52 protein-coding genes (1 of these 52 cut by a window edge) are annotated in these 57,252 nt (G+C 64.4%); 32 read left to right on the top strand and 20 right to left on the bottom strand.

Annotated features, from left to right (window positions below):
- The 5 genes from GD628_RS09835 to pdxS all read left to right on the top strand — a co-directional run.
- On the top strand, positions 1–779 hold the final stretch of the coding sequence (locus tag GD628_RS09835) for a DNA polymerase III subunit alpha (protein ID WP_152274572.1). It extends 2,704 nt beyond the left edge of the window; 779 of the gene's 3,483 nt are visible here — the last part of the coding sequence; its start codon lies off the left edge, out of view; it ends in the stop codon at positions 777–779.
- Positions 780–856: 77 nt separating this feature from the next.
- The gene (thrS, locus tag GD628_RS09830) at positions 857–2,869 is read left to right on the top strand and encodes a threonine--tRNA ligase (RefSeq protein ID WP_152274571.1); all 2,013 of its coding nucleotides are present in this window, start codon (positions 857–859) and stop codon (positions 2,867–2,869) included.
- 18 nt (positions 2,870–2,887) lie between these two features.
- The gene (locus tag GD628_RS09825; protein ID WP_152274570.1) at positions 2,888–3,511 is read left to right on the top strand and encodes an HIT family protein; all 624 of its coding nucleotides are present in this window, start codon (positions 2,888–2,890) and stop codon (positions 3,509–3,511) included.
- Between the two features lie 3 nt (positions 3,512–3,514).
- Positions 3,515–4,177, top strand: a complete 663-nt coding sequence (pgsA, locus tag GD628_RS09820; protein WP_152274569.1) for a phosphatidylinositol phosphate synthase — start codon at positions 3,515–3,517, stop codon at positions 4,175–4,177.
- A gap of 68 nt (positions 4,178–4,245) precedes the next feature.
- Positions 4,246–5,157 (top strand): pyridoxal 5'-phosphate synthase lyase subunit PdxS, encoded by a 912-nt coding sequence (pdxS, locus tag GD628_RS09815; protein WP_091604401.1) that lies wholly within the window; start codon positions 4,246–4,248, stop codon positions 5,155–5,157.
- A 64-nt stretch (positions 5,158–5,221) separates the two neighbouring features.
- On the opposite strand, the gene GD628_RS09810 is transcribed toward pdxS, so the two are convergent.
- Both GD628_RS09810 and GD628_RS09805 read right to left on the bottom strand, forming a co-directional pair.
- Complete coding sequence (locus GD628_RS09810) at positions 5,222–5,935, bottom strand: GNAT family N-acetyltransferase (protein ID WP_091604404.1); 714 nt, start codon at positions 5,933–5,935, stop codon at positions 5,222–5,224.
- A 5-nt stretch (positions 5,936–5,940) separates the two neighbouring features.
- Positions 5,941–7,965: a M3 family metallopeptidase gene (locus GD628_RS09805; protein WP_152274568.1), complete on the bottom strand. Its 2,025-nt coding sequence runs from the start codon at positions 7,963–7,965 to the stop codon at positions 5,941–5,943.
- A 113-nt stretch (positions 7,966–8,078) separates the two neighbouring features.
- Here GD628_RS09805 and GD628_RS09800 point away from each other — a divergent pair, with 113 nt between their 5' ends.
- The 3 genes from GD628_RS09800 (at position 8,079) to GD628_RS09790 (ending at position 10,699) form a co-directional block, all read left to right on the top strand.
- Positions 8,079–9,326 carry a CapA family protein gene (locus GD628_RS09800; RefSeq protein WP_152274567.1) on the top strand — a complete coding sequence of 416 codons (1,248 nt, stop codon included), beginning with the start codon at positions 8,079–8,081 and terminating at the stop codon, positions 9,324–9,326.
- A 236-nt stretch (positions 9,327–9,562) separates the two neighbouring features.
- Positions 9,563–10,099 carry a GNAT family N-acetyltransferase gene (locus GD628_RS09795; RefSeq protein ID WP_226802475.1) on the top strand — a complete coding sequence of 179 codons (537 nt, stop codon included), beginning with the start codon at positions 9,563–9,565 and terminating at the stop codon, positions 10,097–10,099.
- A gap of 57 nt (positions 10,100–10,156) precedes the next feature.
- Entirely contained in the window at positions 10,157–10,699 is a 543-nt protein-coding gene (locus GD628_RS09790; protein WP_152274565.1) for a dihydrofolate reductase family protein, read from the top strand.
- A 1,082-nt stretch (positions 10,700–11,781) separates the two neighbouring features.
- Here the strand turns inward: GD628_RS09790 and GD628_RS09785 are convergent.
- Positions 11,782–12,522, bottom strand: a complete 741-nt coding sequence (locus tag GD628_RS09785) for a type 1 glutamine amidotransferase (protein ID WP_091604416.1) — start codon at positions 12,520–12,522, stop codon at positions 11,782–11,784.
- Positions 12,519–13,787, bottom strand: coding sequence for a Mur ligase family protein (locus GD628_RS09780; RefSeq protein WP_152274564.1), 1,269 nt, complete (start codon positions 13,785–13,787; stop codon positions 12,519–12,521). The genes GD628_RS09785 and GD628_RS09780 overlap by 4 nt, the downstream gene beginning before the upstream one ends.
- Positions 13,788–13,853: 66 nt before the next feature.
- Here GD628_RS09780 and pdxT point away from each other — a divergent pair, with 66 nt between their 5' ends.
- The 9 genes from pdxT (at position 13,854) to GD628_RS09735 (ending at position 23,879) form a co-directional block, all read left to right on the top strand.
- Positions 13,854–14,561 carry a pyridoxal 5'-phosphate synthase glutaminase subunit PdxT gene (gene pdxT, locus GD628_RS09775; protein ID WP_152274563.1) on the top strand — a complete coding sequence of 236 codons (708 nt, stop codon included), beginning with the start codon at positions 13,854–13,856 and terminating at the stop codon, positions 14,559–14,561.
- 3 nt (positions 14,562–14,564) lie between these two features.
- Positions 14,565–15,320, top strand: a complete 756-nt coding sequence (locus GD628_RS09770) for a YebC/PmpR family DNA-binding transcriptional regulator (RefSeq protein ID WP_152274562.1) — start codon at positions 14,565–14,567, stop codon at positions 15,318–15,320.
- 7 nt (positions 15,321–15,327) lie between these two features.
- Positions 15,328–15,936 (top strand): crossover junction endodeoxyribonuclease RuvC, encoded by a 609-nt coding sequence (gene ruvC / locus GD628_RS09765; RefSeq protein ID WP_091604428.1) that lies wholly within the window; start codon positions 15,328–15,330, stop codon positions 15,934–15,936.
- 84 nt (positions 15,937–16,020) lie between these two features.
- Positions 16,021–16,650, top strand: coding sequence for a Holliday junction branch migration protein RuvA (gene ruvA, locus GD628_RS09760; RefSeq protein ID WP_152274561.1), 630 nt, complete (start codon positions 16,021–16,023; stop codon positions 16,648–16,650).
- A 19-nt stretch (positions 16,651–16,669) separates the two neighbouring features.
- Positions 16,670–17,731: a Holliday junction branch migration DNA helicase RuvB gene (gene ruvB, locus GD628_RS09755; RefSeq protein ID WP_226802474.1), complete on the top strand. Its 1,062-nt coding sequence runs from the start codon at positions 16,670–16,672 to the stop codon at positions 17,729–17,731.
- Positions 17,732–17,908: 177 nt separating this feature from the next.
- Positions 17,909–18,388 (top strand): preprotein translocase subunit YajC, encoded by a 480-nt coding sequence (gene yajC, locus GD628_RS09750; RefSeq protein ID WP_263129009.1) that lies wholly within the window; start codon positions 17,909–17,911, stop codon positions 18,386–18,388.
- 88 nt (positions 18,389–18,476) lie between these two features.
- Positions 18,477–20,306: a protein translocase subunit SecD gene (gene secD, locus GD628_RS09745; protein ID WP_152274560.1), complete on the top strand. Its 1,830-nt coding sequence runs from the start codon at positions 18,477–18,479 to the stop codon at positions 20,304–20,306.
- Positions 20,306–21,328, top strand: a complete 1,023-nt coding sequence (secF, locus tag GD628_RS09740; RefSeq protein WP_091604437.1) for a protein translocase subunit SecF — start codon at positions 20,306–20,308, stop codon at positions 21,326–21,328. The genes secD and secF overlap by 1 nt, the downstream gene beginning before the upstream one ends.
- Before the next feature lie 124 nt (positions 21,329–21,452).
- Complete coding sequence (locus tag GD628_RS09735; protein WP_091604441.1) at positions 21,453–23,879, top strand: RelA/SpoT family protein; 2,427 nt, start codon at positions 21,453–21,455, stop codon at positions 23,877–23,879.
- On the opposite strand, the gene GD628_RS09730 is transcribed toward GD628_RS09735, so the two are convergent.
- The 3 genes from GD628_RS09730 to GD628_RS09720 all read right to left on the bottom strand — a co-directional run bounded on the left by GD628_RS09730 (position 23,876) and on the right by GD628_RS09720 (position 26,862).
- A complete protein-coding gene (locus GD628_RS09730) occupies positions 23,876–24,517 on the bottom strand; it encodes a hypothetical protein (RefSeq protein WP_152274559.1) in 642 nt (213 codons plus the stop codon). The genes GD628_RS09735 and GD628_RS09730 overlap by 4 nt on opposite strands.
- A gap of 96 nt (positions 24,518–24,613) precedes the next feature.
- On the bottom strand, positions 24,614–26,044 hold the full coding sequence (locus tag GD628_RS09725; protein WP_226802463.1) for a DUF349 domain-containing protein: 1,431 nt from the start codon (positions 26,042–26,044) through the stop codon (positions 24,614–24,616).
- Positions 26,045–26,097: 53 nt separating this feature from the next.
- The gene (locus tag GD628_RS09720; RefSeq protein ID WP_152274557.1) at positions 26,098–26,862 is read right to left on the bottom strand and encodes a peptidylprolyl isomerase; all 765 of its coding nucleotides are present in this window, start codon (positions 26,860–26,862) and stop codon (positions 26,098–26,100) included.
- A 196-nt stretch (positions 26,863–27,058) separates the two neighbouring features.
- Here GD628_RS09720 and hisS point away from each other — a divergent pair, with 196 nt between their 5' ends.
- From hisS to GD628_RS09705, 3 genes are all read left to right on the top strand, one after another.
- A complete protein-coding gene (gene hisS, locus GD628_RS09715) occupies positions 27,059–28,402 on the top strand; it encodes a histidine--tRNA ligase (protein WP_152274556.1) in 1,344 nt (447 codons plus the stop codon).
- 63 nt (positions 28,403–28,465) lie between these two features.
- The gene (locus GD628_RS09710) at positions 28,466–29,470 is read left to right on the top strand and encodes a TIGR03557 family F420-dependent LLM class oxidoreductase (protein WP_152274555.1); all 1,005 of its coding nucleotides are present in this window, start codon (positions 28,466–28,468) and stop codon (positions 29,468–29,470) included.
- On the top strand, positions 29,467–30,399 hold the full coding sequence (locus GD628_RS09705) for a coenzyme F420-0:L-glutamate ligase (RefSeq protein WP_152274618.1): 933 nt from the start codon (positions 29,467–29,469) through the stop codon (positions 30,397–30,399). The genes GD628_RS09710 and GD628_RS09705 overlap by 4 nt, the downstream gene beginning before the upstream one ends.
- 60 nt (positions 30,400–30,459) lie before the next feature.
- On the opposite strand, the gene GD628_RS09700 is transcribed toward GD628_RS09705, so the two are convergent.
- Genes GD628_RS09700 through GD628_RS09690 form a run of 3 tightly spaced genes read right to left on the bottom strand, consistent with a single transcriptional unit; the run spans position 30,460 to position 33,321 of the window.
- The gene (locus GD628_RS09700) at positions 30,460–31,254 is read right to left on the bottom strand and encodes an ABC transporter ATP-binding protein (protein WP_091604461.1); all 795 of its coding nucleotides are present in this window, start codon (positions 31,252–31,254) and stop codon (positions 30,460–30,462) included.
- Positions 31,251–32,306 (bottom strand): putative F420-0 ABC transporter permease subunit, encoded by a 1,056-nt coding sequence (locus GD628_RS09695; RefSeq protein ID WP_425546169.1) that lies wholly within the window; start codon positions 32,304–32,306, stop codon positions 31,251–31,253. Before GD628_RS09695 ends, GD628_RS09700 begins: the two co-directional genes overlap by 4 nt.
- Positions 32,299–33,321 carry a putative F420-0 ABC transporter substrate-binding protein gene (locus GD628_RS09690; RefSeq protein WP_152274554.1) on the bottom strand — a complete coding sequence of 341 codons (1,023 nt, stop codon included), beginning with the start codon at positions 33,319–33,321 and terminating at the stop codon, positions 32,299–32,301. Before GD628_RS09690 ends, GD628_RS09695 begins: the two co-directional genes overlap by 8 nt.
- Positions 33,322–33,659: 338 nt before the next feature.
- Here GD628_RS09690 and GD628_RS09685 point away from each other — a divergent pair, with 338 nt between their 5' ends.
- The 7 genes from GD628_RS09685 (at position 33,660) to GD628_RS09655 (ending at position 40,793) form a co-directional block, all read left to right on the top strand.
- Complete coding sequence (locus tag GD628_RS09685; protein ID WP_091604470.1) at positions 33,660–34,508, top strand: nitrilase-related carbon-nitrogen hydrolase; 849 nt, start codon at positions 33,660–33,662, stop codon at positions 34,506–34,508.
- A 36-nt stretch (positions 34,509–34,544) separates the two neighbouring features.
- Positions 34,545–35,966, top strand: coding sequence for a dihydropyrimidinase (hydA, locus tag GD628_RS09680; RefSeq protein WP_152274553.1), 1,422 nt, complete (start codon positions 34,545–34,547; stop codon positions 35,964–35,966).
- A gap of 8 nt (positions 35,967–35,974) precedes the next feature.
- Positions 35,975–36,991, top strand: coding sequence for a TIGR03842 family LLM class F420-dependent oxidoreductase (locus GD628_RS09675; RefSeq protein WP_152274552.1), 1,017 nt, complete (start codon positions 35,975–35,977; stop codon positions 36,989–36,991).
- Positions 36,988–37,878, top strand: a complete 891-nt coding sequence (locus GD628_RS09670) for an ABC transporter permease (protein ID WP_152274551.1) — start codon at positions 36,988–36,990, stop codon at positions 37,876–37,878. The genes GD628_RS09675 and GD628_RS09670 overlap by 4 nt, the downstream gene beginning before the upstream one ends.
- Complete coding sequence (locus GD628_RS09665; RefSeq protein WP_152274550.1) at positions 37,875–38,729, top strand: ABC transporter ATP-binding protein; 855 nt, start codon at positions 37,875–37,877, stop codon at positions 38,727–38,729. The genes GD628_RS09670 and GD628_RS09665 overlap by 4 nt, the downstream gene beginning before the upstream one ends.
- Positions 38,726–39,577: an ABC transporter permease gene (locus GD628_RS09660; RefSeq protein WP_152274549.1), complete on the top strand. Its 852-nt coding sequence runs from the start codon at positions 38,726–38,728 to the stop codon at positions 39,575–39,577. The genes GD628_RS09665 and GD628_RS09660 overlap by 4 nt, the downstream gene beginning before the upstream one ends.
- 73 nt (positions 39,578–39,650) lie before the next feature.
- Complete coding sequence (locus GD628_RS09655) at positions 39,651–40,793, top strand: ABC transporter substrate-binding protein (RefSeq protein WP_152274548.1); 1,143 nt, start codon at positions 39,651–39,653, stop codon at positions 40,791–40,793.
- A 719-nt stretch (positions 40,794–41,512) separates the two neighbouring features.
- Here the strand turns inward: GD628_RS09655 and GD628_RS09650 are convergent.
- Complete coding sequence (locus tag GD628_RS09650) at positions 41,513–41,989, bottom strand: hypothetical protein (protein ID WP_141653657.1); 477 nt, start codon at positions 41,987–41,989, stop codon at positions 41,513–41,515.
- 904 nt (positions 41,990–42,893) lie between these two features.
- On the opposite strand from GD628_RS09650, the gene GD628_RS09645 reads away from it, so the two are divergent.
- Together GD628_RS09645 and GD628_RS09635 are read left to right on the top strand one after the other, a co-directional pair.
- Entirely contained in the window at positions 42,894–43,238 is a 345-nt protein-coding gene (locus tag GD628_RS09645; protein ID WP_152274547.1) for a hypothetical protein, read from the top strand.
- A gap of 905 nt (positions 43,239–44,143) precedes the next feature.
- The gene (locus GD628_RS09635) at positions 44,144–44,611 is read left to right on the top strand and encodes a hypothetical protein (RefSeq protein ID WP_141653659.1); all 468 of its coding nucleotides are present in this window, start codon (positions 44,144–44,146) and stop codon (positions 44,609–44,611) included.
- A 30-nt stretch (positions 44,612–44,641) separates the two neighbouring features.
- Here the strand turns inward: GD628_RS09635 and GD628_RS09630 are convergent, their stop codons facing one another.
- Both GD628_RS09630 and GD628_RS09625 read right to left on the bottom strand, forming a co-directional pair.
- Positions 44,642–45,217: a hypothetical protein gene (locus GD628_RS09630; protein WP_141653658.1), complete on the bottom strand. Its 576-nt coding sequence runs from the start codon at positions 45,215–45,217 to the stop codon at positions 44,642–44,644.
- A 710-nt stretch (positions 45,218–45,927) separates the two neighbouring features.
- The gene (locus tag GD628_RS09625) at positions 45,928–46,476 is read right to left on the bottom strand and encodes a hypothetical protein (protein ID WP_152274546.1); all 549 of its coding nucleotides are present in this window, start codon (positions 46,474–46,476) and stop codon (positions 45,928–45,930) included.
- A gap of 1,172 nt (positions 46,477–47,648) precedes the next feature.
- On the opposite strand from GD628_RS09625, the gene GD628_RS09620 reads away from it, so the two are divergent.
- Positions 47,649–47,957, top strand: a complete 309-nt coding sequence (locus GD628_RS09620; RefSeq protein WP_091604498.1) for a hypothetical protein — start codon at positions 47,649–47,651, stop codon at positions 47,955–47,957.
- Between the two features lie 48 nt (positions 47,958–48,005).
- On the opposite strand, the gene GD628_RS09615 is transcribed toward GD628_RS09620, so the two are convergent.
- Together GD628_RS09615 and GD628_RS09610 are read right to left on the bottom strand one after the other, a co-directional pair.
- A complete protein-coding gene (locus tag GD628_RS09615) occupies positions 48,006–48,707 on the bottom strand; it encodes a hypothetical protein (RefSeq protein ID WP_091604500.1) in 702 nt (233 codons plus the stop codon).
- A gap of 1,113 nt (positions 48,708–49,820) precedes the next feature.
- Entirely contained in the window at positions 49,821–50,123 is a 303-nt protein-coding gene (locus GD628_RS09610; protein ID WP_152274545.1) for a hypothetical protein, read from the bottom strand.
- 749 nt (positions 50,124–50,872) lie between these two features.
- On the opposite strand from GD628_RS09610, the gene GD628_RS09605 reads away from it, so the two are divergent.
- Positions 50,873–51,511: a Type 1 glutamine amidotransferase-like domain-containing protein gene (locus GD628_RS09605; RefSeq protein WP_152274544.1), complete on the top strand. Its 639-nt coding sequence runs from the start codon at positions 50,873–50,875 to the stop codon at positions 51,509–51,511.
- A gap of 562 nt (positions 51,512–52,073) precedes the next feature.
- Here GD628_RS09605 and GD628_RS09600 read toward each other — a convergent pair.
- The 3 genes from GD628_RS09600 to GD628_RS09590 form a co-directional block, all read right to left on the bottom strand.
- A complete protein-coding gene (locus tag GD628_RS09600) occupies positions 52,074–52,955 on the bottom strand; it encodes an EamA family transporter (RefSeq protein ID WP_226802461.1) in 882 nt (293 codons plus the stop codon).
- 273 nt (positions 52,956–53,228) lie between these two features.
- A complete protein-coding gene (locus GD628_RS09595) occupies positions 53,229–53,459 on the bottom strand; it encodes a hypothetical protein (protein ID WP_141653660.1) in 231 nt (76 codons plus the stop codon).
- Positions 53,460–53,838: 379 nt separating this feature from the next.
- Entirely contained in the window at positions 53,839–54,756 is a 918-nt protein-coding gene (locus GD628_RS09590) for a LysR family transcriptional regulator (RefSeq protein WP_152274543.1), read from the bottom strand.
- Between the two features lie 147 nt (positions 54,757–54,903).
- Between GD628_RS09590 and GD628_RS09585 the strand changes: the two genes are divergently transcribed.
- The gene (locus tag GD628_RS09585; protein WP_226802460.1) at positions 54,904–55,854 is read left to right on the top strand and encodes a DMT family transporter; all 951 of its coding nucleotides are present in this window, start codon (positions 54,904–54,906) and stop codon (positions 55,852–55,854) included.
- Here the strand turns inward: GD628_RS09585 and GD628_RS09580 are convergent.
- The gene (locus tag GD628_RS09580; protein ID WP_091604524.1) at positions 55,851–56,522 is read right to left on the bottom strand and encodes a maleylpyruvate isomerase family mycothiol-dependent enzyme; all 672 of its coding nucleotides are present in this window, start codon (positions 56,520–56,522) and stop codon (positions 55,851–55,853) included. The genes GD628_RS09585 and GD628_RS09580 overlap by 4 nt on opposite strands.
- Positions 56,523–56,557: 35 nt before the next feature.
- The gene (locus GD628_RS09575) at positions 56,558–57,166 is read right to left on the bottom strand and encodes a hypothetical protein (protein WP_226802459.1); all 609 of its coding nucleotides are present in this window, start codon (positions 57,164–57,166) and stop codon (positions 56,558–56,560) included.
- Positions 57,167–57,252 lie beyond the last annotated feature (86 nt).

Here is a 57,252-nt window from a genome sequence, read left to right as displayed (position 1 = left end):
TCCGGCGGATCGCCGCCGGGCAGCCGTTCGATTCCCTGGCGGATCTGCGTGCCCGCGCCAAACTGTCCCGGCCCTCGATGCAGCGGCTGGCGCAGCTGGGTGCCTTCGACTCGCTGTCCCGGGAGAGCGGTTCGCGGGGCACCAGGGCGGACCTGCTGCAGCACCTTGCCGAAACATCCGGTAAACCCGGAACCCGCAAATACGATCCGATACCGGGGCAGCTGGCGCTTCCGCTGGGCGATACCGAACTGGCCAACCTCGTGCCGCAGCTGCCTGAGCCCACACTGCCGGAGCGGGTCCGCACCGAACTGGACCTGCTCGCCGTCGACGTCAGCGCCCACCTGGTGGACAGCTACGAACCGCTGCTGGCGGCTTTGGGTGTAACCAAGGCCGAATCCCTGCTGGGGCTGCGCAACGGATCCGAGGTCCTGGTTGCCGGCATCCGGGTGGCTACCCAGACCCCGCCGATGCGCGGAGGCCGCCGGGTGGTGTTCATCAGCCTGGATGACGGGACCGGCTGCGTGGACTGCACCTTCTTCACCGAGGCGCAGGAGAAAACCGGCCCGCTGCTCTTCGGCACCGAACTGATGCTGATCCGAGGGCTGACCCGGCGCACCGGGCCGCGGGGCATGAGCCTGCAGGCGCTGCAGGCCTGGGACCTGGCGGACACCGCGTCCCTGCCGCTGCCGCGGGCGGCGGCGAAAGCCCCCGGACACGGCTCCGGAAAGAGGGCAGGCCGGCCGCGCGGCCGGTTGGTCGGGCTGAAGAACAGCGGATAACATCGTAAGGGCGCGCACCGTAGCTGCATGGGCAAACCCGTGCTCAAGCGCCAGTACAAACGAATCAAGGAGACAACGTGTCAGTGCCGGAACAGTTCACCCTCATCGTCGACGGCGAAGAGACCACGGTGGATACTGGCACCACCGGTGCTCAGCTCTTTTTTGAGCGCCGCGAAGTCGTGGTCATGCGTGTCGACGGAGTCCTGAGGGACCTCGATACCCCGCTGGCTCCGGGCCAGAGCATCGAAGCCGTAACCATCGATTCGGAAGACGGCCTCAACGTCCTGCGCCACTCCACCGCCCACGTCATGGCCCAGGCCGTGCAGCAGCTGCGCCCCGACGCCAAGCTGGGCATCGGCCCGTACATCAAGGACGGCTTCTACTTCGACTTCGATGTTGCCGAGCCCTTCACGCCGGAAGACCTGAAGACCCTCGAGAAGATGATGCAGAAGATCGTCAACTCGAACCAGAAGTTTGTACGCCGGGTGGTCACCGAGGAAGAAGCCCGCGAAGCGATGGCCAACGAGCCGTACAAGCTCGAACTGCTCGGTAAGAAGGACGGCGCCGAGGAAGCCGGCGAAGGCGCGAACATTGAGGTCGGCGCCGGAGAAATCACCATTTACGACAACGTTGACCGCAAGTCCGGGGACACCGTCTGGTGCGACCTGTGCCGCGGCCCGCACCTGCCCAACACCAAGCTGATCTCCAACGCCTTCGCGCTCACCCGCTCCGCCGCTGCCTACTGGCTGGGCAACCAGGCCAACCAGCAGCTGCAGCGCATCTACGGCACGGCCTGGCCCACCAAGGATGACCTGAAGGCCTACCAGGAACGCCTGGCCGAGGCCGAGCGCCGCGACCACCGCAAGCTCGGCACCGAACTGGACCTGTTCTCCTTCCCGGACGAGCTCGGTTCCGGCCTGCCGGTGTTCCACCCCAAGGGCGGCATCATCCGCAAGGCCATGGAGGACTACTCCCGCCAGCGCCACACCGAGGCAGGCTACGAGTTCGTCTACACCCCGCACATCACCAAGGGACACCTGTACGAGGTTTCCGGCCACCTGGACTGGTACCGCGACGGCATGTTCCCTCCCATGCACGTTGACGAAGTCACCGACCCGGAAACCGGCGAGGTCACCAAGCCCGGCCAGGACTACTACCTCAAGCCGATGAACTGCCCCATGCACAACCTGGTCTTCCGCTCCCGCGGACGCTCCTACCGGGAACTGCCGCTGCGGCTCTTCGAATTCGGTTCGGTGTACCGCTACGAGAAGTCCGGCGTCATCCACGGACTGACGCGCGTGCGCGGCATGACCCAGGACGACGCCCACATCTACTGCACCCGCGAGCAGATGAAGGACGAGCTGACCAAGACCCTGAACTTCGTCCTGGACCTGCTCAAGGACTACGGGCTGGATGACTTCTACCTGGAGCTTTCCACCAAGGACCCGGAAAAGTACGTCGGATCCGACGAGGTCTGGGAAGAAGCCACCCGCACCCTGGCCGAGGTTGCCGAGGCCTCCGGCCTGGACCTGGTGCCGGATCCCGGGGGAGCAGCCTTCTACGGCCCGAAGATCTCGGTCCAGGCCCGCGACGCTATTGGCCGCACCTGGCAGATGTCCACCATCCAGCTGGACTTCAACCTGCCGGAGCGTTTCGAACTTGAGTACCAGGCTGCCGACGGAACCCGCCAGCGCCCGGTCATGATCCACCGTGCGCTGTTCGGTTCGGTGGAACGCTTCATGGCAGTGCTGACCGAGCACTACGCCGGCGCCTTCCCGGCCTGGCTTGCTCCGGTCCAGGTAGTGGGTATTCCCGTCGCCGAGGCATTCAACGACTACATGTACGACGTCGTGGACAAGCTCAAGGCCGCAGGCATCCGCGCCGAAGTCGACGCCGGAACGGACCGCTTCCCGAAGAAGATCCGCACCGCTTCGAAGGAGAAGGTTCCCTACGTCCTGATCGCCGGCGGTGAGGACGCCGAAGCCGGCGCAGTCTCCTTCCGCTTCCGCGACGGCAGCCAGGACAACGGCGTGCCGGTGGAGGAAGCCGTGAAGCGGATCGTCGAAGCGGTAAGGAACCGGGACAAGTAGCGGCACGGGGGAGTCCAGATGGAAAGCCAGGAACAGTATCCGCACGACGGCGATGTGACGGACAACTTCGAACTCGCCGGAGTGCCGGACGCCTTCCAGCGCCTCTGGACTCCCCACCGGCTCGCCTACATCAAGGGCGGGCAGGACCAGGTCTCTTCCGAGGACAACTGCCCGTTCTGCACCGCGCCCTCCCACACGGATGAGGAAGCGCTGATTGTCCACCGCGGGCGGCACGCCTTCGTGATCCTGAACCTGTTCCCGTACAACGCCGGCCACCTGCTGGTGTGCCCTTACCGGCACGTACCGGACTACACCGACGTCGACGCCGAGGAGACGGCGGAAATCGCCGCCCTGACCCAGACAGCCATGCGCGTGCTCCGGAAAGTTTCAGCGCCGGCCGGTTTCAATCTGGGAATGAACCAGGGAGCCGCCGGCGGTGCCGGCATCGCCGCGCACCTGCACCAGCACATTGTTCCGCGCTGGAGCGGCGACGGGAACTTCCTGCCGATCATTGCCCATACCAAGGCCATCACGCAGACCCTGGGCGAAGTTCGGCAGATGGTTGCCGACGCCTGGCCTGCCGCTGCTGGCGAAACTTCTTCCGGCGGCCCGTCCGCTGCCACCGGAAACGACGAGGCCTAGAACGTGCTGAACAAATATGCCCGCGGTTTCTTTACCGCACTGTTTACCCCTCTTGCGTCCTGGCTGATCCGGCACCGGGTCTCACCGGACGCCGTCACCGTTGTGGGAACCCTCGGCGTCATGGTCGGCGGACTCGTGTTCTATCCGCTGGGCCAGCTTTTCTGGGGCACGATGTTCATCGTCCTCTTTGTGTTCTCCGACGTCATTGACGGGATCATGGCCCGCCAGCAGGAGCGCAAAGGCAAGTGGGGTGCCTTCCTGGACTCCACGCTGGACCGGTTTGCCGACGGCGCCCTCTTCGCCGGCGTCAGCATCTGGTTCTTCACCGGGGGAGATAACGACGCGATAGGCGTTGCGGCGGTCATCTGCCTGGTCCTGGGCATGCTGGTCTCCTACATCCGGGCCAAGGCCGAGTCGCTTGGCTTCGACGCCAACGTGGGGCTTGCCGAACGGGCCGAGCGCCTGGTCTTCCTGCTCACTGCCACCGGCCTGGTGGGACTCGGGGTACCGGACGTGGTGCTGCTGGTTGTCCTGGTGGCACTGTCCGTGGCCAGCTGCGTCACCATCGCCCAGCGGATGGGCACGGTGCGGCGCCAGTCCGCCGCCGCCGTCGCGAGCGGAGACCGCGACCGTGACCTGGACCAGGACATGGGTAAAGATACGTAGCGAAGGCCCCTGAAAGCGGTACGCGGGCTTATTATTGGCTTTCCGGCCGTACTACCAGAGAGCTTGTCATGCCTACAGAAACACCGTCCCAGCCATCCGCGTCAACCGGCGGCAGCCGCGTCAAGCGCGGCATGGCTGAGATGCTCAAGGGCGGCGTCATCATGGACGTCGTCACTGCCGAACAGGCCCGGATTGCCGAAGACGCCGGCGCCGTTGCCGTAATGGCCCTGGAACGGGTTCCGGCAGACATCCGCGCGCAGGGCGGTGTCTCCCGGATGAGTGATCCGGACATGATCGACAGCATCATCGACGCCGTCTCCATTCCGGTCATGGCCAAGGCACGCATTGGGCACTTCGTCGAAGCGCAGGTGCTGCAGTCCCTCGGCGTCGACTACATCGACGAGTCCGAGGTACTGACCCCCGCGGACTACGCCAACCACATCGACAAGTGGAAGTTCACCGTTCCCTTCGTCTGCGGTGCCACGAACCTGGGCGAAGCGCTCCGCCGGATCAACGAGGGTGCAGCCATGATCCGCTCCAAGGGCGAGGCCGGAACCGGCGACGTCTCCAACGCCACCATGCACATGCGCCAGATCCGCACCGAGATTGCCCGGCTGTCCTCGCTTCCCGAGGATGAGCTCTACGTCGCCGCAAAGGAACTGCAGGCACCGTACGAACTGGTCAAGGAAGTCGCCTCCGCAGGCAAGCTCCCGGTGGTCCTGTTCACCGCCGGCGGCATTGCCACCCCGGCCGACGCAGCCATGATGATGCAGCTCGGTGCCGACGGCGTGTTTGTTGGCTCCGGCATCTTCAAGTCCGGCAACCCTGCCCAGCGTGCAGCCGCGATTGTCAAGGCCACTACCTTCCACGACGATCCGGATGAGATCGCCAAGGCGTCCCGCGGCCTGGGCGAAGCGATGGTCGGTATCAACGTGGACGAGATTCCGCAGCCGCACCGCCTCGCCGAGCGCGGCTGGTAAGCACGGCAAGAAAAGACAGCGCACCGGCACCGGGTACTCCCGGTGCCGGTGCGCTTTTGCTTTCCTAGCCGAGTGCCATGGAGTAGGTGCGCCCGCGGCCCACCAGGGAGAATCCCCGGGCCGAGCACAGGTCCTGGCCCGCGGCCGTGGCGTTCACCACCAGGTGTTCGGCTCCGGCTGACTCCGCTGCGGCTGCTGCGGCACTTAGCAGCGCGGTACCGAAACCCCGTCGCCGGCTGGACGCGCCGACGGCCAGGGAGAAGATCCCCGCGGTCTTGGACAAGCCCGCGACGCCGGTGGGATAGAAGGCGTAGGCCCGCCCGGTCATGCGGGCCGAATCCCGGGCCGCAATATGCCAGGCCTGCCGGGGCTGCGAGTTCCCCACCCGCAGTTCCTCGGCGTCGGCCCCGGAGACTTCCCGCGGCTGGTGTTCAACCGCGGCGCCTTCCGCGGACCAGGCCTGCGGAGCGCGCACGGGTGCGGTCATCCAGCAGGTCTGCGGTCCACGCCGGAAACCGAACGTCTCCAGCGGCGCGCTGTCCACTGAACCGCCCAGCCAGGCAGTAACCGAGGACGCTCCCAGCCGGGAACCCTCCGCCAGCCCGGGCCGGATCCCCGACGGCGATATCTCTTCCGGGAACATCAGCATCAGCTGGCGGCGTGCCGGAAGCCAAACCCACCGGGACTCATGCGTGCCAAAGGAACGGCCGCCGGTCGCTGACGCGAGGGCGGAGAACCAGGTGTGCTGCAGGCGCTGGCAGGAGGCAATGGTGGGCATGGTTTTCAGGACAGGCCCCGGCGTTCCAGCAGGGGAGCGAGGAGGGCGTCCCGGCCGCGCAGGTCACGGAAGGACTGCAGCGGATCCCGGGAGAAGCCCTTCGACAGCAGCTTGCTCCGGAACGCATCACCGTTGGCACGGGTCAGCCCGCCGTTCTCGGTAAACCACTGAACCGTGTCGGCGTCGAGCACTTCACTCCAGATGTAGGAGTAGTACCCGGCCGAGTAGCCTCCCGGGAAGATGTGCTTGAAGTAGCCGGTGCGGTACCGCGGCGGAACCAGCGCCGGATCGATCCCTGCCTGCACGAGCGCCTTGTGCTCGAAGGCCTCCGGATCGGGTACCGGCTCCTGTCCCGGCGAAAGTACATGCCAGGCCCAGTCCAGCAGCGTAGCTCCAAGGTACTCTGCGGTCCGGAAACCCTCGCCCCACAGGGAGGCAGCCCGGATCTTTTCCAGCAGGCCCGAGGGAAGCGGTTCCCCGGTCTGGTAGTGCCGTGCGAAATTGGCGGCAACCTCATCGTTGAGCATCCACATCTCGTTCACCTGGGACGGGTACTCCACGAAGTCACGGGGAACAGCCGTTCCGGCAAACCGCGGGTACCCGACGTCGGAGAACAAGCCGTGCAGTGCGTGGCCAAACTCGTGGAAGGCGGTTACTACCTCGTCGAAGGTCAGGAGTGCGGGTTCGCCCGCTGCGGGCTTGGAGATGTTCAGGTTGTTGACCACCACCGGCTGGTGGCCCAGCAGCCGTGACTGGGAGACGAGTTCGTTCATCCAGGCACCGCCGCTCTTCGTGTCCCTGGTGAAGTAGTCGCCCAGGAACAGTCCCAGCCCCGTTCCGTCTTCATTCCGGACTTCCCAGACCCGGACGTCCGGATGGTAGCCGGAGAGATCCGGACGCTCCGTGAAGGTGATGCCGTAGAGCCGGTTGGCGGCGAAGAACACCCCGTCGTGAAGGACCCGCTCAAGTTCGAACCAGGGACGCAGGGCCTCAAGGTCCACGGCGTACTCCTCGCGCCGGACCTGCTCCGAGTAGTACGCCCAGTCCCACGGCTGAAAGTCCTCGATCCCGTCACGGGCGGCAGCGGCACGCAGCTTGTCGGCTTCGGCCCCGGCGTTGCGGACCGCCGGCGGGACCAGCTGGGAGAGCATGTCTTCCACTGCTGCCGTGGTGGGCGCGGTCTGGTCCTCCACGGCATAGGCGGCGTGGCTTTCGTATCCCAGCAGCGCGGCCCGCTCAGCACGCAGCGCGGCGATTTCGGCTGCAATCTCCAGGGTTGAGTTGGCGTTGCCGCGGAATCCGCGGTGAACGGAGCCTTCGAAGAGCCGCCTCCGGACGTCCCGGTTCTTCAGCTTCGCTAAGGCCGGCTGAGGCGTCGGCAGAACAAGGGTGAGCAGATACTTTCCCGTGGCACCCGCAGCCTCCGCAGCTGCGGCGGCAGACGCGACGTCGTCGGGTGAGAGTCCGTCAAGGTCCGCCGCATCGTCCAGCACCAGGGCCGAATCGTTCGTGTCCGCGAGCAGCCGCTGGGAGTAGGTGGTGCCCAGTTCGGAGAGGCGGGTGTTCAGTTCCCGCATCCGTGTCTTGCCGGCGTCGTCGAGTGCTGCGCCGGCGCGAATGAACAGGCGGCGGTACTCCGCAAGCAGGCGGGCAGACTCTTCATCCAGGCCGTCAGCCGGTACGGCGTTCACCCGCTCGAACAGTGCCGAATCCTGGTAGATGGTGTCTTGGTGCGCCGAGAGCAGGGGACTGACCTGCTGCTCCAGCGACTGGACCTCCTCCGTTGCATGGGACATCACCGCGTTGGAGAACACGGAAACCGCCCGGGCCAGCGTCTGGCCGGAGCGCTCCAGCGCCGCGATCGTATTGTCGAATCCTGCCGGTTCCGGATTGGAGGTGATGGCACGGATCTCCTCCTGATGTTCCTCCATCCCGGAGGTGAAAGCCGGCAGTAGATCGGCGGTGGTGATGGCCGTGAAATCGGGGAGGCCGTACGGCAGGGTGCTTGGTGAAAGTAGGGCGTTGCTCATGGAAACAAACACTTTCACAGCGGGGCCTGCGCAACCAGCCGACGGGCCGCGTATGCTCATCCTCGACCGCATTGGGCCGTGCCGGGACTGAGGACAACACATTCGGGGGAAGAATGAACGAAGACCGCCCACCGGCTTCCCGGACAGGGAAGCTGCTGGCCGTGCTGCTACTGGCATCGGCGCTGGGGCTTGGCTCCTGCACCGCTGCGCAGGAGCCGGACCCGGCCCCTGCTGCAGAGCCATCGTCGTCCTCTCCGTCCGCGGATCCATCCCCCGAGCCCTCGGCGACGCCGGGCGCCGGACCGGAATGCCCCGGGCTCCGCTGCACCTCGGTGATGCTGGCGGGGGACCTGCTGGTCCATCCCCAGCTTTGGGACCAGGCCCGCCTGGATGCCGGCACCACCGGGAAGCAGCCGCTGGACTTCGAACCGCTGCTGGAGGGCATGCGTCCCTACATCTCGGGAGCGGACCTTGCCGTCTGCCACATGGAAACTCCAGTCGCAGAGGCGGACGGACCGTACGCCGGCTACCCGATGTTCAATGTGCCGCCGCAGATCCTCACCGCTGCCGCCGCCGTCGGCTACCAGGCCTGCACCACGGCCAGCAACCACACCGTCGACGCCGGCACCGAAGGCCTGAACCGCACCCTCGGTGTGCTGGATTCACTGGGCCTGGAGCATACCGGCTCCTATGCGACCGAGGCGGACTCCGAAATCCCGATGATTCTGGATACTTCAGGGGCGCGGATCAGCGTCATCGAAGCGACCTACGGCCTGAACGGGCTCGAGGCGGAGCACCCGTGGCAGGTGGACATGCTCGACGCCGAAGACATGATTTCCCGGGCGCAGGCGGCCCGGGAACAGGGCGCAGACATTGTGCTCGGCGCAGTCCATGCCGGTGACGAATACGCCTCCATGCCCAACGCGCAGCAGATTGAAACCGCCCATGCCCTGGCGGACAGCGGCCAGTTCGACCTGATCTACGGACACCACACGCACTCCGTGCTGCCGATCGAGAACTACAACGGCACCTGGATCGTCTACGGTCTCGGCAACGCGGTCACCGAGCTTTCGCCCTGGTACGCGGTCAACAATGAGGGCCTGATTGTGCGGGCACAGTTTGCCCAGGAGAACGACGGCGCCGACTGGCGGGTCAGTGACCTCGCCTGGGCGCCGTCGGTCATTGTGCGTGATCCGTACCGGTGGTGCTCGGTAGCCGCGGACCTGCCGCAGGGGCCGTGCGCGTCGGAGGCACAGCAGGCCGAAGTGCGGCAGCGGACGGTCTCCGTGGTGGAGTCCATGGGGGCCGGGCAGGACGGGGCGCACGAGTGGCTGGTGTCCGAGGATGTTTCTGCGCGTTGAGGCCTGTCCCGCATGGACTCCGGCCGGCGTACCGGTACTCCATCCGCCGGGCGCCGGAACGGCGGGCGGACCGGAACGGCGGCAACGAAACTCCTTCGCTCGCAGGGCTCGCTGCGGAGTATTAAAGCCGCCTAACCCGGCCCGCCCGTTGGGAGCGCACGTCGTCTCTTTGCTGCGTAGCCCGCCCGGCCCGTCGGGGCGCGACGCATCGTTGCTGTTAGCCTCGGCTGGTGAGAATGACGTTACGGCCGTGGCTGCCGGATGATGTTGCCTCCCTGTTGGCTGCTGTTCAGGCAACCCCTGATCTTGATACCCAGATGGACCGCCTTGCCGTGGATGATCTGGACGCTGCAGAGGCTTATATTCGATCCGACCTGCGGTTCCACCCGGATGACGGCATGTGCAGCTTCGCCGTGGAGGTCGACGGACGGGCCGTGGGGAATATCGGGCTCGGCCACATAGATCACCGGCACCGCACTGGCTGGCTGTCTTACTGGATCAGCCGCGACAGCCGAGGACTTGGACTCGCCGGAAGGGCAGCGGCGGGCGTGGCTGACTGGGCGCTCCACGATCTCAACCTTTTCCGCATCGAATTGGGGCACAGGGTGAACAATCCGGCCTCCTGTGCCGTGGCACAACGTGCAGGTTTCCCGCCGGAGGGGATTGAGCGGTCAAAGCTGGAGTACGGAGGCGTGCGTTTCGATGTGGAAACGCATTCGCGGCTCGCGACTGATCCTGCTCCGGCTCTGGATCTTCCGACCCTCAAACTGTAGAACTTCCTGCATCGGAGGTGCCGTCCGGTGTCCTTGGCCGCAGGAAGGAGTTTCGTCATGGCAAAGGTTCTGATTCATGCGACGGTGACGCTGGATGGGTACATGGCAGACCCGGAGGGCGGCGTCGACTGGATGTTCGACGTCGATGCGACAGAGGAAGACACGGCGCTGGTGAACCGGGTTGTCGGTGAGATCGGCGCCGTCGTTGGTGGTGCCAACCGTGCGCGGACAATCGAGGACGGGGAGGAGGCATACGGCGGCCTGCCGGGGGTGCCCGTTTACCTAATGACACACACGGCGGCGGAGTCCGTGGTGAAGGACGGGGTCACCTACACCTTCGTCGTGGATGACATCGGTAGCGCCCTTGAAATGGCCAAGGTTGACGCAGGGGAGAAAACCGTGAGCCTGCTCGGCGGGCGGATCTCACGGCAGTGCCTGCAGCTTGGCGCAGTGGATGAGATCCAGCTGCACGTGGTGCCGATCCTGCTTGGAGCCGGGATTTCCCTCTTCGGCGGGCTGGGCCAACGGGTGAACCTGGAACTGATTGAGGAGGCCGCGTTCGGGGACGGAGTGCACCTGCGGTACCGGGTGCTTCGGTAGTTTCTGGCTCTGTGCCGGCATGTCCTTCCGGCACGCCTGGTTGCCCCGTTCGCTCGCCCGTCCTGTCCGTGTGCCCACCCGACCTGTCCGCTCGTCTCCACCCGTTCGCCCGTCTGTCCGCCCGCCGGGCGGGCCGGAACGGCGGCAACGAAACTCCTTCGCTCGCAGGGCTCGCTTTGGAGTATTAAAGCCGCCTAACCCGGCCCGTCCGGCGAACCCACCGCGTCACCCTGCCTTTGGAGTGGGCGGATCCTACGGAGAGTGACAGGTGTGGCGGGTGGCTTCACACCGGCCACTGGGGTAACGGCGGGTGGGAAACCCGGAAGACGGCACCTGCAGGAAAGAGGGCTGACTCCGGGGTTCCCCGGGCTCGTTGCGGATGGTGCCTGGTGGGGTCACGTCTGGCGCAGGGGTAACGGCGGCTGGGAAACGCCGCGGCGAAGGTCTGTGGCGCTTGCGGCGGCTGCGAAACCCGGTCGCGCAGGTTGAGATCGGTTGAGGCAGTTCCCAGGGCTCGTGACAGGTGTGGCGGGTGGGGTCACACCGGTCGCTCGGGGTGACGGCGGGTGGGAAACCCGGAAGGCGGCGCCTGCAGGAAAGGGGGCTGACTCCGGGGTTCCTAGGGCTCGTTGCGGATGGTGCCTGGTGGGGTCACGTCTGGCGCAGGGGTAAGGGCGGCTGGGAAACGCCGCGGCGAAGGTCTGTGGCGGTTGCGGCGGCTGCGAAACCCGGTCGCGCAGGTTGAGATCGGTTGAGGCAGCAGGCCGGGGTTCCCAGGGCTCGTGATGGGTGGGGCGGGTGGGGTCACACCGGTCGCTCGGGGTAACGGTGGCTGGGAAACCCGGAAGGCGGCACCTGCAGGAAAGAGGGCTGACTCCGGGGTTCCCAGGGCTCGTTGCGGATGGTGGCTGGCGGGGTCACACCTGGCGCAGGGGTAACGGCGGCTGGGAATCCGGACGCAGAGGCACACAGGTCCGGACGCTGAGGCACACAGGTCCGGACAGCAGGGGCGCGCGGCGGTTGGGGCCGCCAGGTCCCGGCCGCGGCTAAGCGGACACCGCCACCGGAAAACCCGCGGGGAACTACCGGGGACGGTTGGCAGCGTGGGAACGGGCGAGCTCGGAGAGGCGGGCAAGCTCGGCGAGGTCCGCGTCGGACGCGGGAGCCGGGTCGAAGGAACCATAGCGGCGGGTAACAGCCTTCTCGATCAGGAAGTCTGCGATCGCCGGGTTCTTGGGTAGAAGCGAACCGTGCAGGTAGCTGGCCACCACGTTCTGATACCGGGCGCCCTCGGTGTCGTCCTTGGAGTTGTTGCCCTCGCCCTTGCGGACCAGCGCCAGAGGCTTCGCATCCGGCCCCAGGAAGGTCTGGCCGCTGTGGTTCTCGTAGCCGTGGATCTCGCCGAACTCTTCACTGACTGAGAGCACATTGCCGATCAGCCGGTCCGGTCCGCCGTGGGTTTCAATGTCCAGGACCCCGATGCCGGGGATGAGGACGCCGTCGTGCGTTTTGAAGAACCGGCCAAAGAGCTGGTAGAGCCCGCAGATGACCAGCATAGGCAGGCCGTCGTCGGCCATGGCGCGCAGCGAAGGCGCCAGGGCCTGCAGGTCCTGCTGGATCACCACCTGGCCGCTGTCCTGCCCGCCGCCGCCGACTATGAGGTCCGCAGCGGATGGGAACTCATCGCCCGGGTTGTACTCGGTGACTACCGGGTTGTACCCCTGCCACTTCAGGCGCTGTTTGAGCACCAGGACGTTGCCCCAGTCGCCGTAGATGTTCATGTCCCGGGGGTACAGCTGGACAATGTGGATGTCCCGGCTCATGAGACCACCTCAACCTTCGTGATCTTGGACAGTTCGCGCCGCACGGCAAGCATGGCGGTGTAGGTACAGAAAATGCGCTTCGGCTGCGTGCCGGTACCGGCAATGAACTTGGCCAGCGCATCGGGGATGTCCGGAAGAACGTCTCCCACCGGAACGTCGTCATACTTCAGGCGCAGGGCCATGTCATAAGCGCGCACACCGGCGACCATGTCTACGCCGTCAGAGAGCGTTTCGAAGTCCACATCCCAGAGCCAGGACATGTCCCGGCCGTCTGCGTAGTTGTCATTGATGGCGATCATGGTTGCGTAACCGTGTGCCGCGAAGGACTTCAGGCCCAGACGGAATCCTGAGGGGTTTTTCACCAGCACCAGTTCCAGCGGTGCGCCGTTCACGGTCAGGGATTCACCGCGGCCGAAGGCCGGTTCAACGTTTGACAGCGACTCGAACAGCGCCGTCCGGTTTGCCTTGGCGCCCAGGATCTGCCGGGCAAACGTCAGTGCCGCGGCCGCGTTGAAGATGTTGTAGACGCCGCGGAGCTTCAACCCCGTGGTGGTAGGAGTGCCGTCAACCAGGAAGTCAGCCTCCGTTTCGGCGACCCGGGTGAGCACGACGTCGGCGGGCTGGGCGGCGGCGATCGCTTCGGAGCGGGAGCCGCGCATCTCGTCGTCGTTCGGGAAAGTGCTGCGCAGCGAGGCATCCAGGCCAAAGTAGGCGACCTTCGGGCCGGACAGGGAATCGGCGATGGAGGCTACCCGCGGATCCTCGCGGTTCAGCACCACGGTTTCCGTAGTGGCCTTCGCGATCTGTTCCAGCAGCCGGGTGGTCTTGTCGATCTCGCCGAAGCGGTCCAGCTGGTCCCGCAGGACGTTGAGCAGCAGGGCATAACGCGGCTGGATGAGCTTCACGAAGTGAACGGCATGGGCTTCGTCCAGCTCCAGGACGGCAATGTCCGCGTCCAGGCGCCCGCGCAGGTCCACTTCGCCAAGCAGTGCCGCGGCCACGCCGCGGGTGAAGTTGCTGCCGGTCCGGTTGGTGAAGACCTTCAGGCCCTGGCCTTCCAGCAGCTCCACGACCATCTTGGTGGTGGTGGTTTTGCCGTTGGTACCGGAAACGACGGCGACGCCGAGGGGCAGGGTGGAGAGCGTCCGCCGGATGAAATCCGGATCGATTTTCTCCACCACGAGGCCGGGAAGTGCGGACCCTCCGCCGCGCAGCCGCGAGGCGCCGCGGACCAGTTTGCCGACCAGAATGGAGAAAGAACTCATGGATACCGAATATATCCCACCGTCACGAACCGGGCCGGGACGCCGCGGGCAACCTAGAATGATCCAATGACTGAAATCACGCCGCAGGACGCCGCGTCACCGCTGGTGGGAGTGCTGGCGCTCCAGGGCGGAGTCCGTGAACACGTACACGCCCTCGAAGCGGCAGGGGCGCGCACAACGCTGGTCCGCCGCGCAGCAGAGCTCGACGCCCTGGACGGGCTGGTGCTTCCCGGTGGGGAATCCACCACCATTGACAAGCTGATGCGCCTCTACAGCATCGCCGAACCGCTCCGCGCAAAGATTGCGGAAGGATTTCCCGTCTACGGCTCCTGCGCAGGCATGATCCTGCTCGCCGAACGCATCACCGACCCGGCGCTGGACGCGGCTGGAGAACCCCAGCAGACCCTCGGCGGGCTGGACATAGTGGTGCGCCGCAACGCATTCGGCCGGCAGCGTGAGTCCTTCGAGACCAGCCTCCCGTTTACCGGCCTGCAGTCCCTGCCCAGCCAGGACCCCGCGGCTCACACCGAAAACGTGCACGCCGTCTTTATCCGGGCGCCCTGGGTGGAGAAGGTAGGCTCCTCCGTGCAGGTTCTTGCACAGGTCCCGGCCGGAGACGCCGCAGCGGGCGCTGAAAGTGGTGCAGCTGATTCAGTCGCTAGAATTGTCGCAGTGCGTTCGGGAAAACTGCTGGCCACCTCGTTCCATCCGGAAGTAACGGGGGAGCGCCGTATCCACGAACTATTTATCCAGATGATCAGAGGAGACGCGTAAAGCATGTCGGGCCACTCGAAATGGGCAACCACCAAGCACAAGAAGGCCGCAATTGATGCCAAGCGTGCAAAGTCCTTTGCCAAGCTGATCAAGAACATCGAAGTTGCGGCGCGTGCCGGCGGCGCGGACATGGCCGGCAACCCCGGCCTTGAACTCGCCGTGCAGAAGGCCAAGAAGACCTCTGTTCCCAATGACAACATCGACCGCGCCATCAAGCGCGGCGCCGGCCTGACCGGTGAAGTCGTCGACTACACGGAAATCATGTACGAAGCCCGCGGTCCCCAGGGATCCGCCGTCCTGATCGAGTGCCTCACGGACAACAAGAACCGCGCGGCCTCCGAAGTCCGCCTGGCTATCACCCGCAACGGCGGCTCGGTGGCGGATCCCGGCTCGGTTTCCTACATGTTCAACCGCAAGGGCGTTATCTCCCTGCCCAAGAAGGACCTCACCGAGGATGACCTGCTGATGGCAGTGCTCGACGCCGGTGCTGACGAAGTCAAGGAATCCGGCGACAACTTCGAGATCCACTGCGACCCCACGGACCTGCGTGCCGTAGTGGCAGCCCTCGAGGAAGCCGGCATCGAATACGAGACCGACGAAGTCGAGTTCGTTTCCTCCATGCTGGTGGACCTGGAAGCAGACGCCGCCCGGAAGTTCATGAAGCTCGTCGACGCGCTGGAGGAACTGGACGACGTCCAGAACGTGTACTCCAACGCCGACATCTCTGCGGACGTTTTCGCGCAGCTCGAAGAAGACTGAGCACCGCGTGCCTCTCCGGGTCCTGGGGGTTGACCCGGGACTGACCCGCTGTGGACTGGGCGTAGTCGACGTCGAGGGCAACCGCCGCGCCACCATGGTGGCCGTGGGGGTGGCCGGCACTGAAGCCGGCACTGCCCTCGACGCCCGGCTGCTGGCCATTTCGGAGGCGATTGAGCTCTGGCTCGATACGCACACACCGGATGTCCTGGCCGTTGAGCGGGTCTTCAGCCAGCTCAATGTCAGCACCGTGATGGGCACCGCGCAGGCGTCCGGCGTCGTTATTGCTGCCGCCGCGCGCCGCGGGATTCCGGTAGCCCTGCACACCCCCACCGAGGTCAAGGCCGCGGTAACCGGTTCGGGGTCGGCGAACAAGGAGGCAGTGGGCAGGATGGTCACCAAGATCCTGCGGCTCACGGAAATGCCGCGGCCGGCCGACGCCGCCGATGCCCTTGCGCTGGCCATCGCCCACGCCTGGCGCCGCGGTGCCATGGGGCCGGGGCAGGCAGCTACCCAGGGATCGGCGGCAGCGGGCGGGGGACTGGCCGCCACCGGCCTCACCCCGGCGCAGCGGCTGTGGGCGGAAGCTGAAGCCAAAGCGAAACGCGCGCACCGCTAAAGTTCCGGCAAACCCGGGCCGGGACAGTAGGCTGTTCGTAGATATGTTCTATTTCGTTCCCGGATCACAGCACGGAGTTTCCCCATGATTGCCTCCCTACGCGGCGTCGTAACCTACGTCGGCACTGCATCCGCCGTCCTTGACGTCAACGGCGTCGGCATGGCCGTCCAGGCAACTCCGCAGACCCTGATGTCCCTGCGGACAGGCGCCGAAGCGCTGCTGCACACGGCCCTCATTGTCCGCGAGGATTCGATGACCCTGTTCGGCTTCGCCGAGCCGGGGGAACGGGAAGTGTTTGAGACCCTGCTGGGCGTCAGCGGCGTCGGCCCGCGCATCGCCCTCGCCGTGCTGGCAGTCCACACACCCGAAGCAGTGCGGATCGCCGCCTCATCCGGGGATGACAAGGCCTTCAGCAAGGTTCCGGGAATCGGCCCCAAGGGAGCCCGCCGGATTGTCCTGGAGCTCGCGGACAAGCTGGTTCCGCTCGGCACCGATGAAGCGCCGGCCGGCGTGACGGCCTGGAACGAGCAGGTGCTCTCCGCGATGACCGGGCTGGGCTGGTCGGAGAAGGACGCCACGGCCGCCGTTGAAGCCACGGCGGCAGAGCATCCCGACGCCGCCGCGGCGGGCAACGTGGCCGAAATCCTGCGCCTGACCCTCCGCCGCCTCGGCCAGGACGGCGCCCGCGCCCGGTCCCCGCAGCGGGCGGGCTAGCGTGGCCGCCTCCGAAACGCTGACCACGGCGGCCCCTGATCCGGATGACAAGGCAATCGAAGCCGCGCTGCGCCCGAAGAACCTCGACGATTTCGTGGGCCAGAAGCGCGTCCGGGAGCAGCTGTCCCTGGTCCTGGAAGCCTCCCGCCTGCGCGGCCGCAGCGCAGACCACGTACTGCTTTCCGGCCCTCCCGGCCTGGGCAAGACCACGCTGTCCATGATCATTGCCGCCGAGATGAACGCGCCACTGCGGATCAGCTCCGGCCCGGCGATCCAGCACGCCGGCGATCTGGCGGCCATCCTCTCCTCCCTCACGGAGGGGGAAGTACTTTTCCTCGATGAGATCCACCGGATGTCACGGCCTGCCGAGGAAATGCTCTACATGGCCATGGAAGACTTCCGCGTTGACATCGTGGTGGGTAAAGGTGCCGGAGCCACCGCCATTCCGCTGGACCTTCCCCCCTTCACCCTGGTGGGCGCCACCACCCGTGCCGGGCTGCTGCCGGGCCCGCTCCGGGACCGCTTCGGCTTCACCGGGCACCTGGAGTTCTATTCCACCGCCGAACTCGAGCTGGTGCTGCGCCGCTCCGCCATGCTGATGGACATGAAGGTCAACTCTGCCGGTTTCGCCGAGGTTGCCGGCCGGTCCCGCGGAACGCCGCGTATCGCGAACCGCCTGCTGCGGCGGGTCCGTGACTGGGCACTGGTCCACGGAATTGACCAGATCGACGCGCGCTCCGCGGGCGCTGCGCTGGACATGTATGAAGTGGATGAACGCGGCCTGGACCGGCTGGACCGTGCCGTGCTGCATGCCCTGGTGACCAAGTTCGGTGGGGGACCCGTGGGCTTGTCCACCCTGGCGATCGCCGTCGGCGAAGAACCGGAGACCGTGGAAACGGTCGCGGAACCCTACCTGGTCCGCGAAGGCCTCCTGGGGCGCACCCCGAGGGGCCGCATCGCCACACGCGCTGCCTGGGAACACCTGGGACTGCAGATGCCCGACGCCGCTGCGCAGCTCATCCCTGAATCGCTGTACACCGGGCCGGGCACGGCCGAATCGGCGGACCCGGGCGAGCCCTGACGGGTTCCGGCCCCGGGATGCAATCAGCGGCGGATGCCTGCACAATAAAATCTACGGGGAAACTTAAGCGGCCGGTGGACCGTTTTCCCCTTAGACTGTTTTGACGTCCGCTCCGCCGGTGCGCTGATTCCGGCATACCGCATACATACCGCAACAGAAACGGAACCCTTCGTGTTCTTGAATGTCTTGGCCCAGACCACCGATACGGGAGCTCAGGGCGGTTTTACGTTCTCCAGCCTCCTGCTGCCGATCCTGCTCGGCCTGTTCATCTTTATGATGTTCCGGAAGCAGAAGAAGACCCAGAAGACCGTCCAGGAGCAGCGCACCCAGATGGTTCCCGGCACTGAGGTCATGACCCAGTTCGGTCTCTTCGGCACCATCGTCTCCGTCGACCAGGAAGAGAACAAGGCTGTCCTTGAGCTTTCTCCCGGCAACACCGCCACCATTCACCTCCAGGCGCTGACCAAGGTTGTCACCGCGCAGCCCGAGGAAGCAGAGACCCAGGACGCCGTCGTTCCCGATGACGCTTCTTCCCTCACCGGCGACGTATCTGCCGCCGAGGACCGTTCGCGCGAAGCGGCTGCTGAAGCACCGCAGGACGAGACCCCGGACGAAACGCTTAAGCGCCTCGACCGCGAGAACAAGAAAGACAACTAGACTCTCCGAGGACCTGCAGGCAGAGCAGTTGATGCAGGTCCGCCGGATCCATCTGTCTCCGGCGATCACGCCCTAAAGGAAAACCCTTATGCCTCGAACCGGCTCCGGCCCGGCAGCAAAAAAGACGCTCATTTGGTTGGGCGTCCTTTTTGCTGCCCTGGCCCTTTTGCTCGGCGGCGGCTCCATGTGGAGCAACGCCAGCTGGACTCCAAAGCTCGCCCTTGACCTTGAGGGCGGCACCCAGATGATCCTTGCCCCGAAGGTGCAGGGCGGTGACTCCCAGATCAGCCAGGAACAGCTGGACCAGGCCGTGGAGATCATCCGCCAGCGCGTGGACGGCAGCGGTGTCTCCGAAGCGGAGATCACCACGCAGTCCGGCCGGAACGTCGTCGTATCGCTTCCGGGCACGCCGACAGCCGAAACCCGGGCACTGATCCAGGCCTCGGCGGCCATGGAGTTCCGCTCCGTCATTATGGGCGGGCCGGGCCAGGCGCCTGCCGCGGAAACGCCGACGCCGGACGAGGCACTGCCGCAGCCCACGGCTGAACCCCAGAACGGTTCGGACATGAACTGGGTCACCCCCGAGCTGTACAAGGAGTTCGAATCGACGAACTGCCTGGACCCCTCGGCGCTTGAGGCTTCGCTGGAGCCGGCACCGGCAGACCAGCCGATGGTTGCCTGTGAACCGGGAACCGCCGGCAAGTACATCCTCGGGCCGGTGGAAGTCCCCGGCTCCATGCTGGAGGATGCCAGCTTCGGCATGGCACAGAGCGGCCAGGGCCAGTCCCTGAACGAGTGGGCCGTCAACCTCGACTTCAACCGTGAAGGTACCGAGAAGTTCCGCGCTGTCTCCGAGCGCCTGCTCAGCTTCGGTGACGGATCCCCGCAGAACCAGTTCGCGATCGTCCTGGACGGACAGGTGATTTCCGCCCCGTCCATGAACGTCCTGATCACCGACGGCAACGCCCAGATCACCGGCCAGTTCACGCAGGAGACCGCCAAAGCGCTTTCCGAGCAGCTGAAGTACGGTGCCCTGCCGATCAGCTTCGACATCCAGAGCGAGCAGCAGGTCTCCGCCACCCTTGGCGCCGACCAGCTCCGCATGGGCCTGATCGCCGGCATCATTGGCCTGATCCTGGTGGCCGTGTATTCGCTCTTCCAGTACCGGGCCCTCGGCTTCGTTACCATCACCTCGCTCATTGTGGCCGGCGTGCTGACGTACCTGGCCATTGCGATCCTCGGCTGGTCCCACAACTACCGCCTCTCACTGGCAGGTGTTGCGGGCCTGATTGTGGCCATCGGCCTGACCGCGGACTCGTTCATCGTCTACTTCGAGCGAATCCGTGACGAACTGCGTGAGGGCAGGGGACTGGTCTCCGCCGTGGACATCGGCTGGAAGCGTGCCAAGCGCACGGTCCTGGCGTCCAAGGCAGTGAACCTGCTCGCCGCCGTCGTGCTGTACTTCGTCGCCGTTGGCAACGTCCGCGGCTTCGCCTTCACCCTCGGCCTGACTGCCATCGCCGACCTCATCGTCGTGTTTATGTTCACGCACCCGGTGATGGTCCTGCTGGCCCGGACCAAGTTCTTCGGCAAGGGCCATAAATGGTCCGGCCTCGATGCCACGCGCCTGGGTGCCGTTCCGGTCTACCGCGGCGCAGGACGCCTGCGCGAACCGGCAGCGACCAACGCCAACGACGACGCCGCAGGCTCGCCCGCTCCCGCCGTCAAACCCGCAGGGGCCTCGAAGGCAAAGAACAAGGGCGCCGCCCGCGAAGCAGAGCGCCGGATGACGATTGCCGAGCGCCGGGCAGCGGCCGCAAGCGGCGGCAAGGACGAATCCGCAAAGCCCAACGAGGCTGCGGACAAACACGATTCAATGGCAGGCTCCGGCCGCGACGCGGAGAAGGAGGGCAACTGATGGGTAAGCTTCCCGCGTTCGCCCGGTTCGGCAATGAGCTCTACACCGGCAAACGGTCCTACAACTTCGTGGGACGCTACCGGCTGTGGTTCCTGATTGCCGCAGCTGCGGTGCTGCTCTCAATCCTGATCCCGGTAGCCAAGGGCGGGTTCAACCTGGGAATCGATTTCCGCGGCGGTTCCGAGTTCACCGTTTCCGGCGTGGAGGACACGCAGGTTTCGGTGGGTGAAGAAGCCGTGAGCGAAGTAGTCTCCGGTTCCGATCCGCGCGTGACCAACATTTCCCCCGGGACAATGCGCATCCAGACCGAAGAGCTCAGCGACGACCAGACCTTGGACGTGAAGACGGCCCTGGCTGAGGGGTACGGCGTCAACGAGGACCAGGTGACGTCCACCTTCATTGGCCCGACGTGGGGCAACGACGTCAGCCGGCAGGCCCTCATTGGCCTCGTGGTGTTCGTCGCCCTGGCCGCCCTGCTGATGGCCCTGTACTTCAGGACCTGGAAGATGTCCCTCGCCGCGATCACCGGACTGCTGGTGGTCATGACGGTGACCGCCGGCCTGTACGCGCTCAGCGGGTTCGAGGTAACGCCGTCGGCCATCATCGGGTTCCTTACCGTCCTGAGCTACTCGCTCTATGACACGGTGGTGGTCTTCGACAAGATCCGGGAAAACACGGCCAACCTGGATAAACAGACCAAGCGGACGTTCGCCGAACAGGTGAACCTCGCCGTCAACCAGACGCTGGTCCGATCGATCAACACCTCCGTGGTCGCAGTGCTGCCCGTGGCATCCGTGCTCTTCATCGGTGCCTACCTGCTGGGCGCCGGCACCCTGAAGGACCTGTCCCTGGCGCTGTTCATCGGCATCATCCTGGGTACCCTGGGCACCCTGTTCGTCGCCGCCCCGCTCTACGCCTGGCTGCGCCGCCGCGAGCCGGAAATCGTGAAGCACACCAAGCGCGTCACCGAGCGCCGTGAACAGGAGGCGCCGGCCGCGCCGGCCGCCGCTTCCGCGACGTAACACCCAGACTGCTTTCCTGCCACCGGTTCCGTTACTTCCCACGGGGGAAGAACGGAACCGGTGGTGTAAGCGGGGCAGCCAAGGGGCATAGACTGGGCAGATATCTGGAAAGAAAGGGCAGCAGTTGGCCGAGAGCGCGACGCCTGCCGAAAGCGCAGGAAAAGACCGGGACGAGAACTCTGTCCCGGAAGCGGTGAACTCCCCGGACAAGGGGTCCGGCGGTAAGACGCCTGCCGCAGTCCAGGTAAAGCCTGGCCCCGGGCAGGCGGTTGCTCCTGCCCAGAAGCCCGCGCCCAAACCCGCCCCGGTACGCAGGCACGGTACGCGTGCCCGGCTGGCCCGCCTGGCCGGCCGGGGGACATCCTACTCACCGATGCTCGAACCCCTCCTGCGCACGGTCCGAGCCAATAACCCGCGCGAAGACCTGGACCTGATCCAGCGCGCCTACCTAGTCGCCGAGCGCTGCCACGAAGGCCAGAAGCGCAAGAGCGGCGACCCGTACATCACCCATCCGGTCGCCGTCGCCACCATCCTTGCCGAACTCGGCATGACCGGCACTACCCTGGCCGCCGCCCTGCTGCATGACACGGTGGAGGACACTGCCTACTCGCTGGATGAGCTGCGCAGCGAATTCGGTCCCGAAGTGGCAATGCTGGTGGACGGTGTTACCAAGCTGGACAAGGTGACCTTCGGTGACGCGGCCCAGTCCGAGACCGTGCGCAAGATGGTCGTCGCCATGGCCAAGGACATCCGCGTGCTGGTCATCAAGCTGGCGGACCGCCTGCACAATGCCCGCACCTGGCGCTTCGTCTCGCCGGAGTCTTCCGCACGCAAGGCACGGGAAACACTCGAAATCTTCGCCCCGCTGGCCCACCGGCTCGGCATGAACACCATCAAGTGGGAACTTGAAGACCTCTCCTTCGCGGCCCTGCACCCGAAGGTCTATGACGAGATTGTCCGCATGGTGGGGGACAGGACCCCCGAGCGGGAGAAGTACCTCTCCACCGTGCGCAGCCAGATCGCCGAAGACCTGCACAGCGTCAAAATCAAGGCCACCATCACCGGCCGCCCCAAGCACTATTACTCGATCTACCAGAAGATGATTGTGCGGGGCAAGGACTTCGACGACATCCATGACCTGATGGGCGTGCGGGTGCTCGTGGACTCGGTCCGGGACTGCTACGCCACGCTTGGCGCACTGCATGCGCGCTGGAACCCCCTGCCCGGGCGGTTCAAGGACTACATCGCCATGCCGAAGTTCAACATGTACCAGTCGCTGCACACCACGGTGATCGGGCCGGGCGGCAAGCCGGTGGAAATCCAGATCCGCACCCATGACATGCACCGCCGCGCCGAGTACGGTGTTGCCGCGCACTGGAAGTACAAGGACAGCGCGAAGAACGGCTCGCCCGCTCCGGACAACTCGGACATGGGCTGGCTGCGGTCCCTGGTGGACTGGCAGCAGGAAACCTCGGATCCGGACGAGTTCCTGGATTCGCTGCGGTTCGAGATCAACGCCCGCGAAGTATTCGTGTTCACGCCCAAGGGTGAGGTCATGGCCCTGCCCGCCGGCTCGACTCCGGTGGACTTCGCCTACGCCGTGCACACGGAAGTGGGCCACCGGACCATCGGCGCCCGCGTCAACGGCAAGCTGGTTCCACTGAACAGCGAGCTCCAGCACGGGGACTGGGTGGAGATCTTCACCTCCAAGGCCGAAGGCGCCGGACCGAGCCAGGACTGGCAGGGATTCGTCAAGAGTCCCCGCGCACGCAACAAGATCCGCCAGTGGTTCACCAAGGAACGCCGCGAAGAGGCGATCGAAAAGGGCAAGGACCTGCTGACCCGCGGCATGCGAAAGCAGAACCTGCCGCTGCAGCGCCTCATGACGCATGACGCGCTGATCGCCGTGGCACAGGAACTTCACCACCAGGACATCTCCGCGCTGTATGCCGCCGTTGGTGACGGCCATACCTCCGCGCAGAACGTCATTGAGCACCTGGTTTCGCTCATGGGCGGGCACCAGGGTGCCGAGGAGGACCTCGCGGACACTCCGGTGTCCTCCGCGAATGCGAAGCGGCCCAAGTTCTCCGACTCCGGCGTCACCGTGCGCGGGGTAGGGGACGTATGGGTGAAGCTGGCCCGCTGCTGCACTCCGGTGCCGCCGGATCCAATCATCGGCTTCGTGACCCGCGGATCGGGCGTCTCGGTGCACCGCACCGACTGCCGGAACGTCCAGGAGCTGCGGGACCAGCCGGACCGCATTGTTGCCGTTGACTGGGCACCTACCCAGTCCTCCGTGTTCCTGGTCGAAATCCAGGTGGAGGCACTGGACCGGAAGTCACTGCTCTCCGACGTCACGCGGGTGCTCTCCGAGAACCACGTGAACATCCTCTCGGCCAGCGTGAACACCTCCAGCGACCGCGTGGCCATGTCCAAGTTCGTCTTTGAGATGGGCGATCCCAAGTACCTCAGCCACATCCTCAGCGCGGTCCGCCGGATAGACGGCGTGTACGACGTCTACCGGACCACGGGAGACCAGCGCCGGGTCTAGCGCCGGGCAGCGGACCCGGATTCTCTTTCCAGTTCCGCTGCCACCTGTGCCACCGCCTTGAGTGCGCGCCGCGTTCCGGGAATGCGGTAGCCGCTGCGCAGCAGGGTCAACAGGTACGATGGCGGACAGTTCAGCTCCGCGTCCCTGGCCATGGCCAGCAGCACCGGCGCTGACTGCTCCAGCGGAAAGTGGAGGGCGACGTCGTACGCGGTCCGCAGCGGATGCGTCACCGGCACGGAACCCAGCAGCACTCGGTCCGCAGGACCAAGCGCCACCTCATGCAGCACCGCTCCGCTGAACGGCGGCAGGGCGGTGCTCCTGCGCCGGGAATCCGCGAGCAGGGCCAGCCTGCCCGGGGAATCGGCGCAGCCGAAGATCCAGGCTGCGCTCATCCAGCCGAAGGCGTAGCGCCCGCGAACCTGTTCCGGCAGGCTGTGCTGCGCTGCCAGCGCCCTGGCCAGCGGAGAGACCCGAACATCCCACCGCAGGAAGGTATCGCCGTACACCCGCGTCAGCAGGCCGTCGCGGCACATGCCCTGCAGCTCGGGAAGCGTGAACACCTGGCCGGCATGAAACACCGCACCGCCCGTGGAGGTGACCTGGGGGATTGCACCGTGGTCCGGGCAGGGGAGGGACATTCCTCCAGACTTCCTGCCCGCGGGTTATAGCGAAAGGCCCGGACGCCGCCTGTGGAAAAGCGGAGTCCGGGCCTGCCGGCGCGTAGAGCGCTGGAGCTAGGAGAAGTCCTGGGCTGAACGGCGCAGGGTTTCAAGCCACTGCTCGCGGGCTTCAAGGGCTTCACGGGCGTTGGCGATTTTCTTGGCGTCGCCGTCCTTCTCGGCGGCGGCGAGCTCATCGCGCAGGGTGGCGATGGCCGCTTCCAGCTGCGTCAGTGCGCTGTTGGTGCGGGCCTTCGTCTCCGGGTTGCTGCGCTGCCAGTGCTCGTCCTCGGCGGCCTTGACGGCTTCTTCGACCTTGCGGATGCCCGCTTCCATGCGGCCCATGTCAGCGCGCGGAACCTTGCCCGCTTCTTCCCAGCGGTCGCGGATGGACTGCAGGGCCTTGCGGGCTGCGTTCAGGTCCGTGACCGGCAGAATTTCCTGTGCTTCCTTGAGGAGGGCTTCCTTGACCACCAGGTTGGCGGCGAACTCTTCGTCGATCACCTCGTTGGCGGCCTGGCGGGCTGCGAAGAACTTATCCTGTGCGGCACGGAACCGTGCCCAGAGGGCGTCGTCGTCCTTGCGGCTGGCGCGCTTGGAGGCCTTCCACTCATCCATGAGCCGGCGGTATTCGGCGGCAGTGTTGCCCCAGTCAGTGGAGTCGGAAAGCGCTTCGGCGCGGGCAATGAGGTCTTCCTTTGCCCGCTTGGCCTCGGCGTTTTCATTGTCCAGCTGGGAGAAGTAGGCGCGGCGGTGCCGGTCGAAGACCGTGCGGGCCGAACGGAAACGCTTCCAGAGGGCGTCCTCGTTGCTGCGTCCCAGCCGGGGTCCGTTCTTCTGCGCGGCCTTCCACGCTTCGAACAGCTCGTTCATCCGGTTGCTGCTGGTCTTCCACTGGATGCTGGCCGGGTCCTTGGCGGCAATCTCCTCCGCTTCGGCAACAATTGCTTCGCGGGCGGCGAGTTCACGCGCACGGACGGCCTCGGCTTCGGCGCGTTCGGCGGCTTCGGCTGCCTTGATGCCGGCCTGCAGGTCTGCAATGCGGGCGTCCAGCGCCTTGACGTCGCCCACCATCTTCCGCTCAGCCACCTGGGCGGAAAGGTGCTTCAGGGTCTTGTGCATGTCCGAGGCCGGTGCCTTGGCTGCCAGGCGCTGTTCCAGCAGGATGACCTGGCTGACGGCGTCGTCGTACTTGCGCACGAAGTAGCCCAGCGCCTCCTCGCGGGTGGCGTCGGGGTACTGGCCAACGGGGAACTCTTCGCTGTCAACGATCAGGAAGACGTGGCCGTCCTCCTCGACGCGGGCGAATTTCGCGGCTTCTTCCAGCGGAGTGGTGTGGGCGGCGGGGGCTGCCACTACGGGCGCCGGGGCTGCTGCTCCGGGACGGGCTGCAGCCGGTGCAGGAACGGGGTGCCGGGCGGCAAAAGCTGCCGGGCTGGGAGCTGAGGGCCGCTGCGTTTCCGGAACGTTCCCGGTGGTTTCGTCGGATTTTTGACTGTCTGTCACCGCTAAAAGTCTTTCACTCGATGGATGGCCGCTGAGCGAATCCCGCAGAGCCATTACTTCAGGGTAAACGAATCTATCGTCACCGGGGTTGAAGGCCTTCCGTCCCGGCCGCCGTCAGCCACGCCATCGGCGGCTATTGCCTCCAGAACTTCAAGCCCTGACGTTACCTTACCCATTATCGTGTACCCGCCGGTTTCCTGCGTTATTACGGAGTCCTTGTAGGCAATGAAGAACTGCGTGCCGTGGGAGTTGGGGGTGGCGCCGCGGGCTACGGCAATGGTGCCTGCAGGGTAGGTGCCGTCTTCCGGGCTGTTCTCAACCGGACCCCACTGGTAGTCCGGATCCCCGGCTCCGGTCCCGTCCAGGGAACCGCACTGCAGAACGCCCATGGTGTCCTGGGTGGTCAGCCGGTGGCAGTCCTTTCCGTCGAAGAAGGAGGAATCGGCCAGGGACTTGAACACGGCAGCTGCCTGCGGGGCTGCGCTGCCGTCCAGTTCCACGCCAATGTCCGCACCGTTCAGGACCAGCGTCCCGGTGAACGTCCTGCCTGCCGCGAGGGACGGGTCCGGGATGGCGGAGGCGTTCTGCCCGGCTTTGGCTTCCTGCTTGAGCGCGGCCAGGTCATCGGCCGTAGGGTTCGACGAGAACCAGAAGACCTGCAGGGCGACGGCCAGGGCCAGGACCAGCGCTCCGGCTGCCCCGGCGAACGCATTGTCCCTCAGCCGGCGTTTCCACTGTTCCCGGGCGAACGCCTCTTTGGCCTCCTTGCGGGCCAGCCGCTGGCGGGCGGTCCGGTTGCTCTGGCTGCCGGCTCTCACTGCCGTCCTCCTCGGGGGTGGGGAATGCGGATAGGTTCCGGGATCGCCTCCGGTGGCGGTCCGGAGCCCGGAAACGGCTAAAATGGGTGCCGCACACAGTTTAGGCACGTAACTTGTGTGCCTTCCCAGTATTTGGCCCGCCGCGCGCTGCACTGCGCCGTGCAGCGGGCCGCCTGATCCCAAAGGAGTCTGCCGCATGGCACGCAAGGCCTCACTGTCCGGTTTCCCTGAATGGCTACCGCAGGAGCGCCTCGTTGAACTCCATGTGCTGGACGTGCTGCGCCGCACCTTTGAACTGCACGGTTTCGCGAACATTGAAACCCGCGCGGTGGAGACCGTCGGCCAGCTGCTCCGCAAGGGAGAAATCGACAAGGAAGTCTACGCGCTGAGCCGGCTGCAGGCCGAGGAGGGGGAAGGCCCGGCAAAGCAGGATCCCAACCAGCTGGCCCTGCACTTTGACCTCACCGTCCCGTTCGCGCGCTACGTGGTGGAAAACGCCGGTCACCTGGCGTTCCCCTTCCGCCGCTACCAGATCCAGAAAGTCTGGCGCGGCGAACGCCCGCAGGAAGGCCGCGCCCGCGAGTTCACGCAGGCGGACATTGACGTGGTGGGCGACGGCGAGCTGCCGTTCCGGTATGACGTCGAGCTGGCGCTGGTCATCGCCGAAGCCCTCGGCGCGCTGCCCATCCCGGACTTCCGGATCCGGGTGAACAACCGCAAGCTGGCCGAAGGCTTCTACCGCGGAATTGGCCTCGAGGACACCGCGGGGGTGCTGCGCAGCATCGACAAGCTGGAAAAGGTTGGCGCTGACCGGGTGGCCGAGCTGCTGCAGGAAGAGCTGGGCGCCACGCCCGAGCAGGCTTCCCTGGCATTGAAGCTCGCGTCCATCCGCACCGAGGACGACTCCTTCGTTGACCAGGTCCGCGCCCTGGGCGTCACCAGCGAACTGCTGGACACCGGCCTGGAGGAACTGCGGCAGGTCATCGCCGAAGCCGCCCGCCGGGCACCGGGCAAGGTCATTGCGGACCTTTCCATTGCCCGCGGCCTGGACTATTACACCGGCACGGTCTACGAAACGGTGCTGGTGGGCCACGAACAGCTCGGCTCCATCTGCTCCGGCGGCCGTTACGACTCACTGGCGGCCAAGGGCAGCCGGTCCTTCCCCGGCGTCGGGCTCTCCATTGGCGTCACCCGCCTGGTGATGCGGATCCTCAGCCAGGAATTCGCTGAAGCCAGCCGCTCGGTTCCCACCGCCGTCCTGGTGACCCTTGCCGACGACGATTCATGGTCTGCGGCGCAGGACGTCGCCGCAGCGCTGCGCGGACGCGGCATCGCCGTCGAGGTTGCTGCGAAGGCAGAGAAGTTCGGAAAGCAGATCAAGTACGCCGACCGCCGCGGCATTCCCTTTGTCTGGTTCACCTCCGAAGACGGAACGCATGAGGTGAAGGACATCCGTTCCGGAGACCAGGTGCAGGCGGATCCGGCGGTGTGGACGCCCCCGGCAGAGGACCTTCTTCCGCAGGTCAGCGCGCGCGGCTAAATGTTGCACGGCTGAAACACGCCGTTCTCCGATAGCGGCATGCGGCTGGCCTATAGTGGCTGCATGAAAACCCCGTTGCGGATCGGCTATGCGGCCATGCTCGAGCAGTTCCACCCCAGCGAAGCGGTTGCGCTGTCTGCGTACGCGGAGGAGCGCGGCTTCTCCGGTGTCATGGCGGCAGACCACTTCCAGCCGTGGGTTCCGGCGCAGGGCCAGTCGGCCTTCGTCTGGAACGTGCTCTCGGCACTGGGGGAGCGGACCAGGGGGGACCTCGGGCCGGGTGTGACCGCTCCGACCTTCCGCTGGCATCCCGCCATGGTCGCGCAGGCCTCCGCAACCCTGGCAGCCATGTACCCGGGCCGGCACTGGCTGGGCCTGGGTTCCGGTGAGGCGCTGAACGAGCACGTCACGGCGCAGTACTGGCCAGAGGCCCCGGAGCGGATCAACCGGATGTTCGAGGCGATCGAGATCATTTCCAAGCTCTTCGCCGCGTCCCTGGCCGGCAAGGACGTCCGCCACAGCGGCACGTTCTACAAGATGGAATCCACCCGCCTGTGGACCATGCCGGAAGTTGCTCCGGAAATCCTCGTCGCCACCGCAGGGCCGGTAACCGCCAAGCGTGCCGGACGGCATGCCGACGGCCTCATCACCGTGGGCGCGCCGCTGGAGAAGATCGAGGGCCTCTTCGCGAAGTTCGACGCCGGTGCCCGCGAGGCCGGCAAGGATCCGGACACGATGCCCAAGGTCCTGCAGCTGCACATGAGCTGGGCCCCCACCTACGAGGAGGCCCTCGCCAACGCCATGACCGAATGGCCCAACGGCGGCATGAAGTTCCCCAAGGCGGATATCCGCTCGCCCTTCGAGCTGGAGCAGATGGCGCGGCTGGTCCGTCCCGAGGATTTCGAGGGCAGGCTGCTGATCTCCGAGGACCCGGACGTGCACCGCGCGTACATCCAGAAATTCCTCGACCTCGGATTCGACCGCGTGTACCTCCACAATGTGGGGCGGAACCAGCGCGAATGGATCGACGTTTTTGGCACGTCGGTGCTGCCGGAGCTGCATCGATGATACTGGACCACTTCCTGACTGAATCTTCGGACCGAATTACCGCGCCAACCACCCGGCTGGTCATCACGCCCGTAGAAGGAATCGGAGAGATTCGTTCCGGCGATGACCTGGCGGGCCTCATTGGACGGGCCTGCGGAAAGGACCTGCGCAGCGGAGACATCCTGGCGGTGACTTCAAAAGTTGTCTCCAAAGCTGAAGGCCGCACCATGCCCGCCGCCGACCGTGACGCTGCGGTTGAGCAGGAGACGGTGCGGGTGGTTGCCAGCCGCGAGCACGCCGGCGGGACCACAAGGATCGTAGAGAACCGGCTCGGCATCGTCGCAGCCGCAGCCGGCGTGGACGCATCCAACACCGAGGACGGGACGGTGCTCCTGCTCCCGGAGGACCCGGATGCCTCGGCGCGGGCCATCTGCCGCCGGCTCAAGCAGGACTTCGGCGTGGACATCGGCGTCGTTATTACGGACACGCTGGGACGCCCCTGGCGGCAGGGACAGACGGATGCCGCGATTGGCGCCGCAGGGCTGACCGTCCTGCTGGACCTGCGCGGCACCCCGGATGCCTCCGGCCGGCCGATGACCGCCACGGTGTCCGCGGTGGCCGATGAGATCGCTGCCGCTGCGGATCTGGTCAAGGGAAAGACTGCCGGACTGCCGGTTGCGCTGGTCCGCGGCCTCGAGACGCTGGTCACAGTGGGCGGCATGGACAAGGACCCGGGGGCGAAGGCTTTGCTGCGTCCCGCCGGGGAAGACATGTTCCGGCGCGGCAGCGCGGAGGCCTTTGAAGACGGGCGCCGCTCCGGGACCAAGACGGGTTACAACGCCGGCTATGACGACGGGCATGCGGCCGGCTACGAGGACGGGTACGCCGCCGGATATGCCGCAGCCGCTGCCGAAGCGCGCCGCCGGACCCGCAGCACGGGTTCCCGCTGAGGCCACGGGACTTCCGCATGGTGCTGATCCCGGCTGGGACCGCCGTGGCAGCTGCCGCCCCTACCGGGCCAGAGCAATCAGCGGCCGTCCCGTCAGCGGATGCCGCAGCAGCTCAGCCCGAACCCCGTAGACGCGCTGGATCAGCTCCGGCGTCAGGACCGACCCCGCCGGGCCGGAGGCAACGACCCTTCCGCCGCTGAGCACGATCAGGTGCGAACACGCTGCCGCTGCATGGTTGATGTCATGCAGCGCTGCGGCCACGGCCGTCCCCTCCGCAGCAAGCTTCTCCAGCAGTCCAAGGGTTTCAAGCTGGGCCGAGGCATCCAGGTGGTTGGTGGGCTCATCCAGCAGGAGCACCTCAGGTTCCTGCGCCAGCGCCCGTGCCAGCTGCACCCGCTGCTGCTCACCCCCGGAAAGCGTGGAGTAGGATCGCTCCGCTAGGCGGAGCACCCCGGCTGCCGCCAGGGAATTCTCCACGACGTCCAGGTCTCGGCGGCTGTCCCCGGCCAGCAGGCTGCGGTGCGGCGTCCGGCCAAGGGCTGCCACCTCGCGGACCCGCTGGGATGTCTCGCCCGGCAGGGACTGTTCCACCAGCGCGATGCTTCGCGCCCGTTCCCGTGCCCTGGTGCTTGAAAGTGGCCGGTCCCGCAGCCGTACCGTTCCGGCGTCGGGATTCAGGACTCCGGCCAGCACATGAAGCAGCGTGGATTTTCCTGCGCCGTTGGGGCCAAGCAGCCCGGTAAAGGTACCGGGCTCAAGGGTGCAGTCGACGCCGTCCACCAGCACACGGCCGCTGCGGACCAGCCGCACCCGCTCCGCTGAAACGCCGGCGGCTACGGCGGTGCCGGCCCTCATGCGCCGCTCCTGCGGCGGAGCAGCAGCAGGATAAAGAACGGTGCCCCAATCAGCGCCGTCACGATTCCCACCGGAATCTCCCGGGGATCAAACACAGTCCGCGCCGCGGTGTCAGCCAGGACGAGGAACAGTGCCCCGGCCAGGGCGGAGAGCGGCAACAGCGAACGGCTGGAGGCCCCGGCCAGCATCCGCACCGCGTGCGGCAGGACCAGCCCCACGAACCCGATGGATCCGCTCACGGAGACCATGGCGCCGGTCAGCAGGGCGGTGGCTCCCAGCAGCGTCCACCGCACGGCAGGGACGGGCACGCCCAGCGCGGAAGCGGCGGTGTCACCGAAGGAGAAAGCGTCCAGGATACGGCCGCAGAACATCAGCGGAATCCCGACGGCGGCGAGTGCCGGGAGGGCGATCGCGGTGCTGGACCAGGTGGCGCCGGCCAGGGACCCCATCAGCCAGCCGAGGACTTCACGGTAGGAATCGCCCTGTGCGGTCCAAAACACCACGAAAGACGCGGCGGCTGCGGCCAGGGAAGACACCGCCAGCCCCGCCAGCACGGTTCGGGTGGGCGTGATGCAGCCCAGGGCACCGGCCAAAGCGAGCGTTGCGGCCATCGCCAGCATGGCCCCGGCGAACGCCGCGACGGGAAGCACGACGGCGGCGCCCAGCAGCAGCACCGTCACCGCCCCCAAACTGGCTCCGGAGCTCAAACCCAGCAGGTAGGGGTCGGCCAGCGGATTGCGGGTCAGCGCCTGGATCACCGCGCCGCTGAGGGCCAGGCCGGCACCGACCGCCGCAGCCGTCAGCACGCGGGGCAGCCTGAGGTCCCGCACGATAGCTTCCTGCAGCGGTGTCAGGGATCCGCTGCCCGGACTAGCCAGCGCCAGCCACGCCTCCTTCACCCCCAGACCGGCAGGTCCCACCGTGAGCGCCCAGAGTCCGGCAGCCAGCAGTCCCACTGCCAGGGCGGCACCTACCAGCCAGGCGCGGGAGCGCGGAGGCCGCGCGGGACGTTCGGCGGCGGGGGCCCCGGGGCGGGCGAGGGTGTCAGTCAAGGGCGGCCAGCTGTTCGGTGAGGGAGCGTACGGTTTCCACATTGCGCACCCCTGCTTCGGAGGCGGCGAAGGGAACCACCAGGTAGTGGGCGTCCCGGACGGCCCGAAGCTGGGACATCACTGGGTGGGACTCCAGCACGGCCTTCTTCTTCTCCACACTTCCCCAGGCGGAATCGACGAGCACAATGACGTCAGGGTCCGCCTCGGCAACGGCCTCCCAGGAGTAGGGTGTCCATCCCGCATCGATCCCGGATGCTATGTTCTCCAGCCCGGCGGATTCCATCAGCAGGGCGGGGGCACCGCTGCCGGCCCCCACATAGGGGGTGTCGGACCCGGAGCTGTACCAGAGGGCGCTGTACCCCTTGCCGGACGGGGAGAGCGCCTCGAGCTCGGCCCGCTGTGCCTCCACCAGTTCCGCTGCCGCGCCGGCTGCCCCGAACAGTTCCCCGGCTTCTTCGATGGAGGCAAAAACGTCGTCGAACGTCAGCGGGCTGGGCCGGTACCCATCTTCCATACAGGCGGCCGGTGATACGTAGCTCGCCACGCCCAGGTCTGCGAGCTGCGCACGTTCGCCCGCCCCGTCGGCGGAGAAGTTCGATTCCCAGCCGGCGAAGACCAGGTCCGGAGCGAGCGCCAGGATCGACTCCCGGGAGGGCACCTTTTCGGCCAGGACCGGCGGAACCGGCGAACCGGTCCAGGCATCGGGCACCGGGCCGTCAGAGAAGGCGGTGCCAACAATCTTTTCGCCCAAACCCAGGGCCAGGAGCAACTCGGTGGAGGTGGACTTGATGGTCACCACGCGCTCCGGGGGAGCGTCCAGCGAGACTTCGGTGCCGCAGTTGTCCAGCTCCAGCGGGAATCCTGGATCCGCGGTATTGGAGGCCGTGGCCTCGGGGCTTTGGGCTTGGGCGGGGTCCTGGGACGCGCCGGCGCAGCCGGTCAGGGCCAGGACGGTGAGGGCGGCAACCGCGGCCGGGCGCAGGAAACCGGATGAAACAGGGAACGGGGGAGTCATAGAACCTCGCAGGGAGAAGTGATCCGGGCGGTGGTTCCGCGGACTGCCGTGCCCGCGGAAAAGGTGCGGCTGGGCCCAAATCAAGGCCTGCTGATCCCCGGCCAATCGGGCCGGTAAACGGTTGCCGCCTGCCGGGCAGAAAGCGCACCGGCGGCGATTTCTACACTCTTGCAGAACTCGCCTTCGTAGCCAAGGATGTCGGGCACGGAGAACGGAGCTGTACCGCAGCTTTAATGCCTCCGAAACGCAGGAGAAATGTTTAGCCCAAAAGATGATGAAAAGCCCATGCGGCCTTTTTGCGAAACGGGCGGCTTGGCCGCCGGATTGTGGAGGATGTTTTGACGATCGTTCGAACCGCACTGACGCAGACCACCTGGACCGGGGACGAGGAGTCCATGGTTGCCAAGCATGAGGACTTTGTCCGCCGCGCTGCAGCGGAAGGCGCGCAGGTTATCTGTTTCCAGGAACTCTTCCACGGGCCGTATTTCGGAATTGTCCAGGACAGCAAGTACTACGAGTACGCCCAGGCTGTTCCGGGTCCGCTGACTGAACGGTTTTCCAAACTGGCCGCAGAGCACAACATGGTGATTATCCTTCCCGTCTACGAGGAAGAGCAGCCCGGCGTCTACTACAACACGGCTGCGGTAATCGACGCTGACGGAACGTATCTGGGCAAATACCGGAAGAACCACATTCCCCATGTGGAGAAGTTCTGGGAGAAGTTCTATTTCCGTCCGGGAAACCTCGGCTGGCCGGTCTTCGACACGGCAGTGGGCAAAGTCGGCGTCACCATCTGTTATGACAGGCATTTTCCCGAAGGCTGGCGGGTCCTGGGCCTGAACGGTGCCCAGCTGGTCTTCAACCCGAACGCCTCCAAGCCCGGACTCTCCAATCGCCTCTGGGAACTTGAGCAGCCCACCGCCGCGGCTGCCAACGGCTACTTCGTGGTGGTCCCCAACCGGGTAGGGGAGGAAACCAATGAATTCGGCGAGGAAGCAGTGGATTTCTACGGCACCTCCTACATCGCTGATCCGCAGGGCAACTACGTGGGTGAGGTCGGAGCCCGTGACGGCGAAGAGCTGATGATCCGTGACCTGGACATGGACCTTGTCCGCACCGCACGGAACAACTGGCAGTTCTACCGGGACCGGCGTCCGGACGCCTACAACCCCATCACGGCACCGTAAGCCCGGAGAACGAAGAGGAAGGCAAGGAAACGCTTTATGGCAACAACACTGATCTCCGGTGGCACCGTCGTCACCGCCACCGGCCGCAGCGCTGCGGATGTCCTGGTGGACGGAGAGAAAATCGCGGCGGTCCTGGCACCGGGCTCCACCCTGCTGGGGCACGACCTGGCCGGCTCGGTGGACACCGTCCTGGACGCCACCGGCAAATACGTGATTCCAGGCGGGATCGACGCTCACACTCACATGCAAATGCCCTTCGGCGGCACCGAAGCCTCAGACACGTTCGAGACCGGCACCCGGGCAGCGGCCTGGGGCGGAACCACCACCATCGTGGACTTCGCGATCCAGCGGTACGGCGAACGCGTGATGGACGGCCTCGCGGCCTGGCACGAGAAGGCCGCCGGACAGTGCGCCGTCGACTACGGCTTCCACCAGATCATCGGCGACGTCAATGATGACTCGCTCAAGGCGATGGAAGCCTTGCCGGACGAAGGTGTGTCCAGCTACAAGCTCTTCATGGCCTACCCCGGTGTCTTCTACAGCGATGACGCGCAGATCTACAAGGCCATGCGCGTCGGAGCCGAGACCGGGCTGATGACCATGATGCACGCAGAGAACGGTCCGGCCATTGACGCGATGGTTGCCGACCTCCTGGCCCAGGGCAAAACCGATCCCTACTACCACGGCGTTGCACGCGCCTGGCAGATGGAGGAGGAAGCCACGCACCGGGCCATCATGCTCGCCAACCTCACCGGCGCCCCGCTCTACGTGGTCCACGTGTCAGCCAAGCAGGCGGTGGAGCAGCTGGCGGCGGCCCGGGACAACGGACAGAACGTCTTCGGCGAAACGTGTCCGCAGTACCTTTACCTCTCGCTGGAGGACCAGCTTGGTGCCGAAGGGTTTGAAGGCGCCAAATGGGTCTGCTCCACACCCCTGCGGTCCAAGCATGAGCACCACCAGGACCACATGTGGCAGTCGCTGCGCACCAATGACATCCAGATGGTGGCCACGGACCACTGTCCCTTCTGTATGAAGGGCCAGAAGGACATGGGCGTTGGGGACTTCTCCAAGATCCCCAACGGCATCGGTTCGGTGGAGCACCGGATGGACCTGATGTACCAGGGAGTCGTGGACGGGAAGATCAGCCTTGAACGCTGGGTGGAAATCACCAGCACGACTCCGGCACGCATGTTCGGCATGTACGGCACCAAGGGTGTGATCGCCCCCGGAGCTGATGCCGACGTCGTGATCTACGACCCGAACGGCCACACCTCCATTGGGGTGGAAAAGACCCACCACATGAACATGGACTACTCGGCCTGGGAGGGCTATGAGATCGAGGGCCATGTGGACACGGTGATGTCCCGCGGCCGGGTGGTCGTCAACAACAACGAGTATCTGGGCAGCAAGGGCCACGGACAGTACGTCCGCCGCGCAACCAGCCAGTACCTGGTCTAGGGGAAAACATGGAATTTGGAGCTGTTCTGCAGTGTGATCCTCCCGCCCAGCGGACGGTGGCACTGGCAAAGAAAGCCGAGGAACACGGGTTCGACTACGTCTGGACCTTCGACTCGCACCTGCTCTGGCAGGAACCCTACGTGATCTACAGCCAGATACTGGCCGAAACCCGGTCCATCAAGGTGGGGCCCATGGTCACGAATCCGGCCACCCGGGACTGGACGGTGACGGCGTCCACGTACGCCACGCTGAACCAGATGTACGGGAATCGGACGGTGTGCGGGATCGGCCGCGGAGACTCAGCGGTGCGGGTGACCAACGGTGCGCCCACCACGCTAAAAACCCTTCGCCAGGCGATCCACGTGATCCGCGAACTGGCGAACTCCCGCCCGGTCGAATACAACGGCGCTACGCTCCAGTTTCCCTGGAGCAAGGGGTCCGAGCTGGAAATCTGGGTGGCGGCCTACGGGCCGCTGGCGCTGAAACTCACCGGAGAGGTGGGGGACGGGTTCATCCTCCAGCTGGCGGACGTGGACATTGCCGAATGGATGATCCGCACCGTCCGGCAGGCAGCGGTCAACGCCGGCCGGGACCCGGACAGCATCTCCTTCTGCGTGGCAGCGCCCATGTACATCGGCACGGACCGGGAGCACATGCGCAACCAGTGCCGCTGGTTCGGCGGCATGGTGGGCAACCACGTGGCGGACATCGTGTCCAAATACGGTTCGGATTCCTCCGTTCCGCAGGCGCTGACCGACTACATTGCCGGACGCCAGGGCTACGACTACAACGAGCACGGCCGGGCCGGAAACACCCACGCCGACTTTGTGCCGGACGACATCGTGGACCGGTTCTGCATCCTGGGCACCGCCGAAGAGCACATGGAAAAGCTCGAGAAACTCAAGGCCCTGGGCGTCACCCAGTTCGCCGGATACCTCCAGCATGACAACAAGGAGGAAACCTTGCGCGTCTACGGGGAGACGGTGATTCCCGCCCTGCGGGACCACGTGGCTGCGAAGGCATGAAAACCGAATCACGACGGCGGCGGCGCCCTTCCGCGGTCGCGTGGGGGATCGGCGGGGTGCTGCTGCCGGTCCTTCTCTGGGAGGCGTACAAGGCTGTTGGCCCTGCGTCCGGGGTCAGCGTCGGCGGCGTGCCGCTGCTGCCCCGGACCACGGACCTGGCCATGCCGCATGTCTGGACCATGCTCGAGCGGCTGCTGGCACCGGAATCCTCCGCCTCGGGCGCCGGACCCATGTGGCTGGCGGTCCTTCAGGCAGCCGGCTTCACGCTGGGCATCGCGGGGGCCGGCTGGCTACTCGGCGTCGCCGTGGGGCTGGGACTGGCCATGCTGATGCAGCGCTTCCGCAGCGCCAACTCGGCGCTGCTGCCCTGGATCATCCTGAGCCAGACGGTGCCGCTGATCGCCATTGCTCCGTTGGTACGGCGGTGGGGCTCGCAGCTCGAATTCGGTCCGTTCATCTGGGAGAACTGGATGTCCGTGGCCGTCATCTCCGCATACCTGGCGTTCTTTCCGGTGGCGATTGGTGCCCTGCGCGGCTTCGGTGCGCCGGAGAAGGCGCATGAGGACCTCATGCGCACCTACGCCCTCGGGTGGTGGCAGACGTTCCTGCGGCTTCGCCTGCCGGCGAGCGTGCCCTACCTGCTGCCCGCCTTGCGCCTTGCTGCCGCGAACGCGGTGATTGGCGCGGTGGTGGCGGAGGTTTCCATTGGCCTCCGAGGCGGCATTGGCCGCATGATCGTCGAATTCGCCGCCGCCGCGGGAGGTGATCCGGGCAAGCCCTGGGCACCAATCTTCGGAGCCGTGCTGCTGGGCCTGGCCGCGGTGGGATTCGTTGCTTTGATCGGCGCACTGCTGCGCCGTTACCGCAGAGGAGAGCAGGCAGCATGAATGGCAGAACCGATTCACTAACGACGCCGGAGGGCGGGGGAGCGGTTCCTGTCCCCGCGGTCCACGTGGCCGGCGTCCACCGCGTCTTTGGTTCCCCGCGCAGCCCGGTCCAGGCCCTGCGGGACGTCAGCCTGAGCATCGCGGAGGGGGAGTTCGTTTCCCTGATCGGACCCTCAGGCTGCGGCAAGAGCACCCTGATGCGCCTGGTGGCGGACCTTGATTCGCCCACAACCGGAAGCATCAGCGTTTTTGGCAAAAGCACACGTCAGGCACGGCTGGACCAGGACTACGGCATTGCGTTCCAGCAGGCAGGGCTGCTGCCCTGGCGAACCGTGCGCGGCAACATCGAGCTGCCGCTGCAAACCCACGGCGCCGCTCCTGCGGCCCGACGGGCGCGGACCGATGACCTGCTGGACATGGTGGGACTCTCCGAGTTCGGCGGGCACTACCCGGACCAGCTCTCCGGCGGCATGCAGCAGCGGGTGGCCATCGCCAGGTCCCTGGCCGAGTCCCCGAAGCTGCTGCTGATGGATGAGCCGTTCGGAGCGCTGGATGAGATGACTCGGGAGAGGATGCAGAACGAACTGATCCGCATCTGTGCCGAGACGGGCTGTGCCGTCGTGTTCGTTACGCACTCAATCCCGGAGGCCGTGTTCCTTTCCGACCGGGTGGTGGTGATGTCGCCGCGGCCGGGCGAGATCCGAGAGATCGTGGACATTACTCTTGGTACGGCCGGCGCCCGCGGTGCGGGACTGCGCGAGGAAACTTCTTTCTACGACGCGATCCGTTCAGTGCGCGAGGCCCTGCACGGGTCTGAGCCGGCGGCGGTCCGGGGAGCAGAAACCCGATGAGCGGGATCGTCCAGGACCCGCCCGCCGCGCCTGCAGCGGGAGTGCCGCCGGAAACCCGCGGAGCAGCCGGAATCGATCCGGGACGGTTCTCCGGACTCGGCCACCACATCGCCGCTCCGCTGCTGCTCGGGGCCGCAGCGCTGATCCTCTGGCAGGGCGTCGTCTGGGTGCTGGAAATCGAGCCATTCATCGTCCCGGGGCCGCTGGCGATCGTGGAATCCTTCGCCGACAACGTCGCGAACGTCATGGGCGCCGCCGTCGTCACCGGGGTGAACGCCGCCGTCGGGCTGGTGCTTGGAGCCGTGCTGGGGGTTGCTGCCGCTGTGGCGGCCGCAGCCGTCCCGGCCCTGGACCGGCTCGCCGCACCGGTGGTAGTGGCACTCTCCGTCATTCCGATCGTGGCGCTGGCTCCGGTGCTCTACACCATGTTTGGCGCGGACCAGCAGGCTACCCGGCAGGTCGTGGCCGGCATCGCCGTCTTCATCCCCGTCTACGTCAATTCGCTGCGCGGTTTCCGGCAGGTAAAGCCCGTGCACCGGGACCTGATGCGTTCCTACGCCGCAGGGAAATGGCAGATTACCCGCAGCGTCACCCTGCCCAGCGCCGTGCCGTACATGTTCACGGGCCTGCGGATCGCGTCCTCGCTGGCCGTCGTGTCGGCGCTGATTGCCGAGTACTTCGGCGGGCCGGTAGGCGGCCTTGGCAAGTCGGTGACCTCTGCGGCGTCGAGCAGTAATTACACGCTGGCCTGGGCCTACGTGCTGGGCGCCGTCCTGCTGGGGCTGCTGTTCTACGCGGTGACCGCAGCCCTGGAGAAGTACTTCTCCAGGCACACCGGCGGCTCCTGAATCCGGCGCCGTGCCTTAGATGTTCCACCCGCACCACTTCGTCCGCACCAACCGCCCGTATGAGGGGAAGCACATGAACACACAAAGGAAACCGCTCACCATCCTCGCCTCCGGCCTGGCAGTCACCGCCCTCGCGCTGGCCGGCTGCGGCGGGGATTCCGGGGACGGCTCTGCCGCTGCCGACGAGCTCACCCCGGTGAAGCTGCAGCTGCAGTGGTTTGCCCAGGCCCAGTTCGCCGGCTACTACGCCGCGCTGGACCAGGGCTTCTTCGAGGAGGAGGGCCTCGACGTCGAAATCCTGGAAGGCGGTGCGGACATTGTTCCGCAGGATGTCCTGGCTTCCGGAGACGCCGACTACGCCATCTCCTGGGTTCCCAAGGTCCTCGGCTCCATTGAGCAGGGCGCAGCGATCACCAACGTGGCGCAGATCTTCGAACGCAGTGCCACCCTGCAGGTGGCCATGGCGGACGCGGGCATTGACGGTCCGGAGGACCTCGCCGGCAAGAAGGTTGGGTCCTGGGGCTACGGCAACGAATGGGAGCTGTTTGCCGGTATGCAGCAGGCCGGCGTCGAAATCGATGACATTGAACTGATCCAGCAGGCCTTCGATATGAACGGTTTCCTCGCCGGGGACATCGATGCAGCGCAGGCCATGACGTACAACGAATATGCTCAGGTGCTGGAGACGGAGAACCCGGACACCGGAGAGCTCTACCAGCCGGAGGACCTCACGGTCATCGACTGGAACGAGGAGGGCACCGCGATGCTCCAGGACGCCATCTGGGCGGATACCCAGCGGCTGGAGGATGACGAGGAATACCAGAAAACCACAGTCGCCTTCATCAAGGCGGCCATCAAGGGCTGGGCGTACGCGAAGGACAACCCCGAGGAAGCGGCGGAGATCGTCACCGGGGCCGGGTCCACGCTGGGCACGAGCCACCAGCTCTGGATGACCAACGAGACGTCCAAGCTGATCTGGCCGTCGACCAACGGCGTCGGCCTGATCGATGAAGCTGCGTGGGAACAGACCGTGGACATCGCCCTCGGCACCAAGAACGAGACCGGTGCAACGATCATCAGCGAAGAGCCACCCGCCACGACCTGGACCAACGAGTACGTGGAGGAGGCACTGGCCGAGCTGGAAGAGGAAGGCGTTGACACCAAGGGGGCGGACTTTGCACCCCTTGAGGTTGAGCTCCAGCCCGGAGGTAACTGACCCCGGTTTGATTGCGTTCCGTCCTGGCCGGCGCGCTGCTTCCTTTCGTGGACCGTTGAATTGTTCGGACTGATGGCGGTGTGCCGGCCGGGGCCGTTTTGCAGTGCGGGCTGGACCGGGAGGTCCCAGGGTAGAAGGTGTCGCGTTTGGGCTCCCCTCACCGCGAATCAATGCGGGCGGGGTATATGCGACTCCAAAAGCTGGATCGTTGGGTTCCGGGTATATCCGGAGCGTTGGTGCGGTGAAGGACCGGTACGGGCACGTCCGAGCGTGCCCACTTGAAAGGGAGCAGGTACGTGGAAACGTATATTGCTAACTTGGAGACGAGAGTCGATTTCGTCTCAAAGTACGCAAATGCTGTAAAGGAAATCTAATTCACACTAGTTTGATTCTTGACATTTCGCAGGGATGCACGCATGCAGAGCTATGGTAATTCATGGCGTGGTACGGGTACCCAAACGACCACTTGGTAGACATCGTCTATGGCGAGGTGAGCCACAACATCGTCGGATTCAGAGTCTGCTTCCCTACTCCACGCCCCTGAAGGTGAACCGAGCCTTCTTACTCATGCTGCCTCCTTTGATAATCGAACGACGGCGAATCGCTCACACTGTCAGCCACCGTGGCAGTTGCAGCTGCTACGACCTCTTACTTGTCCGAGAAGAACGGAAGGCCGCTCCCTGGAGGGAGCGGCCTTCCCCCTGGCTACTGGTTGACAGCTATTGACCGGAGGGATCCGTGTCTTTCAATTCGACTGCCAGCATCAGAACTGACAGTTGTGGATCTGACCAGAAGGCGTCGAGGGTGATGCCGTGCTTCTGTCGGTGCCAGGCAAGGCGAGGAGCGTGAGCCATGCCTTTCTCTTGGGCCGGTTCGCCTAGTACACGAACTAGTTCGCTCCTGTACAGCTCAAGATGGCTTTCTATCTCGGCACGTGTACCACCAAAGGTGGCGATAACTCTGATCGAGCTGCCGTCGATGTGCCACTGGCCCGTGAAATGAGTTCCAGGAGCATGGAAATCATAGCTAACCAGGTCCCCTGTGCCGCCTCGACTTCCGACATCAGTGTGAATGCCACGGATAGACAGGAAATCGATAATGCCAGCTTCAGAACTGGGACAGGCCGATTGGGTCAGGGCGTCAATGGTTTCCCTGACCTGGTCTGACGTAGGCCATTGCCGGGTATGGAACTCCATGGTGCCCATTTCGCCGTGATCTGCGGCTCAGCAAGCCTGTACCACTGGCTGTGCCAAGAGGGTCACGGGTGAATCTGGAACTGAGTTTGCACCATTCTTATGTGCCATTTGCAGTTCCCAGCGTATCTGGGGAGGGCACGTGGATGAGTAGTAGTACCCACATCTCCATACCCAGTTGGGTCCGTAGGCCGGCTTCATCTTGCTCATCAGCGATTGACAATGCGCCTCTGACTGCATGTTTGTCTCGAATGTCGTCCACTGGTAAGCGGCGGTTGAGACATCCGGCACAGCGGCACCGCTCGTCGCCGTAACCGGGTCCGCGACTGGACCTGCGGCAGACGACGGTGCGGCCGTCAGACCGGTCGCGAGCAGAACTGCAAATACTGCGAGAGCGGACAGGGCTTTAGATTTAAAAGATCGACGCATAATTCCCCCAAATATGACGTGGTCAAGTGTCGAAGGAGCATGACACTTCCCAGTCGAATCGTCAAGAGTTGAGCATCACTGTCGAATGTGCGTGATTGGGTCCGCGGAGAGGAGTCCAGTGTTTACCGCAGTTTCGTGTCCGAGAATGGGCACAGGAGAAATTCCTAACCATGGCACGCAGACGATCGAGCAGGTCATAGCTCACGTCCGACGAGGTCAGAAAATGCTCAACGACACCCGCTCAACGCCGAAGGCGCACTGCTATCCGGGGCTTTCGCGCTAAGGGACCGGCTAATGGGACCCCTCAAATGCTTATGTTCGGGGTGAGTCCTGCACCGTCCGCTAGGCTGGGGCCGTTGCACCGATGGGGTGTGGCAGCTGGTCAGGGGGGACCACCATTAACAGAAGACCGTCAGTAGGAATGATCGTCGTACTAGCGATCTTGGGTGGCTTTGTCCTTGGAATAGGAACGACGCCCATGTCGGATGAATCCGCTGCTGAGACCGGCACAGTTGTGATGGCTCCCATAGCGTCGATGGGGGCCTCGGGACTGACGGATGATCCTGCGACAGCGGTCTACGAATCGTTCATCGATTGTTCTGCCGATTATGCCTCCGGTCCCAGCGCGGTCTTGGACCGGAGTGACCAGATCGGGCCGGAGAACAGCGTGATGGTTCCACCCGAGCAGCTCAGAGCCATGGGCCTGCCGGAATCAGAGGTCACAGCCCAGGAACACGTATGGAATGACTTGAGTCCCGAAACGCGCGAAGAGCAGTTGTGCCGTGCTGCTCAGCAGGACGATTTCACGGAGGAACCCCGTTGAACGGTCATTCTGCTTTTGAGGAGCTGGGTTGTCACTGGAGAGATCACGGCCTTTCGAATAACTCTGCAAGCTTGCAGAACCAAGGAATTCGCCGATGATGGATCACGGGGGCCGGTTTAGAACTCATCAACGACGAAGGCGCGCCGTGAAGCTCGCTATCAGTCTCCTTCTCGCCGCCTGGGTGGGATCTGTTGCCTTCAGCGCTGTAAATGAAGGGGCTGTTCCTCCCGTCTCGGAGTTCGGAAATATTCCCGCGCCCAGCAGGGCAGGAGAAGTTTCACAATTCTGTGGCTCCGGAGGCTGCTGGTGGGAAATGGACGTTGAAATCGAATCCCCGCAGACTGCAAGGTCTCTAGTTGCCGATCTGGGGCTGGCATCGGAACGTTGCGAGCCGATGAACGTGTGGACGTTGCGCAAGACATGCACCGGCCGTGTTGAAGGTGGTGGGGGTCTTCGGATCTACCTCCGGTCTGACTTCTTTCTGTCCTAAACGCGTCAAGTTCCAGTTGGCCGACATGCCGTGTTCCACTCAGGGATCCCTCAGTGGGACGCCCCAGCGTTGTTCGCCGCTGCCAAGTGCTCGGTCAGGGCCCGGTTCACTAAAGCATAGGATGGGCAAACCAATGACCTGGGAGTAGACGTGATGGACATCAATGGCCTTGAGTTCTTTGTCCTCGTTTCTTTGGGGCGTGGGCGCTGCTGCTGGGCTTTGGTTCTATCTGTCGACCCGGTCCCTCAGCTCCATATCGGTATTAGGTGCATCTGTAGTGGTCCCAATCTTGGGATCAACGACAGCGGTGGTGCTCGTGTTGGGTCGGCTAACGGGCACCGCTCCCAGACAACATCTGCCCGGAGATTTAGATCGCCGGGCTGCACCGGTGCCAATGCGGCAGTAGGCTCCTGACATGACAACTCCGGAAAGGAGCCGCCGGCTAACCGTACGGATGTTCCCGGACTACGCCGGGACGGTGCTCTGGTTCGGCGGCCCAGTCAGCTATGAGGACTCGGGCCTGACGCAGCAACTCATCCGCGCGCTCCAGTTATGGGAAGAGCGCTATTACCTTTCCATGACCCAGGACTTCGAGTGGGTGTCCGCGGAGGCGGCCCACCGGTTTACGGCTGAGGGCAACCGGCTGGCAGAATGCGTGGCCGACGAACTCGGTGAGAGGTACGACGTCGAGTTCGCCTCGTACGAGGACGACGTGCCTGCCCGGATATTCCGTGCGTCCGGTCCTGCCCGCAACGCCGAGGCTGTTGCTGCCTTCGATACCTTGGCCGCCACCCTGCAAACCGGAAGGGATGGCTCCGGATGGTATGCATGGGCTCCATTGTCAGATACATCTTTCGGGCCACGGCGGAATGAGAATGAGTAGCGGCCCTGCGGTGAGAATCGCCGAGCTAGTTCAGTCACCGTTCAGGGCTCGTTCGGTGAGCAGGCTCAGGCTGGATGCGGATGCAGCGAGTTCAATGCTTCCCTTGTTCGTGCTCAAAACAATGACGCTTCCTCCTGGGAAAACCGTCCACGGCGCTCTTACCGCCGGGCTAACAAGCTGCGGCTCGGAATAGATTTCGACTGAGCCCGCCACAGAACCGGTGAAGCCCGTCTTCGCTTGAAATAGCACTTTGCCTGGCTCTGCCTTCACGTACCCTAAAGCCCAGTTTTGCCTGAGCGCTGATCCTTCCTCACGATGGGCGCATTCGAAGAGTCCTTGCTCCGCATCCAACGCAAGCCGCTTTCTCTTCACCGGCCGTAGGAGCAGTTCTACTAGCTGTAATGCCGCGAAACCTGCCAAAACGACGGTAGCCAAGGCGGGCCAAAATCCTATCGATTCCTGTAGAGGTGAAAACAGCGACACAAGAATAACGATCAAGAGGTAGGTGGGAACATTCGCGTCTTGCAGCTTCTCGAACGACCCTCTGGGCGCGGGACTCAGGTCTTGTTGACGCATCCGTGCCGGCCCTTCTTCCGGGTCGTCCACAAAATAACCTCCCGCTTTGCCAGGCTTGCTTCTGCCGAAGGGTGCATCCAGGGAACTTCCTCTGAGATTGTCCAAAGCCTAGCCCCACCAGTCAAGCCGCCCACGGCATGATGTTCGCCCACTCCTGTTCGCCCGGCTGCGGCTCTCTGGGGCATCCACTTAGCAACCGATGCGTAAGCCGATCTGCTAACGCGATACCTTTCATAAAGCCGCAGCAGTTGATAGCACTACTCTGCAGGCGCGAACCTCAGCCGTCCCGGTTACGATGTCCCCGCTTCCGTTCCGTCAGCATCATGCTGATAAGCGCAGCGAAAACTACGAGGGGCATAAGCCCGGTTAGCACCGCTATGTGGCTAGGAAAAATCGCACCAGGAATGCCGAGGGCAGCAACAATCACGAACGCCGGCAGCATGAAAGAAAGCCGCAGTTTAATGTAAGTACCGATTGGTTTCGTCATGGTTGACTCTCTCCACTGTGCCGGCTCTGGTAGGACTGGCCCCTATGCGGTCGTATGTGCGGGAAATCTACCAGCTGATCGCCGTAACAGCCGCAGTAGCCTCTGTCGCGTGGTTCGTGTGAAGGTAGCGAGATAACGCGAACGTGGAATGGCACCCATACATCCGAGCTGTATGTAAGTGAGTGACAGCTTCCGTGAGGGCGTCTCGCTCAAGGATCCCTAACCGGGCGCAGCCGATGGCTGCTGAGGGTGCTTAAGCTCTCGGTCTATCTGCACTCTGCGCGATGCGGTGTTCGTAGGCTGCATTGCGCTCCCGGTGGCAGAGCCCAATTTGCAGCATGGGAGCCTGCAAGACGTGCAGGTACAGCTCGACAAGGGTGTCTCGTATCGCCCAGTCAGCGGATCGATAAGCTGATGGGCCTTTCTGCTCTGTAAGCGGCTGTCCGTACAAGCCGATGAGTCCGTTCTTCACAGCATCGTATCCGGCATCGACAGCTGTAATGACGTTCCGGGCATTCGCGTAGGTGAAAAAGTTGAGGCTGAAGAGGGATCCGTCTATGGCCGCCCATAGAGCATTAATGGTCGCGATACGGGGTATCACGAAGGCCCCTCTGGTCACGCCTAGTAGCGTCTCGTCATCAGAACCGCCGGAAGGCCCAAGCTCGCATCCAAGGCGCTCAAAGTAGTTGCGGGGCTGCTCTGTTCCTAAGGGCCAAGGAGTCTCAACGACGGCTTGGATGAATTCCACGATGACACCCGGATTGGGGTTGAGGGACTCTTTGCGTCCAAAAGGCGTGTCCATGGCTGCACCCTACCCCTCCCCGTTGGCGCGCGTGGTGTCGCGATCAGGGGTCCCTCAGCGGGTCACGCCGACCGTTCCTGCATACAGGACGTACGATTGCTCGCCATACGGGCGATCAATGGCTAGATTGTCACCACCGGCCAACCTGTGGAGAGGCCGCTAACAACCTCGGAGTACAGCTATGGCAAGTGGCCGCAGGCGATGGAGATACCGTGATCCGTCCTGGCTTCAAATTGGTTTGCTGTACCTGCTAGCGATTATTTTTGCCTTCGACCCAACTCCTACTCGAATGGCCTACGTATTGGTTTTTGCTTTCTTCGTGACGGTTCTCGTTGTAGTCAAGGTGATGAGGAAGTCAGGTCACCAGACAAATGCAGATGACCAATTCCGCTCCTGATCACCGTGCCGGGAGGTGTCCCGCTCAGGGATCCCTTACTGCGGCACCTAGGCATGGAAACATGATGGGTGGTTCCCTGGAAACTGCCACGCAGCACAACGTCAGCACCATTCTGCAATGACCGGTCGACGAGCCTGTGAAAGCAGAGGAGATGCGTCATTGGAAGAATATCCCCCAGCCGCCGTCATTCGACAGCGCAGAATGAAATGTGTTGCAAGAGCGCTCTTCTTTCTGTCCGCGCTGGCGGTGCTGACGCCCCTTGTAGTTAGTCTCTTGGGTTACAACGTGGATCTGCCGCTTGGCCTGATCGCCACTTCTCTGCTGATAACGGGAATCATCTTCCAGACTCGGTCAGACCCGGTCTATGCCAGGACTCCACAGGACAGTGAGTAGTCCCCTTGCGGGAAGTGCACTGCGACGCTTCGGCGCTGAGGACGGATTCGGGACCCTACAAGCTCAGGACGGCACCCACAATGAGAACTGCACCTAGCCCGAGCAGCGCTATCCAAGCCTTTCTTTCACGGCCCAACGGTTTTCCTTTGGTTCGCGGGTGGCGCGCTGCCCAAAGTGCGCCGGCCACGATGAGCGCAACTCCGCCCAAGAGGCAGACAAAGAAGAGGATCGTGCCGTAGGTGTCCATCGCTTATGCATCGTACGGTGTCTGCGTGATTAATACCCCTGACAGCGTCTCGCACTGAGGGATCGGCTTACAGGGAGTCCGATCGACACAGGAAAGGCCGGCGTTAGGACACCGGCCTGGGGCTAGTATTTGGTCATGTCAGACGACCCCGCCCGTCGAGTCATCCGCCTGTTTCCTGACTACGGGCACCGGTGGCCACTTTGGGTGAAGAGCGCCCGCGGCCACCCGAGCAAATACACAATGGAGCCGGATGACTTCGGGTTGTCAGAAACCCTAACGGATCGTCTCCGCGCCTCGTACGACGCTTGGCATGCAGAGACCCTTTACGAGAACGATTGGAGTTCGCGCGCCAAGGAACGGGCTTGGAAGTCTGAGGGTGCCAGTGTCGCCGAACAGCTTCGATCAGAGGTCAAAGCCTTCGCTGACGTGGAATACGATGAGTAGCCTCACCGGCACCCCAGACGTCGTGCTCAAGGATGAGATCTGCGATGTTCAGACAACGGCTCCGCTGTTGAACTGAGCGCGCTTGGAGCGGCGTGGGACCCCGCGGGCCCAGAATGCGATCATGAGCCCCGCTGTCGCGGCTCCTCCTGCTTCAATCCAGGACGACGACCAAGTTCCTTCCGGAGTGGGAACTGCAAAGGCAAGCACCAGTACCGCGATCCCCAGCAAAACCTCGGCCCCAGTCTGGAATGGCCGGACGCGGTACGCGGGGTCGACCAGCCGGACGAAGGGGATGATCGGCAACACGAATAATCCAAGGCTGAAGACCACGAAGATGACGTTCAACGTGAAGATGACCAGACCGAGCGCCAGCAAGCTGAAGAACTTCAGAACCTGCAGCACGCGGAGTGGGTTTGCCGGTGTCCATCGGCTCAGCAGCAGCCCCCAGGCCGGCAGCCCAAGCAGCCAGCCACCGGCCCAGAGGCCGAAATCCAACAAGGCCAGGACCACGAGTAGGGTACCTGGCAGCAGGAATGCCGCGGCCTGTCGCAGCGAGGTGAGTCTTCCGGTCGGAAAGAAGATGCACGCACCGATCAGGAGATACGCGACCACGTACCAAGGCAGTAGCTGGATCACGGGCACCTGGGAAGATCCATAAGCGAGCAGTGTCAGCGAAACGACCATCACGCACACCCCGGCGAACGTCCACGGCCTGCGATCAAGGACTGGTGCAGCATCCCCCAATGTCATGAATCGCACTTTACTGCCTTTAGCTCCTCCGGGAAGCTGTTGGATTCCACGCATCGATTTCTGGGGTACGCCATGGTGACAGAGCTGTCCCAGTGAGGGATCCCTAAATGGAACATCTCGACGCGTTGCGATCGTCGTATCCAACTCGGCATCGTGCGCGAAGAATTCCTCTTGAGGTTCCCGGACAAATAGAGCCGCTCGAAATCTTCGAAAAATCACTGAAGAGAATCCTGATGCCCACAGAGCTAAGATTTCAGGTTGGACGACGGGAGTATAGGACTGGAAGAGTCAGGCCGGGCCACTTACGCGTGCGATATCATCCCGTCAACGCATCGTGACCTACCGATGCTGCGCCTATTCCTTCCTTTTCGAGAGCCCTCTCTCGATGAGACCGAAAACATTGTGCGATGGTCCCGATACGTCTCCGTAGAAGATCAATCCGCTTCGCTGGATTGGTTTGAAGCGACCGCGGGGATGGCCCAGGAACAACCATCCATTCGCGGTCTCGTCTCCTGCATGGGCGAGCTGGATGAGGAAACTGCCAATGCGCTTCGTGACGCGATTGGCTCCATAAAGCTCCAATATCTTCGGTGGATGGGATACGCCGAAGCGCCACGGACGAACTCGCCAGGGCGAGTCTTCGGAGACGAATACTTCGAGGCACACGTAAGTTTTGACGATGCGATGGCCGGGCGAAGGGTCCCGGAGTTCGCATGGGATGCCGAACGGCGTCTTGCATGGGGTGGACGGCTGTATCCGGACTCTTTGATCGTGGCCGCCGAGCCATTCCTCTTTCGACAACTGATGGATGACCTTCGCCTCGACACTGTGCCGGTGAGGGCAGATCGAGATTTACTGCCCCGGAGCGCTGGCGACTGACCGCACGCCCGCTACCGGCTCCAATGGATCCGTAAACGCGCTGAGGGATCTCTCAGGGGACGCATGACGCGCGGGCAACCTCAGTGGCTTCCGGGGGTCCGCGAACGGGGTCCTGACTTTGGATGGCACAGCGTGGGTGGCTGGAGAACGTACTGCTGAACAGCGCTTCGACTGCGGATAGATTGCCCAACCAGATTCACTGATGGTGCCCGTTCGCGTTGGACGGGCACCATCTCATTGCTCCGCGAAGGAACGTCCGTAATCTAGGCCGGCAGACAGAACATCCATCCGAGTGTTCGCCACCCGCTCAACATAATCAATGACGTCCCACCGCTTGAGTTCTCCGATGACGATGACAGGGCGCTGATACCCATTCACCTCCCACTTGGCATCCGGCAGGGTCACGCTCAGTACGTCTGCCAAATAAACCCCCAGCTCGGAAGCTAATGAGGCTTCGATCTGGCCTCGTTTCGCAATCATTGATTCGACCGCCTTGAGTCCCTCCACGTCAAAGGAAAGCGTGATGCCATGCGCCACTCAGAGATCGTTGAGAGTGGCATATTCCCCTATGGTGAGGCGGTGCGTCACGGCGTCGTTCTTGCCTCGCGGCCGATAGTCAGCCTTATAGCTGACCACACCGGACTTGTTCGTCTGCTCCTGACCGTCGTCCATTTCGTGAACGTAACAAATAATGCCTCTCACGGCACGCTACCGAAGCTCCGCATTGAAGCTAAGCGGTTGAGAGCGATCGGTTGGACCATGGCTTCACGCATACCCCGGCCGTCGCCGATTTTGTCGATGGTTTCCTTGATGGGGTGATCATTAGTGAGGGCGGCACCCACGATGAGAACTGCACCTACCCCGATCAGCGCTATCCAAGCCTTTCTTTCGCGTCTCAACGGTGTTCCTTTGGTTCGCGAGTGGCCCGCTGCCCAAAGTTGGCCGGCCACGATGAGCGTAAGTCCGCCCAAGACACTGACAAAGAAGAGGATCGTCCCGTAGATGTCCAGAGGTAATGCACCGTACGGTGTCCGCGTCATTAATACCCCTGACAGCGTCTCGCGCTGAGTATCCCTGACTGGCACACCTTCCAGCTTCCTCCCTTGGTATACGAAGAACGAGACAGATACTGCGGGCGTTTCCGGTCGCGGCTGCCGGTGTCTCTAACACCACCGTTTCTGGGCGACCTGTCGCCTGTGGGCTGGGAGATTGGCTGACCAAACGTTCACTTTCACTCGAAGCGACTATCCCCTGAGCGTGTCAGTGGCTCCTCGTAGGCTGCATGTATGAAGATGCTCCTACTCTCTAGATTCATCGGCGCCATTCCCAGGTTTTTAAATACCCCGAGTCTTGATGCCCGCGCAGCCACACGCATCGCCTACATTGATGATGCCTCCGTACCTCTTGGGAACGTGCCCTTCGTCGAACGCGAACGCCTCCAACTTCAAGAACTGGGATACTCCCTAGTGCCCGTAAAAATCGGGAGGGGAACTGCAGCTGACCTTGCCGCTGTGCTCGATACGGTGAACGCGATCTATGTTTCCGGCGGCATGGCCGACTACCTTATGGCGACCCTGCGACGCGTCGGTGCCGACACAGTATTGATTGAACGGATTCGAGCAGGGCTGCCTTACATGGGAGCGAGTGCCGGAGCGATGATTATGGGGAAAAACATTGAGCCGGCGATCGCTCTCGACGGACACACCGAGGGAGTCTCTTTAGACAACTTCAATGGGCTTAGCCTGGTAGACGCAGTGATTCTGCCCCATGCTGATGGGCTATTGCCTCCCTACCCGCCCGAAACGATCACCGCGGTAGCTCACCAATTCGAGGGCACACCCGGACTGACGATGCTGGCAGATACCGAAGCACTTCTCGTCGTAGACGGAAATATACGCTGCGTCGAATCCTCTGAAAACGAGTAGGCGTTATGGGGTGATTGCTGAGCAGCAGGATCAGCTGTGGGAAGTGGCGACGTGGAGAGTCTTTACGGTCGATCGCCAGGAACCTTCGTAAGAATACTCAGCGGGTGAGGATCCTCCTGCTGCAGTCCTGTGGTACTCGGTTGCCAGCATCGAAGCGTAGTGTCCGGCACCTGTCGATGGCTGGCAGGGAGGAAACATTCCCGGGGATAGCCGCCGCTACTCAGCCGCGGTCATCTCTGAGAGCTGGTGCGTGCTGGCGAAGCTGCAGCGTCTGGATGTTACCCAAACGCCGGTCAGTGTGGTGGCCTCTAAGTCGAAGCGGGACTGGTTACCGAAACAAATTTTGCCGCAGCGGCCATAGGGGTCCGCGTCGCACGGTTCGTTCGGCAGCAGCGAAACGACATATTGGCGCGACCGAGGCAAGGGCACCGGACATCCCGGGCTATGAGTTGAACCGTCCGGGCCGAAGGATCCCGTCCGCACGTGTTTTTCAGGGCAGGGGGTGGTCGCAGACAAGAACAAGCGGGCACTGGCTGGGGACGCGCAGCCAGTGCCCGCAACTCTACGGCTGAACGTCTCCCGGCGGCGTCGTGGACGTGCGGCCGCTTCGCCATATGATGGCGGCGCCCGACGCGATGACCAGGCCGATTCCGGCTACCGCCGAAACCGGCAGTTCCTGGCCCAGCGCCAGAGCGCCGACGACGGCGGCCGCCGCCGGATCAACGGCAAACAACGTCCCGACAACACGCGGAGATGTGAGCTTTGTGGCCAGGAAATCCAACGTGTAAGCCAGGGCAACTCCCAGTAGGGCCGATATCAGCACAGCCACCCAGTCTGCGGTGTCCAGCTTCGGCACGGCGGGCAGGGAGAACGGTGACAGCAAAAGGGCAGCAACCCCCACTGACAAAGCCAGTCCCTGAATGCCCGCGCTGTCCTGACCGACCCGGCCTGCCATCAGCGTGTAGGTTCCGAACGCGACCGCGGCCCCGAGTCCGAACAGGACACCGAAGCCGTCGGGTTCGGTTTGGACGCCCGCGGCGGCGGCGACTCCCGCCAGGGTCAGTACCGGCAGGCACCTGTCAATGAGACCCTTGGCTCCGAGGCTGGCCACGGCCAGCGGGCCGAGGAACTCGAGAGTGACCGCCAAGCCAAGTGGAATACGTTCAAGGGCGCTGTAAAGCAGGACGTTCATGGCAGCCATAGCCGCCCCATACAGCAGGATCCCCGACCAGGCCCGCGAGTCCAGCCTCCGTATCCGGGGCCGGGCTATGGCGAGGAGGAGGAAGGCAGCAAGCCATAGCCGGAGCCCGCTCGTGGCGAGGGGACCGGCAACGGCAAAGACGCCGCTGGCCAGAACCGAGGATATCTGGATGCTGATCGAACCGATGATGACGCAGGCTGCGCCCGTCAGGGCGCGCGAACGAGAAGAGAGATTGTGGAACACGATTACCATTTCTGGGCAGACCGAAAGACCGGTCGTTGACAAGGAAGTCAGACGACAGGCAGCCGCTCAGAAAAGGATGGGGAGAATCCGCGATGCCTGTCAGCGGCGCGCGGACGGTCCTCGGCGGGCAGAACACCCCAGGTTGCTCATCGGGTCCATAAGGGGAGCGTATTAGTGGAACTGGTTCAAGGCCAACTGTGACTGGCACCGCCGGGAGTGTAGCTGTGCTTACCTTGCGCAGCGGGTGCTACGGGCTCCGGCCATACGGTCTGTTTAGTTTGAGGGTACGTACGCTTCGCAGCGGGACTGGAGTTCGCTGGCAGCTGAGGTCCAGGTATCCACGTTCAAGTTCCACGACACGTCCGGGTTTTCGGCTTTCCGTAGGACGTTCTCGGTGGGGGAGGAGAACTCCTTCAGGAGCTGGGAGATGTCCTCAGGCGCGGCTTCGGCGATTTCCTGGAGTTCGCCGTGCAGCGGGCGCGCATCCTCCGCGCTTAGGGCCATGCCTGATGTGCCATCACGGATTATCACGGCTGACATGACCTGGCCCAAGGGGCCCTGCCCGTCCGGGCCGAGGAGTTCCACGCACGACTGCTCTTCAGTAGCCCGAACGGTTTGCGGACTGGGGGATTCCGCACTCCCCGTCGGTGTTGTCGTAGACGTCGCCTGCCCAGCCGCAGCACCTGCGGTGGCTGTACTGCATCCTGTAAGCAGCAGTAGTGCGAACACAGGGCTGATGGCAATTTTTCTCATGGGTCCCCCGCGAGTGATAAATGGTGGTGACAATCTAGCCGCTGGTTGTCCCGGCGTCGACCACTTTGCGTGCCGGTGGTTGAGAAATCCGCTGCCGTGCCGCCCAGGACGCGCGGCTGCCGGGCCCCGTTCACCCCTGCGCCCCGGTTCGGCTGGCCTGCTCTGCCCGGTCCTGGAGCGCGGCAACGACCTTCTGGACCGCGGTCCGGTGGAGGGCTTCGGGACGGCAGAGAATATCAACGTGCCTGGTGAGCTGAAGTCCGCTGAGGGGTTTCAGGACAACTCGGCTGCCGGGTTGGGGCGCTGCCGTGTGGCGGGGCATCAGTGCTACTGCGTCGCTCGCAGCGACGATGGAGGCTGCCGTGGAGAACTCGTTGATCCGATGCGAAATGTTCAGGGGCCGGCCCGCGTGGGCGGCGATGCTGTCAAGGGCCGAGACCAGCGGGTAGCCGTCCTGCACCGATATCCACTGCTGTTCCGCGAGCTCCGCGACGCTGAGCGCTGCCTGGCCAGCGAGACGGTGCTGCTCGGACATGGCGATGTCCAGGGGTTCCTGCAGCAGGGGGATCACCGTCAGGGAGGACGGCCAGGGCGGGCTGTGCTGCAGCCGGTGTGCGACGACGAGGTCGAAGTCAGCCGTCAGGGCGGGAAATTCATCCTGTCCCACGTCCCGGTCATGGCAGAGCAGGCGGGGATTATCCGCACCGGCAAGATCAGCCAGCAGCGGGCCGAAGAAGGCCAAAGCGGCACTATTGAAGGCACAGGCCGTCACGGACGCCGTCGGGTCCTGCACATAACGGCTCACGGCCTGTTCCGCAGAGCTCATTGCGACGCTGATCTGTGCTGCTGCCTCGGCCAGGGACCGCCCGGCACCGGTCAGCACCAGGTTCCTCCCTCGGCGTTCCGTCAGGGGAACCTCGACCCGGCGCTGCAAAGCGGTCAGCTGCTGCGACACCGCGGAGGGGGAGACATGCAGGGCCCGCGCTACCGCTGCCAGGCTTCCGCGTTCGCCCAATTCCCTGAGCAGCCGCAGCTGATGGATATCCATAAGCGAACACTAAACCATTGGTTTACAAACTGCCCTCTCGTCTAATCAAACCGGACGGGTGAGACTCAGTGGGTGCCCCCAAATCCAACCCCTCTCAAGTACTCAAAGCTCCCGGCTCCCGCGACGCGGAAGCGGTGCTCCGGCCCGGTGAGCTCTTTTCTCGTTGCCCGGCGCATTGACGGGTTTCTCCTTCTGGTCGCCGTGGTGTGGGGCAGCAGTTACCTGGCGGCGAAATCGCTCACCGATACTGCCGGTGTCACCGTCATCCTCTCCCTGCGATTCCTCATCACGGCTTCTGCCCTGTGGTTGATCTGGGTGATCCGCAGCCGGCGTACCATCGGGGGCCGCGAAGCAGCCGTCGGCGTCGTCCTCGGACTCACCCAGGCAAGCGTGCTGATCCTGGAAACCCACGGGATTGCCGGTACCAGTGCCACCAACGCCGGACTGATCATCAGTCTCGTGGTTGTATTCACCCCCATAACCGAGGCCATCGCGTTCCGCGCGAAACTGCCGCGCATGGTCTTGGGCGCCGCGGTGATCGCCGTCGTCGGGGTATGCCTGCTGGTTTCCGGGGACGGTTTTGCGACGCCGGCTCCCGGAGACATCCTGATGCTCGCCGCTGCGGTGGTGCGCGCCATCCATGTCACTGCCGTCTCCGGGCTCACCCGGGGCCGCGCCTACAGTCCGTTGAACCTGACGCTGGTGCAGGGCGCCGTCTGCGCCCTCGTCTACACCGTGGGCGATCCCACCGGTGTCCTCAGTGCCGTCCGAACGTTCACTTCCGCGCAATGGCTCGGTGTCCTCTACCTTGGCCTGGCCTGCAGCGTCTTCGCGTTCCTCGTGCAGACCTGGGCCATCCAGCAGACTTCAGCGTCCCGTGCAAGCCTCCTCATGGGTACCGAACCCATCTGGGCCGTGCTCATCGGACTCAGCATTGGTCAGGACACCCTCTGCCTCCCGGGCATCCTCGGCGCCGCCCTCATTGTTGCCGGAACGTACCTCGGGCTGCGGGCCGAAACACGCCACCGAGTCCGGCTCCGCCGCAACCGGCCGCGGCAGGGTCGGTTCCAGATTGGAGAGCCGGGTGGAGCCGGTTAGCTGCGGGTTTGGCCGGCTTCGGAACCGGCGGCCGGAAGCCGGGAGCGGAGAACCGGCACTCCGGGGCCGTCGAGCTGATCCAGATAGGCGTCGCGGCCGGCCATGGCCATCACGAGGGCGAGCGTCGTCCCGGTGATGAGAGGACCCGAGCCCGCCGCGAACGGTCCGTCCTGTGCGCGTAACCGCAACCCGGCCGTATGGGTGCGGCTCTCAACCGTGAAGTTGCGCGACGCGAAGAATTCGGCCACGGACGTCAGCGCCTCAACAGGGGCTGTGTGGGGAAGTCCCAGGGGCTGGCGTATGTCCTGGGCGTGCACGACGACCTCACCCAGGTAGGCCGCTGTATGCCCGGAGGGTGCCGTGGTGCTGGTGATGACGGCGCGGAAACGGGCGAGTGTCTCCACGGGCGTCTTGCCCAGATGCTCGGCCATTCGGCGCTGGTTGTGCACGTCGGGCCGGAACCGCGCGCCAACCATGCTGCGCAGCCAGCGCCACTGGTTCAGGCTGGCCGCGGCGGTGAGGTGGGCTGTGACTTCCTCGACGTTCCACTGGCCGCACAGAGTGCGGTGCTGCCACTGCACCGGGCTGAGGTTCGCCAGCGCGTCTGCCAGAACCTTTCGCTCGGCGTGTGCCAGCGCCCACAGATGGTCATGCTGTTTTTGCGGCATAAGAAACGCCCATTTCTTGTCGGTTTCGGGATTCGTTACTCGCTGCGTGTCTCAAACCGTACCTGGATCCACTTCAGTTCAGCGCGCGGCAAAACAGCGGTGACGACGCCGCCTGGGAGGCGCGCACCGATGCCGTAAACGAACGGGTCGGTATCAACTTCCGCACCGGGGACGTCCGCGCCGTCGAGAATGGTTCGGGCCTGGCCGTTGACCATCCGTGCCGTGACAACGGGTGCGCGCTGATCCCAGGGTTCACCGCCGGGCCATAGCTCCTCCCGGTACTGGTTGGACAGAATGTGGTTGACGTGGTCTGCCAGGAGGTCCTGGAGCGAAGCGCTTGGCTCGCGCTGCCACGTGGTTCGCACGGCCTCCCACAGCTGGGGATAGCGCATTCGCTCCACCTGTTGAATCAGCCAGGCGGGCCGGGACCACGGCGGAACTTCCTCGATCGCTTGCAGCGTCTCGGCGTCGAGATCCGCGCGGTTCACCGGGTCCGACCTGTCGTCCGGATTGCGCCAGAGGGTATAGGTGATGCTCGCTGTCAGTTCGCTGTACCCAGTCTCATCCAGAATGGAGTTCACACTGACGGAATCCGTGTCCTCCAGTGTCGGTTGGGATGCGAGACCGACCACGGGGATAGGCATCAATGTCAGGCTTTTGGCCTCTTCGACCCGGGGGTCCGGTGCGTCTTCGGGAAGTATCCCCATCCATTCCATGCCCCACTATGGAT

The sequence above is a fragment of the Arthrobacter koreensis genome (assembly GCF_009193255.1).
GTDB lineage: Bacteria > Actinomycetota > Actinomycetes > Actinomycetales > Micrococcaceae > Arthrobacter_B > Arthrobacter_B koreensis.
This window is presented reverse-complemented; position numbering and strand designations above follow the sequence as displayed.

What these genes read in the sequence shown, in the direction of transcription:
- GD628_RS09825 (WP_152274570.1), top strand. Translation starts at nt 2,888, where the DNA reads ATGGAAAGCCAGGAACAGTATCCGCACGACGGCGATGTGACGGACAAC.
- pdxS (WP_091604401.1), top strand. Translation starts at nt 4,246, where the DNA reads ATGCCTACAGAAACACCGTCCCAGCCATCCGCGTCAACCGGCGGCAGC.
- GD628_RS09810 (WP_091604404.1), bottom strand. Translation starts at nt 5,935, where the DNA reads ATGCCCACCATTGCCTCCTGCCAGCGCCTGCAGCACACCTGGTTCTCC.
- GD628_RS09805 (WP_152274568.1), bottom strand. Translation starts at nt 7,965, where the DNA reads ATGAGCAACGCCCTACTTTCACCAAGCACCCTGCCGTACGGCCTCCCC.
- GD628_RS09800 (WP_152274567.1), top strand. Translation starts at nt 8,079, where the DNA reads ATGAACGAAGACCGCCCACCGGCTTCCCGGACAGGGAAGCTGCTGGCC.
- GD628_RS09795 (WP_226802475.1), top strand. Translation starts at nt 9,563, where the DNA reads ATGACGTTACGGCCGTGGCTGCCGGATGATGTTGCCTCCCTGTTGGCT.
- GD628_RS09790 (WP_152274565.1), top strand. Translation starts at nt 10,157, where the DNA reads ATGGCAAAGGTTCTGATTCATGCGACGGTGACGCTGGATGGGTACATG.
- GD628_RS09785 (WP_091604416.1), bottom strand. Translation starts at nt 12,522, where the DNA reads ATGAGCCGGGACATCCACATTGTCCAGCTGTACCCCCGGGACATGAAC.
- GD628_RS09780 (WP_152274564.1), bottom strand. Translation starts at nt 13,787, where the DNA reads ATGAGTTCTTTCTCCATTCTGGTCGGCAAACTGGTCCGCGGCGCCTCG.
- pdxT (WP_152274563.1), top strand. Translation starts at nt 13,854, where the DNA reads ATGACTGAAATCACGCCGCAGGACGCCGCGTCACCGCTGGTGGGAGTG.
- GD628_RS09770 (WP_152274562.1), top strand. Translation starts at nt 14,565, where the DNA reads ATGTCGGGCCACTCGAAATGGGCAACCACCAAGCACAAGAAGGCCGCA.
- ruvA (WP_152274561.1), top strand. Translation starts at nt 16,021, where the DNA reads ATGATTGCCTCCCTACGCGGCGTCGTAACCTACGTCGGCACTGCATCC.
- secD (WP_152274560.1), top strand. Translation starts at nt 18,477, where the DNA reads ATGCCTCGAACCGGCTCCGGCCCGGCAGCAAAAAAGACGCTCATTTGG.
- secF (WP_091604437.1), top strand. Translation starts at nt 20,306, where the DNA reads ATGGGTAAGCTTCCCGCGTTCGCCCGGTTCGGCAATGAGCTCTACACC.
- GD628_RS09730 (WP_152274559.1), bottom strand. Translation starts at nt 24,517, where the DNA reads ATGTCCCTCCCCTGCCCGGACCACGGTGCAATCCCCCAGGTCACCTCC.
- hisS (WP_152274556.1), top strand. Translation starts at nt 27,059, where the DNA reads ATGGCACGCAAGGCCTCACTGTCCGGTTTCCCTGAATGGCTACCGCAG.
- GD628_RS09710 (WP_152274555.1), top strand. Translation starts at nt 28,466, where the DNA reads ATGAAAACCCCGTTGCGGATCGGCTATGCGGCCATGCTCGAGCAGTTC.
- GD628_RS09705 (WP_152274618.1), top strand. Translation starts at nt 29,467, where the DNA reads ATGATACTGGACCACTTCCTGACTGAATCTTCGGACCGAATTACCGCG.
- GD628_RS09700 (WP_091604461.1), bottom strand. Translation starts at nt 31,254, where the DNA reads ATGAGGGCCGGCACCGCCGTAGCCGCCGGCGTTTCAGCGGAGCGGGTG.
- GD628_RS09690 (WP_152274554.1), bottom strand. Translation starts at nt 33,321, where the DNA reads ATGACTCCCCCGTTCCCTGTTTCATCCGGTTTCCTGCGCCCGGCCGCG.
- hydA (WP_152274553.1), top strand. Translation starts at nt 34,545, where the DNA reads ATGGCAACAACACTGATCTCCGGTGGCACCGTCGTCACCGCCACCGGC.
- GD628_RS09675 (WP_152274552.1), top strand. Translation starts at nt 35,975, where the DNA reads ATGGAATTTGGAGCTGTTCTGCAGTGTGATCCTCCCGCCCAGCGGACG.
- GD628_RS09670 (WP_152274551.1), top strand. Translation starts at nt 36,988, where the DNA reads ATGAAAACCGAATCACGACGGCGGCGGCGCCCTTCCGCGGTCGCGTGG.
- GD628_RS09665 (WP_152274550.1), top strand. Translation starts at nt 37,875, where the DNA reads ATGAATGGCAGAACCGATTCACTAACGACGCCGGAGGGCGGGGGAGCG.
- GD628_RS09660 (WP_152274549.1), top strand. Translation starts at nt 38,726, where the DNA reads ATGAGCGGGATCGTCCAGGACCCGCCCGCCGCGCCTGCAGCGGGAGTG.
- GD628_RS09655 (WP_152274548.1), top strand. Translation starts at nt 39,651, where the DNA reads ATGAACACACAAAGGAAACCGCTCACCATCCTCGCCTCCGGCCTGGCA.
- GD628_RS09650 (WP_141653657.1), bottom strand. Translation starts at nt 41,989, where the DNA reads ATGGAGTTCCATACCCGGCAATGGCCTACGTCAGACCAGGTCAGGGAA.
- GD628_RS09645 (WP_152274547.1), top strand. Translation starts at nt 42,894, where the DNA reads ATGTCGGATGAATCCGCTGCTGAGACCGGCACAGTTGTGATGGCTCCC.
- GD628_RS09635 (WP_141653659.1), top strand. Translation starts at nt 44,144, where the DNA reads ATGACAACTCCGGAAAGGAGCCGCCGGCTAACCGTACGGATGTTCCCG.
- GD628_RS09625 (WP_152274546.1), bottom strand. Translation starts at nt 46,476, where the DNA reads ATGGACACGCCTTTTGGACGCAAAGAGTCCCTCAACCCCAATCCGGGT.
- GD628_RS09620 (WP_091604498.1), top strand. Translation starts at nt 47,649, where the DNA reads ATGTCAGACGACCCCGCCCGTCGAGTCATCCGCCTGTTTCCTGACTAC.
- GD628_RS09615 (WP_091604500.1), bottom strand. Translation starts at nt 48,707, where the DNA reads ATGACATTGGGGGATGCTGCACCAGTCCTTGATCGCAGGCCGTGGACG.
- GD628_RS09605 (WP_152274544.1), top strand. Translation starts at nt 50,873, where the DNA reads ATGAAGATGCTCCTACTCTCTAGATTCATCGGCGCCATTCCCAGGTTT.
- GD628_RS09595 (WP_141653660.1), bottom strand. Translation starts at nt 53,459, where the DNA reads ATGGCCCTAAGCGCGGAGGATGCGCGCCCGCTGCACGGCGAACTCCAG.
- GD628_RS09590 (WP_152274543.1), bottom strand. Translation starts at nt 54,756, where the DNA reads ATGGATATCCATCAGCTGCGGCTGCTCAGGGAATTGGGCGAACGCGGA.
- GD628_RS09580 (WP_091604524.1), bottom strand. Translation starts at nt 56,522, where the DNA reads ATGCCGCAAAAACAGCATGACCATCTGTGGGCGCTGGCACACGCCGAG.
- GD628_RS09575 (WP_226802459.1), bottom strand. Translation starts at nt 57,166, where the DNA reads ATGCCTATCCCCGTGGTCGGTCTCGCATCCCAACCGACACTGGAGGAC.